Source organism: Pseudomonas rosaeacicularis, from assembly GCF_057128745.1.
The window spans coordinates 148494-202998 of record NZ_JBSKHT010000005.1 but is presented as its reverse complement, the minus strand read 5'-3'; the positions used below and the strand labels follow the sequence as shown (position 1 = coordinate 202998).

The window sequence follows — 54505 nt, the reverse complement described above, 5'->3', positions numbered from 1 at the left end:
GGTTTTAGGGCCGCTGCGCGCCCCATCGTTGGCAAGCCAGACTCCTACGCCCTCCGGGCAGAAGCATGAGCCGCGTTGATCATCGCCTTTTCCCGACAGCTCCGGTCCGCTTCTGCCGAAGGCGTAGGAGCGCAGCTTGCTCGCGATCTGCCGGGCACCGGCAGTGAAACCGGTGCACGCGGTTTGTCTGATGAACCGAGGTGTCTGGTTTTAGGGCCGCTGCGCGCCCCATCGTTGGCAAGCCGGGCTCCTACGCCTTCCGGGCAGAAGCATGAGCCGCGTTGATCATCGCCTTTTCACAACAGCTCAGGTCCGCTTCTGCCGAAGGCGTAGGAGCGCAGCTTGCTCGCGATCTGCCGGGCACCAGCAGTAAAACCTTTGCACGCGGTTTGTCTGATGAACCGAGGCGTCTGGTTTTAGGGCCGCTGCGCGCCCCATCGTTGGCAAGCCAGACTCCTATGCCCTCCGGGCAGAAGCATGAGCTGCGTTGATCATCGCCTTTTCACAACAGCTCTCATCCGCTTCTGCCGAAGGCGTAGGAGCGCAGCTTGCTTGCGATCTGCCGGGCACCGGCAGTGAAACCGGTGCATGCGGTTTGTCTGATAAACCGAGGTGTCTGGTTTTAGGGCCGCTGCGCGCCCCATCGTTGGCAAGCCAGACTCCTACGCCCTCCGGGCAGAAGCATGAGCCGCGTTGATCATCGCCTTTTCCCAACAGCTCCGATCCGCTTCTGCCGAAGGCGTAGGAGCGCAGCTTGCTCGCGATCTGCCGGGCACCGGCAGTAAAACCTGCGCACGCGGTTTGTCTGATGAACCGAGGTGTCTGGTTTTAGGGCCGCTGCGCAGCCCACCGCGCCCGTCGTGACCTCCGATTGTGCCTACGCGCTACGCGCAGAAGCGAGACGGGGCGCATACACGTGCTCCGCGCAAAAGCGGGCTTGCAGCGCGCAGAAGCGGAACCGCAGCACGCACACGCGTCCCGCGCAGAAGCAGCCGTCAGTTTGCTGGCTTTCTCGGCTTGATCCGCGCGGTCGGCTCGGCCACCAGGGGGTCATCGGGCCAGTAGTGCTTGGGATACCGCCCTTTCAAATCCTTCTTCACTTCGGCGTAGGTGCTGCGCCAGAAGTTGGCCAGATCCTGGGTTACCTGCACCGGGCGGCGCGCCGGGGACAACAGGTGGAGCTTGACGATCTGCCGGCCGTTGGCGATACGCGGTGTGTCAGCCAGGCCGAACAGTTCCTGCAAACGCACCGCCAGAATCGGTGGATGTTCACTGTAGTCCAGGCGGATCGACGAGCCGGACGGCACGCTCAAATGATGCGGCGCCAGCTCGTCCAGCCGTTGCGGCAGCGGCCATGGCAACAGGTTATGCAGAATCGACGACAGATCGAGATTGCCAAAATGGCTCAGCCGCGACACCTTGCCCAGGTACGACAACAGCCAATCTTCCAGACCACCCAGCAACGCCTCATTACTGACATCGGGCCATTCGCTGCTGTCTTGCTTCCCCAAATCCAGCTGCCGAAGCAATCCAACACGCGCCTGCCACTGACGCAATTCCGGCGTCCACGGCAACAGCTCCAGTCCCTTGCGCCGCACCAGCGCCAGCAACGCATGCCCGCGCGCCGAATCGTCCAGCCCGGTCAACGGCTCGCGGGTGATGATCAATTCCCCCGCCTTGCGCTGCCGTTCGGCGACGAACACGCCGTCGCGCTCGTTCCACTCCAGATGATCGACCTGCGTCACCTGCTCCCTTAGTACCGAATCAAACAAAGCTGGATCAAGCTCAGCCGCAAGATATATACGCTCCTCCCGCTGGCCCTGACGACTGCCAAGATCCGCCACCACCAGCCACGGCTGCTTCATCAATGCATCCGCCTCGGCGAACAACGCAGCCCGACCATTGGCCAGACGATATTCGGCGCCACCCGCGCGTCGTTGCAGGGCGACGCGATCCGGATAGGCGAGCGCCAACAACGCGCCCAGCCAACGAGGATGATCCGGATCAGCAACCGGCTCCGTCACTGCGCCACGCAAATACCCTCGGTATTGCCGCGCCAGTTGCTTGGCCCGCTGCACACCGCCTTGAGCGCCGCGGGCTGCACGTTCGGTCCCGGCCAGCAGGACCAAGCGGCTGTAAAGATCAGCACCGGCGCCGCGCAAAATATCGCGCTCGCCCAGTAACGCCGCGACATCGCACGCCAGCGTACCCAGACCCAGGGCATGCCCGCGCAGCAGCAAATGGGCGATACGCGGATGAGCGGGGACTTCGGCCATGGCCTGACCGTGAGGGGTGAGCTTCCAGTCTTCACCGGGCTTGCGCGCCAAGGCGCCGAGCCGTCCGAGCAAATCCTGCGCCTGGGCATACGCCGCAGCAGGCGGCACGTCGAGCCAAACAAGCTGCGACGGCTCAACGCCCCAGCGCGCCAACTGCAAACCCAGCCCGGCCAGATCTGCCTGCAAGACTTCCGCCGCACCGTACGCCGCCAACTGCTCGTGCTGACTTTCAGACCACAACCGATAACACACGCCCGGCTCCAGTCGCCCTGCCCGGCCAGCGCGCTGAGTGGCACTGGCGCGAGAGATGCGTTGAGTGTCGAGCCGCGTCATGCCGCTGCCGGGATCGAAACGCGGCACCCGCGCCAGCCCGGCATCGACCACCACGCGCACGCCGTCGATGGTGATGCTGGTTTCGGCGATGTTGGTCGCCATTACCACTTTGCGCGTGCCCTTGGGCGCAGGCTCGATGGCCGCGCGCTGGGCATTGAGGTCCAGCTCGCCATGCAACGGGCAGAGCAGAATGTCACTGCGCTCGCCCAATGCATCGGCCAGTTGCTGATTGACCCGACGGATCTCCGCCTGCCCCGGCAGAAACACCAATACGCTGCCGGTTTGACTGCCCAGCGCGTCGAGCACGGTCTGCACCACACGCGGCTCAATGAACTCGCCAGGCTGAAAAGGCCGCCCCCAATGCATCGTCACCGGGAACATGCGTCCATCGCTGCGAACCACTGGCGCATCGTCCAGCAGCGCCGAGAGCCGCTCGCCTTCCAGCGTCGCCGACATCAGCAATATCTTCAGCGGCTGCTCATCGCGAAACAGTGCGCGGCCGTTGAGGCTCAACGCCAGCGCCAAATCAGCGTCCAGACTGCGCTCGTGAAACTCGTCAAAAATCACCAGCCCCACGCCCTCCAGCGCCGGGTCGTCCTGCAAACGCCGGGTGAGAATGCCTTCAGTCACCACTTCGATGCGGGTGTTGGGCCCGACTTTGCTGTCCAGCCGAATGCGATAACCCACGGTTTCGCCGACCTTCTCCCCCAGCTCGGAGGCCAACCGTTCCGCCGCCGCACGCGCAGCCAGACGTCGCGGTTCGAGCATCAAAATCGTTTGCCCCGCCAGCCACGGCTCATCGAGCAGCGCCAGCGGCACTCGCGTGGTTTTACCTGCGCCGGGTGGCGCTTCTAGCACAGCTTCGTGGCGCTGCGCGAGGGCTTCGCGCAGTGCGGGCAGGACAGCATCGATCGGCAGAGAAATCATGGAGGCTCCAGAACAGGCCGCCGATTATACGGTGCCGGTCGCGGCTTTGTTGGTTGACGCTACGAACCGTCTTCGCGCTCGGATAGTCTTAGCGATTAGGCATTTGCCTTGTATAGTTGCGGCTTCCTCTGAGGAGACATTCATGCGCATTCCTTCCCGTTTGATCGGCGGCGTTCTCGTCGCCACCCTGCTCACTCAACTCACCGCCTGCGGCAGCATTTTCTACCCCGAACGTCGCGGGCAGATTCAAGGCAACGGCAAGATCGACCCACCGATTGCCCTGCTCGACGCCGTCGGGCTGCTGTTCTACATCATCCCCGGCGTGATCGCGTTTGCGGTCGACTTCGCCACAGGCGCGATTTACCTGCCCGACAGCAAGCACGCACAAATCGACCCTCAGAAACTACAGCCCGCCGTGCGCACCGATGGCAGCATCGACAACGCCAAACTTCAGGCCATCATTCAGACCGAGCTGGGCCGCAACCTGCCACTGGATGACCCGCGCCTGATCCAACACAAGGGCAGCGCCGAACAACTGGCGAGCATGGGCGTGATCCCGTCCGCCTGATGCCGATACTGACTTGCAACACGGTCCCGATTTGAAGGAAACGCCATGATCACCAGCACCGAACACGTCCGATTGTTGCGCTTGGCGACCCGGGCGTCGCTGGTCGTTGCCAGCACATTGATCGTCGCCAAAGCCATCGCCTGGTGGCTTAGCGGTTCGGTCAGTTTGCTGGCCGGGTTGACCGACTCGCTGCTGGACGGCGCGGCGTCTTTCCTCAATCTGCTGGCGGTGCATTACGCGCTGCGCCCCGCTGACGAGGACCACCGTTACGGCCACGGCAAAGCCGAAGCGCTGTCGGGTATAGCCCAGGCGCTGTTCATTGCGGTCAGTGCATTTTTGATTGGCTTTCAGGCCATCGAGCGCATTTTGCATCCAGAGCCAGTTGGCGCGCCGGGGCTGGGCATCGCGGTCATGGTCTTGTCGATTGCGCTCACTGTTGCGCTGTTGATGTTGCAACACAAGGTGGTGAAGGAAACCGGGTCTGCCGCTATTCGCGCCGACTCCCTGCATTACCGTTCCGACCTGCTGCTGAACGCCAGTATTTTGGTAGCTCTGGGATTGGCGTACTTCGGATATGCGCAACTGGACGCCTGGTTCGGGCTGGCGATTGCGGTTTACATATTGTGGAGCGCTGTCTCAATTGCACGGGAAACGGTCTCGGTTCTGATGGATGCCGAGCTGCCGCTGGATGTCAGCGCGCGCATGCTGGAATTGGCGCAAAACGTGCCCGGCGTACTGGGTGCTCATGATTTGCGCACTCGGATCTCCGGCAATCACTGGTTCGTGCAATTGCATCTGGAGCTGCCGGGGTCGTTGACGTTGACGGCGGCGCACACGCTGTGTGACGCCGTGGAGCATGCGATTAATGGCGAGTTCCCGAGGGCCGAAGTGCTGGTACACGCCGACCCTCAGGAAGTCGTCAATCAAGTCGCTGTCTGACCATCAGTTGACGGTGTATCCGCGACCGACCAGACAACCCGCCATCGCTTGCTGATACACGCCTAGTACCTCTGGCGCCGGCGCGTAGGTGGCGGTGGACGGATTGAAGTTGCTCTGCGACACCGCGTAGTTGTAGCAATCGTATCGGTCCTGCTGGACCTGCTCCGGACCTTGCCCGTTAGCCGGATAAGCCGCTATGTCGTACGGATCGCCCTGTTGCTGTTGCTGTTGCAACGGTGGCTGTTGCAGCGGTGGAGCCTGGGTTGGCGAATAGACGGGCTCGACATTCGCTGGCGGCTGGGCCACGACGTATTCCTGAGTGTTCTGTTCGTAGGTGTAGTAAGTGCCAGCGGCCAGGAAGAACAGCGCGCTGCCCAACCACACTTGCTGCGCGTAGTCCGGCAACTGTCGCACACGAACGCCGCGCGGTGGCTCGACCACAATGTAGCGCGGGCCTTGCGGGCGATACCAATAGCCGCCGGAATAGAAGTAATCCTGACCGCGATACGGCACTCGCGAATAGCCGCCGGGCACGTGATCTATCTGGTAACCGGGACGGTAACGCGGGCCTGAGCCCCAGCCATTGCCGTGACCATTGTCCGGACGACGATCATTGCCGCCGCGCCAGGATTGATTCTGGTTGCCACGGGGGATGTCTTCGTAAAAACCCTGGCGCGGCGGCTGAGTTTGCCGCGTTTCATTGGGCCGCGGCTGGATCGCCAGGTTGTTTTGACGCTCCTGCACCTGCCGGTTCTGCATCTGTCGCTCTTGGGATTGCTGCTGTTGTTGCTGTTGTTGCTCGCGGCGCTGCTGTTGCTGGCGGTCTTGCTGCTGCTCTTGTTGCTGGCGCTGCTGTTGCTGACGCTCTTGCTGATCGCGCTGCTGGTTGGATCGCTGCTGCATCTGATTCTGCTGCAGTTGTTCGCGCTGCTGCTGACGTTGCTGCTCTTGACCCTGTTGCTGCTGACGCTGCTGTTGTTGAATCTGCTGCTGCTGCTGGTGTTGCTGTTGATTCTGTTGTTGCTGCCCGCCGTTAGGGTTGCCACGGTTGGACTCACGCGGATTGTTATCGTCAGCCAGACCCTGCGCGCTGATGCTCAACGACAACAGGCTGACACCTGCCAAAAGCCAGATGCGCGTTTTCATGCTTTCCTCACTACGGCACGGATACTTATTGATAGGACTGCGTTCACGGTACGCCGTTCGCGGCACTCTACCAGTGAATCCGCCCGGATCGACTTCGCCAAGGTGCTTAAATCTTTCAGCTTTCGGTCGCCGGAGAATCTTGAGGAAGCCTGGTTCTGGCTGTTTTGACAGGCAGCATAAGCAGTCTGGAAAATCTGTAACGGCTGCACAGGTGATAGAGGGCCAACGAAATTAACGTTGGCAATATGAAAATAGCCAAACCCACAAGGAGATCTGAACGAGTAAATCTAGACAGCAATGGCCCCAACGTGAAAACCAGAGGGGAGTGGAAGATCAGGATGAACAGGCTGGCTTTACCGCAGTAACTAAACACCCTGCTCATGGCTGCCACCTTAGAAATATAGAGCGCTACATAGAGTAAGGCGACGATCCCGGCGATCGCTTTCAAAGGCCCTACGAAGACATACGGATATAGACGGATGTTCATATCCAGCTTGGGCGGATACACGATGCATAGGCCGACAAGCACCAGCACGGAAACGGCTGCGTACAAGTGATTCACCCTCATCGCCTTGATCTGCGCTGACAGAAAATAGCCCACTAAAAAGAACGAACTTGAAATGAACAGCAGGTCAGCGCTAAACGGCAGTCCGCAATCGAGAAGTCCGGAATTGAATAGCGTCTGCTTCATGCAGGCTGGGTTGGTCTTGAAGCTTGTAAAGGCATTGATCAGGTAGAAGCCCAACACACTAAAGACGATAAATAACACCAGCAGCGCCAGCCTGGACTGCAACAGCCCCCTGCTATTTTTTATAACGATTGCCGAGAAGACACACACCAGCCATAAATGCGGTATGAACCATAGAGGCGGCCAAGGAATGGTAAACCCGGCGAGATAGGTCATGCTCAACGCGAGCGTCTCAAGCGATGCCTTACCCACGGCTATCTTGGCGACACCGATCAACAGGATGACCACCAGACAGGGCTTCAGCAACGCATCGGCCTTTTCCCAGGCGATACGTCTCAGATTCCCGTCACCCAGTGAAAACGTTACCCCGGAAAGGAAAAAGAAGAAGGAGACCACAAAAGCAAACAGCCCATCGGAAACGGCGGGAAGAGCCTTGCTGAACGGCCCGTTGTGCATGAGCACTATCAGCAGGATACCCACTCCTTTTGCGCAATCGATCATCACATTTCTGGGTTTTGCAGCAGACGCTGAGAGTCCGGTGCTACCCGCCGCACGCTGAGGGATGGCAGTCATAATGGAGGTCACCCTTGGGAGGAGACCCGAAGGATAGCCCCCAACGCTGCAAACACCATCAGGCTAATCGCATTAACCGGGCAATCGCGCACAAAAAAAGAGGGCCGCTTGGCCCCCTTTTGGGAATGTCGTCCTGGCTCAACGCTTTTGACGTCGGCTCACCTCGCATCGTCTTCTGGACAGTGCGTAGCCCGGGGGCCTGCCCAACCCTGTTGGGTTGGCGGCCGCAGCTAACCTGATTCGGAGAGCCGCGCTGGACGCTATGTCCGGGCAGTGATTCTGTTAAAAAGAATAGGCTTCTGTGCAGGGCAGAGGATTGCGAAGATTGCTGACAAAAACGTCACTTGCGCAATTTTTTACTTCAGATTAATAATCCGACGCAATCCAACTCATAAAGGGACAATTCGTGAGCAAGCTTGATAGGTATGACCTGAGTATTTTGGCTGAGCTGCAACGCGATGCTCGTATCTCCAATCAGGAACTGGCAGAGCGCATCGGCCTGTCGCCTTCGCCTTGTTCACGACGGGTCAAACAGCTGGAAGATGACGGCTATATTGTCGGTCAGGTCGCGCTGCTAGACCGCAAGAAGCTCGGCCTAAGCCTGACGGCTTACGTATTGATCGGCATGGACCGACATACACCAGACCGCTTCGAGCATTTCGAACAGCAGATTCGCACGCTGCCGCAGGTGCTGGAGTGCAGTCTGGTGACTGGAGTGGATGCCGATTACCAACTCAAAGTAGTGGTACCGGACATGGACCACTATCAGAAATTCCTCCTCGGTCACCTGACGCGCATCGATGGCGTGACCAGCGTACGTTCAAGCTTTGTGCTCAATCAGGTGTTGGCCAGCACTGAATTGCCGCTGGTTCATCTGCGCGGCCAGGCGGCCAAGGTCGACTGACAACAACAGGAGCGATTTCGATGGATCCGGCCGTTTTCGAAGAATGGATGATGACGATTCTGGTGACCATTCTGGTCGGTTTCATGGCCTTTATCGTTTGGGACCTGGCTAAGAAGTCCAAAGCCGGACGCTTCGGCACGATCATATTGTTCAGCGTGCTGGGGCTGGGCGTGCTGGCGTTTGTGATCAAAGAAGTGGTGATTGCTTATCTAGAGCAAGGTCGCTGAATGAAGGCGTCTGTAGGAGCGATTTTATTCGCGAGGGCTTGGTTGCTGACAAAATTTTGAAGGCAGTAACGACGCTTCGCGAATAAATTCGCTCCTACAGAGTGTGGCGTTCGGTGCTAAAGCTTCGCTGGCACTTCCCGCCACTGCCCTTGATCCAGCCCTTCAATACTCCAGTCGCCAATCCGCACCCGCACCAGCCGCAATGTCGGCAAACCCACCGCCGCGGTCATCCGCCGCACCTGACGGTTTCGCCCTTCCTTGATCACCAGTTCCAGCCAGCCAGTGGGCACGCTCTTGCGAAAACGCACCGGCGGATCGCGCGGCCACAGGTCTGGCTCGTCCAGTTGCCGAGCCTGCGCGGGCAAGGTCGGGCCGTCATTTAGTTGGACGCCGTCGCGCAGCAATTGGAGCTGCTCAGCAGTAGGCTCGCCTTCGACCTGCACCCAATAGGTCTTCGCCAGTTTGTGCTTGGGGTCAGCGATCCGCGCCTGAAGCTGGCCGTCGTTGGTCAGCAGCAACAGGCCTTCGCTGTCGCGATCAAGCCGTCCTGCCGGATAGATGCCAGGGATTTCGATGAAGTCCTTGAGCGTCGGGCGGCCCTCTCCATCACTGAACTGCGTCAGCACATCGAACGGCTTGTTGAACAAAATCAACCTAGGCTCGGCGGGGGGTGCTTTGGCGACACGACGAGGACCACCCGAACTGTTGGGCGCGGGGCGACGAGAAACGGGGCGTTGGATGCGGGACATACGAACTCGAAACACGGAAACAGAAAGGGCCACTTTAGTGGCCCTTTGCGCAAATGCCTAACGAATCAACGGAACGGTGGTTCGTCAAAGCTGCGCAGTTTGCGCGAGTGCAGCGAGTTGAGCTGAGTGCGCAACAGGTCCAGCGCAGCGATACCGATCTTCAGGTGCTGAGTGACCGCACGCTCATAGAAGGCGTTGGCCGAACCCGGCAGCTTGATTTCACTGTGCAGCGGTTTGTCCGACACACAAAGCAGCGTCCCGTACGGCACGCGCAAACGATAACCCTGAGCGGCGATGGTGCCGCTTTCCATGTCCACCGCAACGGCGCGGGACAGGTTGATCAGCGGGCGTTCCTGAGCCCAGCGCAGTTCCCAGTTACGGTCGTCGTAGGTGAGGACGGTGCCGGTGCGCAGACGTTTTTTCAGGTCTTCGCCACGCTCGCCGGTGATCTGCGCCGCCGACTCCTGCAACGCTAACTGCACTTCTGCCAGCGCCGGGATCGGGATGTTGGGTGGCAGCACGCGGTCGAGAATGCCATCGCGGCGCATGTAGGCGTGGGCCAGCACGTAATCGCCGATGGTCTGCGACTGACGCAAGCCGCCGCAGTGGCCGATCATCAGCCAGCAATGCGGACGCAGCACGGCCAGGTGGTCGGTGATGTTTTTAGCGTTGGACGGGCCCACGCCGATGTTGACCAGCGTCACGCCATGACCGTCTTCGGCGATCAGGTGATAAGCCGGCATTTGGTAACGATGCCAGACCACCCCAGCGACGATAGCCTGCGCTTCACCGTGGTCCATGCTCTTGTCGACGACCACATTGCCCGGCAGCACCATGCGCACGAAACGCGGGTCGTCGCGCAGTTTTTCCAGACCATGAACGATGAACTGGTCGACGTAACGGTGGTAGTTGGTCAGCAGAATCCAGGGCTGAACGTGACGCCAGTCGCTGCCGGTGTAATGCACCAAGCGGCGCAGAGAGAAATCCACCCGTGCGGCGTCGAACAACGCCAGCGGCAACGGATCGGTGTTGGCCCAATCGTACAGGCCGTCGGCGATGCCGTCGGTGGCAGCAGACAAATCGGTGCTAGGGAACACGCGGGCCAGCGTTGCGGCCGTGACGCCAGTGCCGGCCAGCTCATCGCCCTGCTCGACTACATACGGGTAAGGGATGTTTTGCTCGCTGACGCCGACCTCAATGGTGACGGTGAAGTCATTCATCAGTGGAACGAGCTGTTCGAGCAGGTATTTACGGAATGCCGCCGGGTGGGTCACGGTGACGGTGTAAGTGCCTGGCAACTGGACCTTGGCGTAGGCCCGGGTGGTCAGCGGGACTTCGCCCTGTGTCTGATAGGTCAGGCGCAATTCCGGATAGCGGAACTGCAACCGCTCGGCGGCGGTGGGCTCGACGCGGTCCTTGAGATAACGCTTGAGTGCCTGGCTCAAGGCATTGGTCGCATTGGCATGCAACTCGGCAAGCCGATCCACAGCTTGCTCGGCAGTTTCTACGACAATAAAAGCTTCGGTCACGATGCATATCCTTCTGATCTTGCAGGCTTGTATCTTGCCTGCATCCCATTGCGAAGGCACTACAAGCTTGCGGATTGTCGCGGTCCGCGCCTTTGATTCTGGCCGCAGGCCGTAGGTATTTCATGCATGCCGTTAACGGCTGCTCGCTGATCTGCGCCTTTGATTCTGGCCGCAGGCCGTAGGAGTCCGGCTTGCCGACGATCTGCCGGGCACCGGCAGCAAATCCTGCGAACGCGGTGTGTTCAGCTCAAGTGGCGGGTCGGGCACAAAATTTTGTGGGAGCGGACCTGTCCGCGAAGGCGGCGTCGTGGACAACACATATCCATCAGCAGTACTGACCTCTTCGCGGACAGGTCCGCTCCCACGGGACGTCAATCGGCAGCAAGCCAGATCATCATCCGATCTGCGGCGAGGACCGAGCGACGAGCGCCTTAACATCCACCCCACGCGGCAGCGCGCCATATACCCGGCCATGCTGCTCCAGGCGCCCGGCGATAAATCCGTCACTCACTGCTGAATTGCCCGCTTCCAAAAGCAGTTTGGCCTGCAAGCCCACGGCGATGTCTTCGGTCAATTGCCGAGCGCGGTACTGGATGTCGCGGGTGTCTTTGAACGCGATTTTCAGCCCCTCGATATGCGCAGCCAGTCGCCTATCGCCATGACCATCGCCTAACTCCTGAAACAACGCATCCAGCACGCCGGGCTCTTTGGACAGCGCGCGCAACACGTCCAGACACTGCACGTTGCCCGAGCCTTCCCAGGTCGAGTTGACCGGCGCTTCGCGGTACAGACGCGGCAAGATGGTGTCCTCCACGTAACCGGCGCCGCCCATGCATTCGGCCGCCTCGTTGATCATGGCGGGCGCGCGTTTGCAGATCCAATACTTGCCCACCGCCGTGACCAGCCGGGCGAAGTGCGCTTCGTGGGGATCATCCAGACGTTCAAGCGCACGCCCCATGCGCAAGGTCAGCGCCAGCGCCGCTTCGCTTTCCAGTGCCAGATCGGCCAGCACGTTTTGCATCAGCGGCTGTTCGCTGAGGACCCGCCCACCCACGGTGCGATGCGCGCAATGGTGCGCGGCCTGAGTCAACGCCTGACGCATCAAGGCGCTGGAACCGGTCATGCAATCGAAGCGGGTCATCGCGACCATCTCGATGATCGTCGGCACACCGCGCCCTTCTTCACCAATCATCCAGGCCAGCGCGCCCCGGAACTCAACTTCACTGGACGCGTTGGACCAGTTGCCCAGTTTGTCCTTCAAGCGCTGTATGTAGAACTCGTTGCGGGTGTCGTCCGGGCGGTGGCGCGGCAACAGGAAACAGCTTAAGCCCTTGTCAGTCTGCGCCAAGGTCAGGAACGCATCGCACATCGGTGCCGAGCAAAACCATTTGTGGCCGACCAGCTCGTAGGCCTGCCCCGGCCCCGGCTGCCCGACCGGGTAAGCGCGGGTGGTGTTGGCGCGCACGTCGGTGCCGCCCTGTTTTTCAGTCATGGCCATGCCAATGGTCGCGCCGGCTTTGTGGGCGATGCCGACGTTGCGGGGGTCGTACTCGGTGGCGAGGATTTTCGGCAGCCAGATCTCGGCCAGGTCCGGCTGGATTTTGAGTGCGGGAACGCTGGCGAAGGTCATGGTCAACGGGCAGCCACTGCCCGCCTCGGCCTGAGTGTGCAGGTAACTCATGGCGGCGCGGGCGACGTGCGCGCCTTCACGGGGATCGGTCCAGGGCAGCGACGGGACGCCGTGTTCGACGGCCGTGCGCATTAACTGGTGATAGGCCGGATGAAATTCCACCAGGTCGATGCGTTGCCCATAGCGATCATGGCTGGCGAACACCGGCTTGTTTTTGTTGGCCAGAAAACCAGCTTCCATGAGCGGCCCGCCAGCCAGTGCGCCGTAGGCATCGATTCGCGATTGTGCCCAACCGGCGCCATAGCGCTGCGACCACTCTTGTAGCGGCAGGTCGATGCGAAAAAGGTTCGTGCCATCGAGCGGCGGCGGCTGGTTGGTGACCTCGTGCGTTTCGGCGAACTGATGCAGGTTCATGGCGTGCTGTCCGGTCAGCGCGCGGCAATCGCGCAGATGCGGATCAGTGAATCACGCACCTGCCCCGATAAAAAGCGCCATAGACGACGAATCGACGGCGTTTTTGCCGTAGCTTCCCGGTGTCAGCGAGAACTGATCGCAGCCTCGCGTTGCTCGGCAGCTCCTACAGAATGGCCGATGCCCTTGTAGGAGCTGCCGAGCAACGCGAGGCTGCGATGCGATGCATCTGACACAACGCCATCGCGGGCAACTGCGCCCCTGCAGAACTTGCGAGTTCGGAACTCACTTGGCCCGCAACACATCCAGACTCAAGCGAAACTGACTCCCCGCCCCAGGCTCGGATTGATGGCTCAAGCGACCGCCTTGCAGTTCGATCAATTGTCGACAAATCGCCAGGCCAATCCCCAGCCCGCCGTACTCTCGGGTCATCGAACCGTCGACCTGAAAGAAAGTTTGATACAGCGTCGCTTCATCGAGCCGAATGAAACCAATGCCGGTGTCGATCACATCGATCAGCAAACGCACATGCTGAGCGTACGCGTATTGGCCGGACACCCTGATTTTGACTGTCCCGGACGAGGTGAATTTAACGGCGTTGTCCAACAGGCACTCCATGCACTGTCGCAATTTGGCCGCGTCGCCCATCAAACTGTCGGGCATCGCTTCATCCACTTCAACGCTCATGGTCAGGCCCTTCTCCCGGGCCTGTGGCTCATGACTGCTGCGCACCTGAAATAACACATGGCGCAGGCTGAACATTTCATTGCTCGCCTTAATCCGTCCGGCTTGCAACTCCGTCAGGGTCAGAATGCCGTTGACGATGCCCATCATGTTTTGCGCCGAGTCGGAGGCTGTCTGGCGATACAGCTCGATGTCCTCTTGCGTCCCCTCCATCTGCATCAGTTCCAGCGAGCCGATCACCCCGTTCATGGGCGTGCGCAGTTCATGGGTCAGGGTGGCGAGGAATTCATCCTTCAAGCGGTTGCTGATCGCCAGTTGCTGGTTAAGCAAAGCCAGATCGCGACTGGCCTGAGCGGTAATCTTCTCTTGCTGATCGCGCATGCTGTTGATGCGGTCGGCCAAAGCCAGGGACAGCAAGGTGACTTCAATGACCGAGCCGATCTGGCTGGCATACATCGTCAGAAACGTATTCGGCAAAAAGCCCAACAACATGGTGGCGTTGATCGCCCCGCCCAGCAAAAAAGCTGACCAGGCGAGGATAAAATAACGCGCGACCCGCTGCCCCTTGAGCCCGGCAACGATGCCGATAAAGAACACCACCAGCGTAAACACCAGAACCAGCCCGGTCACCATCCGCAATGCCAAGCCGTAGTCGGTGACCAGCGACAGCGCCATGATTGCGCCCGCGCAGATCATCATCAGCACCAGCGGCACATCCAGCCAGCGCCCAAGTCTGGGCGTCTGCAACAGCGTTCGGGAGAACTGACTGGCAAACAAAATCGCCGCCGCGATCAGGAAGGTGGTCGATACGTTGGCCCACCACGGGTTGTCTGGCCACAAGAACTCGATACCTGCGCCATTGACAGACAGCTGATAGAGGCCAAAGCAGGTGATGTAGAGGATGTAATAGAGGTAGCTGGGATCGCGGATGCTGAGAAAGATGAACAGGTTGTACGCCAGCATGCCCGCGAGCACGCCGTAGATGATCCCGAGAATATACAAACGCCCCGGCTGATCCTCGATGTAGGCGTGGCTGGACCACAGAATCAGCGGTGCCTGAATAGAACCGTGGCTGGCGACGCGCAGGTATACCGTCTGTGGCTGATTGGGCTTCATGCTCAGATCGAACAGGTAGTTGTTCTGTTTAATCTGACGACTGGAAAACGGCAGCATGTCGCCTGTTTGCCACGCCAGACTCAGTCGTCCGGACTCATCGGGCAGGTAAAGATCGACGTGGTCCATCGGTGGATAAGCCAGCTCAAGCAGCCAGTCAGGTACAGCGTCAGGATCAACCGGGCGATAGTTCAAAACCACCTTGAGCCAGAATGCCGATCTGGAATAACCGGCATTAAGGGACGCGGTTTCCAAATGACGGAAATTGTCGGCCAGCGCACCGCCCGTGACATCGTCAATGGTCGCTTCGCCGGTTGAGTCTTCAAGTACCTGCACGGCGCGCCCGAGGGGCAGGCTGCGAGTGTTTTCATCAAAATCCACAGCCCAGGCCACCACCGGCAGCCAGGCCAACAACATAATCAGAAAAAAACGCGGAGTGTTTAGCGGGCAACGCACTTGCAGTCACTCTTTCAGACGGATTAAACCGAACAGGATATCGACTGATAGCCAGACGACACCATCATTAATGATCGCATCGCCAGCTTTCTGTCGCCTTTCGGTGCAATGCAAAACCTGAACCGTCTTACGTGATCGTTTTCCAAATCCGATTGCACAGCGAGAAAAATCCCACGCGGACCAGCGGCCCGGCAAAAGCTTTAGTGGTAAGCTCGCGCACCATGAATATCTATAGCTCCCGCCCTGTTGTCCTCTGTCTATCCGGTCACGACCCCAGTGGTGGCGCCGGCTTGCAGGCAGATATCGAAGCCCTGCTCGCCCAGGGTTGTCACGCCGCCCCGGCCATCACCGCCCTGACTGTCCAGGACACCGTGAACGTCACCGACTTCCGTGTGCTGGACCGTGAGTGGGTGCTGGCCCAGGCCAATGCCGTACTCAACGACTCCACCGTCGCGGCGGTAAAGCTGGGCATGCTCGGCTCGCTGGAGATGGTCGATGCCGTCGTCGAACTGCTTGAGGCCCATCCGCATTTGCCACTGGTGTGCGACCCGGTGTTACGGGCCGGCGGCGGCGGAAGGCTGGGCAAGGATGAAGTGGGTTACGCCATGCGCGAACGCCTGCTGCCCTTGGCCACCATCGCTACGCCCAACTTGCCCGAAGCGCGAATTCTCGCTGAACTGCCCGAAGGCACAGCCGATGAATGTGCCGCGAAACTGCTGCCATTCTGTGAGCACTTGCTGATTACCGGCGGCCACGGCGATGAGCAGGAAGTCCATAACCGCCTCTACCTGCGCAACGGCCAGACCCACACCTTCACTTGCCAACGCCTGCCGGGCAGTTATCACGGTTCCGGCTGCACACTGGCCAGCGCATTGGCCGGACGGCTAGCCCTGGGCCAGGAGTTGGTCAGCGCTGTGCAATTTGCGCTCGACTACACTTGGCGCACGCTGCGCGACGCAGAACAACTGGGCAAAGGTCAGTTCGTGCCGCGCCGTTTGCCGCTGGATTTTTGTTCGTAACGCCCCGCAAAGAGGTTCCATCGATGAAACTACGTGGCCTTTATGCCGTTACCGACAGCCAGCTGCTGGCTGGTAAATTTCTGCCTTACGTCAAAGCGGCCCTTGATGGCGGTGTGACGCTGCTGCAATACCGCGACAAATCTGGCGACGAAAACCGCCGCCTGCGCGAAGCCTCAGAGCTGCTCAAATTGTGCGAGCAATACAAGACCCGTTTGATCATCAACGACGATGCCGAAGTGGCGGCCCGCCTGGGTGTTGGCGTGCATTTGGGGCAAACCGATGGCTCGTTGCCGGATGCCCGTGCGCTGCTCGGACACAAAGCCATTGTCGGCGCGACCTGCCATGCGCAGCCGGAACTGGCGGAAAAGGCCAAAGCTGACGGCGCGACGTATGTGGCGTTTGGGCGTTTCTTCAATTCCAACACCAAACCCGGCGCACCGACGTGCAGCCTTGAAATGCTGGCCGAAGCCCGCAAGCGGATTCATCTGCCGATTGCCGTCATTGGTGGCATCACCCTGGAAAACGCAGGCCCGCTGGTTGCCCACGGCGCTGATTTGCTGGCGGTAGTGCATGGCTTGTTCGGCGCCGACAGCACCCAAGAAGTCACGCGCCGCGCCCGCGCCTTCAACGATTTGTTCAAATCAGCCTGACTCACCTCAGGCTGATCACGCACACCTTTTTTTCGATTCAAACAGAGACCGATCATGTCCCGTTCTGAAATGCTGTTCGCCAACGCCCAGAAACACATCCCAGGCGGCGTCAATTCGCCCGTTCGTGCTTTCAAGAGCGTCGGCGGCACGCCGCTGTTTTTCAAGCACGCGGCCGGCGCTTACGTCACCGATGAAGACGACAAGCGTTATGTCGATTACGTAGGCTCCTGGGGCCCGATGATCCTGGGTCACAGCCACCCTGACGTGCTGGACGCGGTGCGCAAGCAGCTTGAACACGGTTTGTCTTATGGCGCACCGACCGCCATGGAAACCGAGATGGCTGATCTGGTCTGCTCCATCGTGCCATCGATGGAAATGGTGCGCATGGTCAGCTCCGGCACCGAAGCGACCATGAGCGCGATTCGCCTTGCCCGAGGTTTCACTGGCCGCGACAGCATCATCAAATTCGAAGGCTGCTACCACGGCCACTCCGACAGCCTGCTGGTCAAGGCCGGCTCCGGCGCGCTGACCCTGGGCGTGCCGAGTTCGCCAGGCGTGCCGGCTGACTTCGCCAAACACACGCTGACACTGCCGTTCAACGACCTTGAAGCGGTGAAAGTGATGCTGTCTGAGGTCGGGCAGGAAGTGGCGTGCATCATCGTCGAACCCGTTGCCGGCAACATGAACTGCGTGCCACCGGCGCCGGGCTTTCTTCAGGGCCTGCGCGAGGAATGCGACAAGCATGGCGTAGTGCTGATTTTCGATGAAGTGATGACAGGTTTCCGCGTAGCACTGGGCGGCGCGCAGGCGTACTACAACGTCAAACCTGATCTGAGCACCTTCGGCAAGATCATCGGCGGTGGTATGCCGGTGGGTTGTTTCGGCGGCAAGCGCGAGATCATGTCGCACATCGCACCGCTGGGCCCGGTGTATCAGGCCGGTACGCTGTCGGGTAACCCGCTGGCCATGGCGGCTGGCCTGACTACGCTTCGCTTGATCAGCCGTCCGGGCTTCCATGATGAACTGACCGATTACACCGCGCGCCTGCTCAAGGGCTTGCAGGCACTGGCCGATGCCGCTGGTATCGCCTTTGTGACTACCCAGGCGGGCGGCATGTTTGGTCTGTATTTTAGCGACGCCAAAGAGATCGTGACGTTTCAGGACGTAATGACCAGCGACGCCGATCGCTTCAAGCGCTTCTTCCACTTGATGCTCGAAGGCGGCGTGTACCTTGCGCCGAGCGCGTTTGAAGCAGGCTTCACATCGATCGCCCATGGCGACGCTGAGTTGCAGCTGACGCTGGATGCGGCCGAGAAGGCGTTTGCGCAACTCAAATAGCTCAGCCGCTGCATGACCTGTAGGAGCTGCCGAAGGCTGCGATGCGTTTCTCATGACACACCGCAATCGCAGCCTTCGGCAGCGCCTACAGGTCGGGGCGTCTATCGAGCAAATTTGTCAGGCGGACACTGAATATCTTTCAATCACGCAAATATCTTGCTGAAATTTAAATCGGCCCCACGACTTGACCCCCTGAATACAGGTGATTCAAGCCCGCGCAGCAGAAAGTCAGTAAAGACTTTGTAAGGTTGGCACTGGTTATTTCATAATGCGCAGCCAGCACGTTTCGCTGGACGGGCATGCCCGCACCTTTTTCAGAGGTAAGTCGACTTCCATGAACCGCACCGGCCGCACCCTTGCATTGGGCTGCCTGTTGCTCCTTCATCCCCTGCTGGCGAATGCAGGTGGCAACTCGTTGTTGATCCCAGCGGTGGGTCGTTGCACCCTCAATACCCAGCCAGACAACCTGCCAGCCGCGTTGTTGGCTTGTCAGCAGGCGGCGCAAGGCGGGGATGCACAGGCGCAATACGAGTTGGGCGAGTTCTATTACGACGGCAAAAACGCGCCCCGGGACTTGACCCAGGCCCTTAATTACTTCGAACAGGCATCGCTGCAAGGGCATGCCCAGGCGCAGTATCAACTCGGATTAATGTTCTTCCGCGGCGAAGGCGTACAAGCCAACAACATTCAGGCTTATATCGTCTTGAAGATGGCGGCGGTCAACGGGTCCGAAGACGCATTGGATCAGGCTGACGAAGTGTCCGCGCAGATGAAGAAGGAAGACCTCGAAGTGGCGACTCAGGTATTGGGTCAGATCTTCCGCAAATACTTGCTGGAGTTGCAAACGGCTGAAGGTCGCACGCCATTTGCGCCCTTCCCTGACACCACCGTCAAACCCTGATCGGGCTTACTTGTCCGGCATCGGCATAGGAAACGGCATGACGTTCCCGGTGTGCCGCGCTTCGCTGATCTTGGCGGTGCCCATGCGTTCGACTTCATCGATACGCACGATCGAATGCATCGGCACGAAGCTGCGCACGACACCATCGAATTGAGCCTTGAGTTTTTCTTCGCTCGGATCGACCACCACGGTGGTGCGCTCGCCAAAGACGAATTCCTCTACTTCCAGAAAACCCCACAGATCACTCTGATAGATCTGCTTGGCGTACATTTCGAACACCTGTCCCTGGTTGAGAAAAATCACCTTGTAAATTGGAGCTTCGCGTTTGGTCATAACAGGCAGGTAATGATCGGCGGTTTGAAAAGGGCGCGAACTATAGCACGCCGCTCGTTAGACGACGCTAGGAACCCTGAGCCCTCATCCCTATAATGCGCGGTTCTTTGAATCACCTGATGAACACGCATGGCCAAGAAGCTTTACATCGAAACCCACGGTTGCCAGATGAACGAGTACGACAGCTCGCGCATGGTCGATCTGCTGGGCGAACATCAAGCCCTGGAAGTCACCGCTCGCGCGGAAGATGCCGATGTCATCCTGCTTAACACTTGCTCGATCCGAGAGCGAGCCCAAGATCGCGTCTACTCCCAGCTTGGCCGCTGGCGTGAACTCAAACTCGCCAACCCGGAGATGGTGATCGCCGTCGGCGGTTGCGTCGCCAGCCAGGAAGGCGCGGCCATTCGTGACCGCGCACCCTACGTCGATGTGGTTTTCGGCCCGCAAACCCTGCACCGCTTGCCGGAAATGATCGACGCCGCGCGCTTGACCAAGCTGCCGCAGGTTGACGTGTCGTTCCCTGAAATCGAAAAATTCGATCACCTGCCCGAGCCTCGTGTCGACGGCCCGAGCGCGTATGTATCGGTGATGGAAGGCTGCAGCAAGTACTGCACGTTCTGCGTGGTGCCTTACACCCGCGGCGAAGAAGTCAGCCGGCCATTCGATGACGTGATCACCGAGGTCTTCCATCTGGCGGAAAACGGCGTGCGTGAAGTGACGTTGCTCGGCCAGAACGTCAATGGCTATCGCGGCGCGACCCATGACGGGCGTGTGGCGGACCTGGCGGAACTGATTCGGGTCGTCGCTGCCATCGACGGCATCGAGCGCATTCGCTACACCACCTCGCACCCGCTGGAGTTTTCCGACAGCCTCATTCAGGCGCACGCCGATGTGCCGGAGCTGGTCAAACACCTGCATCTACCGGTGCAATCTGGCTCAGACCGGATTCTCTCGGCCATGAAGCGCAATCACACTGCGCTCGAATACAAGTCCAAGCTGCGCAAACTGCGCGCAGCTGTGCCAGGCATCAGCATCAGTTCGGACTTTATCGTCGGCTTTCCGGGTGAAACCGAGAAGGACTTCGACCAGACCATGAAGCTGATCGAGGACGTCGGGTTCGACTTTTCCTTCTCGTTCGTCTACAGCCCTCGTCCTGGCACCCCCGCCGCAGACCTTAACGACGAAACACCGGAAGCCTTGAAAAAAGAGCGTCTGGCGGCCTTGCAACATCGCTTGAATCAACAGGGCTACGAGATCAGCCGACAAATGGTGGGGAGCACCCAGCGAATTCTGGTGACTGATTACTCGAAGAAGGACCCTGGCGAGTTGCAGGGCCGGACCGAGAACAACCGCATCGTCAATTTCCGCTGCGCCGACGCGAAGCTGATCGGCCAGTTCGCCGACGTTCACATCGACGACGCCCAGCCGCACTCGCTGCGCGGTTCGTTGTTGCAATAAAGTGCACGCCCCCTCTCTGTAGGAGCCAACTTGTTGGCGAGCCCGACTTTTCGCGTTGCCAGGACGGCCGCTTCGCGAATGAATTCGCTCCTACAGAGTGCGTGCGCCAGAACTCACAACACCATTAGTAAGTGAGCCCTTTCGAAGGAACTCCACAGGGGTTATCCTTCGGTTCACCTTAATTGCCGTCGGGCGGCCTAAAACGACCTTGAACGCACCCATAGAACCACATCGTTTCACCCTCGAATCCTTTGAGGCACGCCGCTTCGCAAATCTGTGCGGGCAATTCGACGAGCACTTGCGCCTGATCGAACAACGCCTGGACATCGAAATCCGCAACCGCGGAAACCAGTTCGAAATGATTGGCGAGCGCACCAAAACCACTTCAGCGGAAAACCTTCTGCGCCGGCTGTATCGGGAAACCAAAAGTACCGAACTGTCGCCGGACATGGTTCATCTGTTCCTGCAGGAATCCGGCGTAGAAGAGCTAGATAACCACCCTGCGGCTGAAGTCGGCGTTGCCCTGCGTACTAAAAAAGGCATGATTCGCCCTCGCGGCTTGAATCAGCAAAAGTACGTGAAGGAAATCCTCAGCAACGACATCAACTTCGGCATCGGCCCAGCGGGCACAGGCAAGACTTACCTGGCCGTCGCTGCAGCCGTTGATGCACTGGAGCGCGAGCAGATCCGGCGCATCCTGCTGGTACGTCCGGCGGTTGAAGCAGGTGAAAAACTCGGCTTCCTGCCCGGCGACCTCGCGCAAAAGATCGACCCGTACCTGCGCCCGCTCTATGACGCGCTGTACGAGATGCTCGGCTTTGAATACGTTGCCAAACTGCTCGAAAAGCAAGTCATCGAAGTGGCGCCGCTCGCTTACATGCGTGGTCGCACGCTCAATAACAGCTTCATCATCCTCGACGAGAGCCAGAACACCACCGTTGAGCAGATGAAGATGTTCCTGACCCGTATCGGCTTTGGCTCCACTGCCGTGATCACCGGTGACATCACCCAGATCGACCTGCCCAAAGGCACGAAATCCGGACTGATTCATGTCATTGACGTGCTCAAGGACGTGCCAGGCATCAGCTTTACCCACTTCAAGCCCAAAGACGTCGTGCGCCATCCGTTGGTGCAGCGCATCGTCGAGGCCTATGAGCGCTACGAGGATCGCTTCAACGACCAGTCCAACGGACGAATCGACTCGCCACGGGAAACCCGCCGCGATGCTTGAGCTGGACCTGCAAGTCGCCAGTGAGGCGAATGCGCCAAGCGAAGCCCAGTTCCGCCTTTGGTGTGAACTGGGTCTGCGCCAGCGCACAGCCGATTCGGAGTTGACCATTCGCCTGGTTGATGAGGCCGAAGGCCGCGAGCTGAACAGCACGTGGCGGCACAAAGATTACGCAACCAACGTTCTGTCGTTCCCGGCTGATGTCCCAGACGAGATGCTGGATATCCCGCTGCTGGGCGATCTGGTCATTTGCGTTCCAGTGGTGGTTCGCGAGGCGGCCGAACAGGGCAAAACGCTGGACGCGCACTGGGCGCACCTGGTGATTCATGGCTGTCTGCATTTGTTGGGCTACGATCACATCGACGATGACGAAGCCGAAGAAATGGAAGCGCTGGAACAAACGTTGCTTGCAGAGCTGGGCTACCCCGATCCATACGCCGACGATGAAAGCGTCGACTCCCCCCATTCAGAAACACCCGCAAAGGAACACGAGTAAGGGCTATGAGCGAAGACCGATCGAGCAACGGGCAAAAGTCATGGTTGGGTAAACTGACCCAGGCATTTGCCCATGAGCCGAAAAACCGCCAGGAGCTGCTTGAGCTGCTGCGCGAAGCCCATCAAAACAAGCTGCTGGACAGTGAAGCGCTGGCCATCGTCGAAGGCGCGATTCAGGTCGCTGACCTACAGGTTCGCGACATCATGGTGCCGCGTTCGCAGATGATCAGTATCCGGGCCAGCCAAAGCCCTCGTGAATTCTTGCCAGCGGTGATCGATTCCGCTCACTCACGCTATCCAGTGATCGGCGAAAGCCATGACGACGTGCTCGGGGTATTGCTCGCCAAAGACCTGTTGCCGCTCATCCTCAAGGAAAACGGCGAGAACAGCGACGTCAAGAACCTGCTACGCCCGGCCACGTTCGTGCCTGAATCCAAGCGCTTGAACGTGCTGTTGCGTGAGTTCCGCGCCAATCACAACCACATGGCCATCGTCATTGACGAGTACGGCGGCGTGGCCGGTCTGGTGACCATCGAAGACGTGCTTGAGCAGATCGTCGGCGACATCGAAGACGAACACGACGTCGAGGAAGACAGCTACATCAAGCCGTTGCCCAGTGGCGACTTTCTGGTCAAGGCGCTGACGCCGATCGAGAGCTTCAACGAGTTCTTCGACAGCGAGTTCTCCGATGACGAGTTCGATACCGTCGGCGGCCTGGTGATGAACGCGTTTGGGCATCTGCCAAAGCGTAATGAGATCACCGAAATCGGCGCATATCGTTTCCGCATTCTGAATGCCGACAGCCGTCGAATTCATTTGCTGCGACTGAGCCCTTTGTCCCGCTCGTAACCTGCTTGCGTACTGTCGTTTCCGGGCGCCCTATCCCGGACTAAGGAATGTAAATGCGCTGGATCACCCGCCCCGGCTGGCCCGGTAACTTGCTGGCCATGGTGGCCGGCGCGCTTATCACTCTGGCCCTGGCGCCGTTCGATATCTGGCCACTGGCGATTGTCGCGCTGGTGGTTTTCTATCTCGGGCTGCGTGATCTGACCCCGCGTCAGACGCTGTGGCGCGGCTGGTCCTACGGATTTGGCCTGTTTGGCGGCGGCACCAGCTGGATCTACGTCAGTATTCACACGTATGGCGAAGCACCAGTCTGGCTGGCAGCCTTCCTCATGGTGCTGTTCTGCGCCTCGGTGGCTTTTTTCTTCGCCCTGCCCGCCTGGTTGTGGGCTCGCTGGATTCGGCGCAACGAAGCACCGTTGGCCGACGCCCTGGCCTTTGCTGCGCTGTGGTTTGGCCAGGAGATGTTTCGCGGCTGGTTCCTGACAGGCTTCCCTTGGCTCTACTCGGGCTACAGCCAACTTGATGGTCCGCTGCAAGGGCTCGCCCCAGTCGGCGGCATGTGGCTGATTTCTTTCTCGCTGGCGCTGACGGCTGCACTGCTGTGCAACCTTCATCGACTGCGCGCGCGCAAATCGTTTTTGGCTGCCGGGGTGGTTCTGCTGTTGGCGCCTTGGGTGATTGGTCTGTCTCTCAAGCAGCACGCGTGGACGGCACCTTCTGGCGCGCCCCTCAGCGTTGCGGCCTTTCAGGGCAACGTCGAGCAGAGCATGAAGTGGGACCCGGCTGCACTCAATGCGCAGCTGGCCCTGTACCGCGACATGACCTTCACCTCCAAACGCACCGATCTGATCATCTGGCCGGAAACTGCGATACCGGTGCTCAAAGAATCGGTAGAAGGTTACTTGTCGGTGATGGGCAAGTTCGCCGCCGACCGCAATTCAGCCTTCATCACGGGTATTCCCTTGCGTGAGTTAAGCGGCCGTGGCGAATATCGCTACTACAACGCGATTACTGTCGCAGGCCAGGGCGACGGCACTTACATGAAACAGAAGCTGGTGCCGTTTGGCGAGTACGTGCCGCTGCAGGAGGTGCTGCGCGGGTTGATCAGCTTCTTCAATCTGCCGATGTCAGACTTCGCCCGCGGCCCGGCGGATCAGTCGCTGCTGCAAGCGAAGGGCTACCAGATCGCCCCGTTTATCTGTTACGAAGTGGTGTACCCGGAGTTCGCGGCGGGCTTGTCCGCGCAGAGCGATCTGTTGCTAACGGTGAGCAACGACACCTGGTTCGGCACCTCGATTGGCCCGTTGCAGCATTTGCAGATGGCGCAGATGCGTGCGCTTGAAGCCGGTCGCTGGATGATCCGCGCGACCAACAACGGCGTTTCTGCATTGATCGATCCATTCGGCAAAATCACCACCACCATCCCCCAGTTCCAGCGCGGGGTGATGTATGGCGAGGTGACGCCGATGCAGAACCTGACGCCGTACCTGCACTGGCGCTCATGGCCTTTGATCATTCTGTCGTTAGTGCTGGTGGGTTGGGCGTTGATCGCCAGCCGGATTGCTAAGACCGTTTGACATGACTGTAGGAGCCAACTTGTTGGCGAAGCGATTCTCTGAGTGCCAGATAATCCGTCTCGCGAACAAGTTCGCTCCTACAGGTTCTGCAGCGACTTTAATCAGTAAAACAGCGGATACATCAGCAGTCCCGCCGCCTCATTAAGCAACTGCCCGCTCTGGGTTATTGCCTGGCCTTCAGGTAACCAGCCACCAAACGGCCGGGCATTGTCCACGCCCAGGAAACCCACCGGCGCGGCAATGACGGTGAAACCTGCCTTTTCGAAGCTCCAGACTGAGCGCGGCATATGCCAGGCTTGCGTAACCACCACCACACGTTTGATCCCCTGAGGCAGCAACATCGCCGCTGTCATCGTGGCGTTTTCCCAAGTTGTGCGGCTCAGGCCTTCTTGCCAACGCGCGGTCACGCCGAAATCGTTCTGCAGGGATTCAGCCATGATCGCCGCCTCGCTCGGCGGTTCGCCGTAGTGCAGCCCACCCGTCACCAGAATCGGCAAGCCCGAAGCTTTGGACATGCGCGCCGCGTAACGCATCCGCTCAAGTGCCACCCCGGTTGGAATGTCGCCACCCCAACTCGGATCGTTGTGTTCGCGCCCGGAGCCTAGAACCACAATCGCGTCCGCGCGCTGAGCCAACGTCGCCCACTCGCTTTGATGCATAGGTGCATTTGGCTCGATACCCCGCGCCATCCACTCAACCACCACTGGCATGCTGATCGCCCAGAGTCCGCCAAGGCCGAACACAAAACACACAGCCGACACACGTGGACGTGACCGACGCAGCACGCACGCCAGAACAATCAGCAGCAAGAAAAGACCAGGGGGCAGCAGAAGGGTTTTGAAGAAATAGCGAAAAGGCATCGAGCATCTCCAGAAGATGCTCGAAGCCTAGAAGGATTGACGCTAAGCAACAATGCTTAAAAAGGCGGGCCTGATGCCCACTGGGCTAACGCTTGAAATGTTTACTGGAACTGTAGCGACTCAACTTCGACGATACGCTGGCGCGCTTTTGATCCTTGAGCCAGATAACCTTGGCCAATGGACGCGACGCCGATACCGACTCGGCAAGCTCCCGAGAAGTATTCGAATTGCCCTTGCGTGCATGTGTTGCCAGTTCAACCGCGACTTCGTTTCTATCCAGGTACGCCTCGATAAATTGAACCTCGGCGTAGCTCAGCCCACGCAACTCCAGTTCCGCGGGGTGCTCGTTACGAAGCCGAACTGCTGTTTTCGCCATCTCGAGAGCTAACCCAAGACGATCGATCAAACGCTCGTACAAATCAGGTTGTGTTGCCGTGTGCTGCAGCTCTGTCATCCGTTCACCTCACTGAAGATAAACCCTAACCCTCGTCATTGAGCTTAGCGGGGCTGAACGAACCGGCGCGGTGTAGCGACAAACGGCGGCAGAGCGCGGTTGCGGGCACAAAGAGGGTTTCCCTCGGTATGGAGCCCTCATGTATGCTACGGCGCTTCCTGTCATTCCACTTCCGCTCACCTGAGCACGAACGCATCGCGCGGCCCCGCCAACAAGCCCGGCAAGCGACGCCATTGTGACCGGGCAATGCAGCGAAGGGATCAAGGGTCACCAATCTCAGTTAAAAGTAGCCATGCACGAACTCTATCAGCCCCGCGAAATCGAAGCCGCCGCCCAGACCTTCTGGGACGAGCAAAAGTCTTTTGAAGTCAGTGAACAGCCAGGCAAGGACACTTATTACTGCCTGTCGATGTTCCCTTACCCCAGCGGCAAGCTACACATGGGTCACGTGCGCAACTACACCATCGGTGACGTGATCGCCCGCTATCAACGCATGCAAGGCAAGAACGTCCTGCAGCCAATGGGCTGGGACGCGTTCGGCATGCCAGCCGAAAACGCGGCGATGAAAAACAACGTCGCGCCGGCAAAGTGGACTTACGAAAACATCGCCTACATGAAGAACCAGCTCAAGAGCCTGGGTCTGGCGATCGACTGGTCGCGCGAAATCACCACCTGCAAACCTGATTACTACCGCTGGGAACAATGGCTGTTCACGCGCCTGTTCCAGAAAGGTGTGATCTACCGCAAGAACGGCACCGTGAACTGGGACCCGGTCGACCAGACCGTCCTGGCCAACGAGCAAGTGATCGACGGCCGAGGCTGGCGTTCGGGCGCGCTGATCGAAAAACGCGAAATCCCGATGTACTACTTCAAGATCACCGCCTACGCGGATGAACTGCTGGAGAGCCTCGACGAACTGCCGGGCTGGCCTGAGCAGGTCAAGACCATGCAGCGCAACTGGATCGGCAAGTCGCGCGGGATGGAAGTGCAGTTCCCGTACGATCAGGCGTCCATCGGCGAAGCCGGCGCACTGAAAGTCTTCACCACGCGCCCCGACACCCTGATGGGCGCTACCTACGTGGCCGTCGCCGCCGAGCACCCGCTCGCGGCCCTCGCCCTTGAGCACATGGCCGCTGACGAGGCTGCCGAGCTGCAAGCATTCATTCACGAATGCAAAAGCGGCAGCGTCGCTGAAGCTGACGTCGCCACTCAAGAGAAGAAAGGCCTGCCGACGCCTCTGTTCGTCGAGCACCCGCTGACCGGCGAGAAGCTGCCGGTGTGGGTCGCCAACTACGTGCTGATGCATTACGGCGACGGCGCGGTCATGGCAGTGCCTGCTCACGATGAGCGTGATTTCGAGTTCGCGACCAAATACAGCCTGCCGATCAAACCGGTAGTGCGTACCAGCGCTGGCGATGAAACGCACGCGCCTTGGCAGGACGCTTATGGCGAACACGGCCAGTTGATCAATTCCGGCGAATTCGACGGTCTGGACTTTGCGGGCGCGTTCGACGCCATTGAAGCGGCACTGATCAAAAAAGAGCTGGGCAAGTCCCGCACGCAATTTCGTCTGCGCGACTGGGGCATCAGCCGTCAGCGCTACTGGGGCTGCCCGATCCCGATCGTGCACTGCGACGTATGCGGCGACGTGCCGGTTCCGGAAGACCAATTGCCAGTAAAGCTGCCTGAAGACGTCGTACCTGACGGCGCCGGTTCACCACTGGCGCGCATGCCTGAATTCTACGAATGCAGCTGCCCGACCTGCGGCGCACCGGCCAAGCGCGAAACCGACACGATGGATACCTTCGTTGAGTCCTCGTGGTACTTCGCCCGCTACGCCTCGCCCAATTACGAAGGCGGTATGGTCGATCCGAAAGCGGCGAACCACTGGTTGCCGGTCGATCAATACATCGGCGGTATCGAACACGCGATTCTTCACCTGCTTTACGCGCGCTTCTTCCACAAGCTGATGCGCGACGAAGGCCTGGTCACTTCGAACGAGCCGTTCAAGAACCTGCTGACCCAAGGCATGGTGGTCGCCGAGACGTTCTATCGTCTGGAAGCCAACGGCAGCAAGACATGGTTCAACCCGGCCGATGTCGAGTTCGAACGCGATGCCAAGGCCAAGATCATCGGCGCCAAGCTGATCGCCGACGGCTTGCCTGTCGAGATCGGCGGCATCGAGAAGATGGCTAAGTCCAAGAACAACGGCGTTGACCCGCAGTCGATGATCGACCAGTACGGTGCTGACACCTGCCGTCTGTTCATGATGTTCGCGTCCCCGCCCGACATGAGCCTGGAATGGTCCGACTCAGGCGTCGAAGGCTCGCACCGTTTCCTCAAGCGCGTCTGGCGCCTGTCGCAAGCCCACGTCACCGCAGGCCTGCCGGGTGCGCTGGACAAGTCCTCTCTCAACGATGACCAGAAAGCCGTACGCCGGTCGATTCACCTGGCGATCAAGCAAGCCGGTCAGGACGTCGGGCAGCACCACAAATTCAACACCGCGATCGCTCAGGTCATGACGCTGATGAACGTGCTGGAGAAAGCGTCTCAAGCAACGCCACAGGATCGCGCGCTGTTGCAGGAAGGTCTGGAAACGGTCGCCCTGCTGCTGGCTCCGATCACACCGCACATCAGCCATGAGCTGTGGAGCTCGCTGGGCCACAAAGACCCGGTGATTAACGCCAGCTGGCCGGTTGTCGATGACTCGGCACTGGTTCAGGACACGCTACAACTGGTGATTCAGGTTAACGGCAAGCTGCGCGGTCATCTCGACATGCCAGCCAGCGCCAGCCGCGAAGACATTGAGGCCGCTGCACGGATCAACGAAAACGTCCTGCGTTTCGTCGATGGCCTGACGATCCGCAAAGTGATCGTCGTGCCCGGCAAACTGGTGAACATTGTCGCCAGCTGACTGGATCAGGCGTCCGGCGATTCCGGGCGCTGAAAATACTTCCAGGGTCGGCAGCGTCGACCCAAACGGTTTCAAGGGGAGCAACAAGATGATCAAACGCAATCTGCTGGTTATGGGCCTCGCCGTGCTACTGAGCGCCTGCGGTTTCCAGCTGCGTGGTACCGGCACCACGGCGCTGCAAATCAAGGAACTGGACGTCAGCGCACGTAATCTCTACGGCGAAGTCGTGACCCAGTTGACCCAAGTCCTCAAAAGCAGCGGCGTGAAAGTCTACACAGGCGCACCGTACAAGCTGATCCTGGTCCGCGAAGACGAGACTCAACGCACCGCTAGCTATGCAGGTTCCGGACGTTCGGCCGAGTATGAGCTGACCAACGTCGTGAAATACGAAATCCATGGCGTGAAGGATGTGCTGCTGTTGGACGACAGCGTCCAGTCGCAGAAAACCTTCGTGCATGACGGCAACAACCTGATCGGTTCAGACCAGGAAGCCGATCAGATCCGCAAGGAAATGCGCACCGATATCGTTCAGAAGCTGATGGCTCGCCTGCAACAACTGACGCCTGAGCACCTGGACGAACTGCAAGCCAAAGCCGAAGCAGCTGCCAAGGCTCAGGCCGACGCAGAAGCCGCCGCACAGCGCATTCGCGACGAGACGCCTCAGCAATCGCCTATTCAGATCCCTACCAAGTAAAGGCGCCGGGGCTGGTCCGCCAGCCCCGTCCTTCTTCGACTGATGAAACTCGCCCCCGCCCAACTCAGCAAACACCTTAACGGCACACTGGCGCCCATCTACATCGTCAGCGGTGATGATCCGCTGCAATGTCAGGAAGCGTGTGATGCGATACGTGCCGCTGCCCGCCAGCAAGGCTTCGATGAGCGGCAAGTGTTCAGCGCTGATTCCTCCTTCGACTGGGGCACGCTGTTGCAAGCGGGCGCCAGCATGTCGCTGTTCGCCGAGCGTCGTCTGCTGGAGCTGCGTCTGCCCTCGGGCAAGCCAGGCGATAAAGGCGCTGCCGCCATTCTGGAATACTGCGGTCGGCCCGCTGAAGACACGTTGCTGCTGATCAGCCTGCCCAAGCTCGATGGCAGCGCGCAGAAGACCAAATGGGGCAAGGCACTGGTAGAAGGTGCGCAGACCCAGTTCGTGCAGATCTGGCCGGTGGATGCCGCTCAGTTGCCACAATGGATTCGACAGCGCTTGTCACAGGCCGGGTTGTCGGCGACTCAGGACGCGGTGGAACTGATCGCTGCCCGCGTCGAAGGCAATTTGCTGGCGGCCGCGCAGGAAATCGAAAAGCTCAAGCTGATGGCCGAAGAAGGTCAGATCACGGTCGAGACGGTGCAAGCGGCGGTTGCCGATAGTGCCCGGTTTGATGTGTTCGGCCTTACCGACGCGATACTCAACGGCGAGGCCGCCCATGCCTTGCGCATGCTCGAAGGCTTGCGCGGTGAAGGGGTCGAGCCGCCGGTCATCCTCTGGGCTTTATCGCGTGAGCTGCGCGTGCTGGCTAATCTGGCGCTGCAGTTCAGCCAGGGAATACCGTTGGACAAAGCGTTCAGCCAGGCCCGCCCGCCAATCTGGGACAAGCGCAAGCCGCTGATGAGCAAGGCGCTGCAACGGCATTCGGCTAGTCGTTGGGGACAACTGCTGATGGACGCGCAACACATCGATGCGCAGATCAAAGGCCAGGCGGCAGGTTCGGTCTGGAGCAGCTTGAGTCGATTGTCGTTGCTGATGGCCGGACAGCGATTGGCGTTGCCGTCTGAATAGACTGAACCCGTGGGAGCGGACCCGTCCGCGAATAGGCCAGTACGGCCGATGAACCTCTGTCGGTAGATACGCAGCCTTCGCGGACAGGTCCGCTCCCACAGGGTTGATGTCAGACTCCAGATTCATCAACGCCCGAATCATCGCCGATGCATTCGCAATGAATCCGCGATAGCGCACATCAATTAGACACCCCCACCAATCTGCCCGATCATCTCCCCCGCTGCACCCACCCCACAGAGAGCACTCGCCATGAGCAAGCCGAAAAAACGGCCGAACAAAGCCAAATCCATCATCGCCCAACCACTGTTCCGCAGCCGTCAGGAACAACCGGTCAAGGGCAAAGGCAGCTACCGCCGCGAAGCCTTCCAGTCTAATAGCTGGGAGGCTTCTTCCGTTATGGCGGCTTGAATGACCGCTAACACCTGCGAAGCCCCGTCCAGCGGGCAGGCATGTTAAGGTCTGCACCTAACGGTTATCGCTCTGGACCCAAGAATGCCCTTTAGTTTTCCCCGTCGTTGGCATGTGCGCCAACTGATCACTGTTTCCAGCCTCCTCATCCTGGTCGCCTGCGCCGAACAACCCACCGCTGCGATTGCCACACCCCTTCAAGTCGCCAACACGGCGCCAAGTATTCCCAGCGCAGTCGCGCAACCTGATGACACCAATTTCGAAATGCAGCCGCCCATGACGTTTGCCGAATGGCAGTCGACATTCCGTGCCCAGGCGCTGGGTGCTGGCATCCGCCCGGACGTTTTCGACACGGCTTTCGCGGGCGTGACACCAGACATGAGCGTGGTCAAAGCCGACCGCAGCCAGCCTGAATTCAGTCGGCCGGTGTGGGAATACCTGGACGGCGCGATGTCGGCAGTGCGCGTGCGCAAAGGCCAGGCGCTGCTGACGCAATACGCTGAAGTGCTTCAACAGATTGAGCAGCGCTACGGGGTTGATCGTCAGGCACTGGTCGCGGTGTGGGGCATGGAAAGCAGCTTCGGGCAGTTCCAGGGCACGCAATCAGTGATTCGCTCGCTGGCGACCCTGGCCTACGAAGGCCGGCGTCCGCAGTTCGCTCAGGATCAACTGATCGCGGCCCTGCAAATTCTGCAGCACGGTGACATCGATGCCCCGAGCATGCTCGGTTCATGGGCGGGCGCCATGGGGCAGACGCAGTTCATTCCTACGACCTACAACACCCACGCCGTGGATTTTGATGGCGACGGTCGCCGGGACATCTGGAACAACCCGGGCGACGCGCTGGCCTCGACCGCGCACTACTTGCAGAGCTCAGGCTGGCAGAAAGGTCAGCCTTGGGGTTTCGAGGTGCAACTGGCGCAGGGCTTTGATTACGCGCTCGCCGATGCGTCAACCCGCAAAAGCATTGCCGACTGGCAGCAATTGGGCTTGAAGTTGCCGAATGGCTCCGCGTTGCCAGCCAATCTCCTGCAACAGCAAGCCGCTTTGCTGCTGCCTGCCGGCTACAAAGGCCCGGCTTTCTTGGTGATGGATAACTTCAGGGCCATTCTCAAGTACAACAACTCTTCTTCGTACGCACTGGGCATCGGGCTGCTGTCCGAGCGTTTTAACGGCGGCGGCTACGTGCTGGGTGACTGGCCGCGCAGTGACCGCCCTCTGAGTCGATCTGAGCGTATCGAACTGCAAACCCTGCTCTCGGCCAGACAGTACGACGCTGGCGCGCCAGACGGCATCATCGGCGCCAATACGCGCAAGGCGATCCGCAGCGCGCAGCAGTCATTTGGCTGGCCGGCAGATGGTTATCCGACCCATGAGTTGCTGGATAACCTGCGCAAGCCGTAGGGGACGCGCGCCCCCTGTAGGAGCGAATTTATTCGCGAATCGATGGTGCGCACGATGAGGATTGATCAGACATACCCACGTCTCGCGAATAAATTTGCTCCTACAGGGTAAGTATTTAATTCACAGCAACGAAAACGGGCCGGATATCACTATCCGGCCCGTTTTTTTGCGCTGAAAGAGCGGTGGTTTATCAGCCCGCTGTCAGCATCGACTTAACCAGGTTCGCCTGTTCGTCAGCGTGGTACGAAGAACGTACCAGAGGCCCGGACGCGACGTTCTTGAAGCCCATCTTGTAGCCTTCCTCGGCAAACCAGGCGAAGACGTCCGGGTGCACGAAGCGCTCGACCGGCAGGTGGCTGCGCGACGGCTGCAGATACTGGCCAAGAGTAAGCATGTCGATATCGTGCTCGCGCATCCGCTTCATCACTTCGATGACTTCTTCGTCTGTCTCGCCCAGGCCCAGCATCAAGCCGGATTTGGTCGGAACGTGAGGCATCATCTCTTTGAAACGCTTCAACAGCGTCAACGACCACTGGTAATCCGAACCCGGGCGCGCGGCCTTGTACAAACGAGGCACGGTTTCCAGGTTGTGGTTGAACACATCCGGTGGCGTTGCGGCGGTGATTTGCAGCGCAATGTCCATGCGGCCCCGATAGTCCGGCACCAGCGTTTCCAGTTGCACATTGGGCGACAGGGCACGAATTTCTCGGATGCAGTCAGCGAAATGCTGAGCACCGCCATCACGCAGGTCATCGCGGTCGACCGAGGTGATCACCACATACTTCAGTCGCATGTCGGCGATAGCGATGGCGAGGTTTTTCGGCTCGTCGGCATCCAGGGCCTTTGGACGACCATGACCCACGTCGCAGAACGGGCAGCGACGGGTGCAAATGTCGCCCATGATCATGAAGGTCGCGGTGCCGCCGGAGAAGCACTCGCCCAGGTTCGGGCATGACGCTTCTTCGCATACGCTGTGCAGCTTGTGTTTGCGCAGGAGTTGTTTGACACGGTCGACTTCTGGCGAGACCGGGATACGGACGCGAATCCAGTCCGGCTTTTTCGGCAGGTCTACCGTCGGGATGATTTTTACCGGGATACGCGCGACTTTTTCCGCGCCGCGCAGCTTGACGCCGGCTTCCACTTTCGGACGTCCCGCATTGAGCGTGACGGTCGGGATCAGGGTTTGGACGGCGTTTTCAGTTTGAACGGCCTCAGCCGTGTCATGCGCAGTAGTCATATCAATCGATTCCGCCCGTGAGGGTCGTCTGCTCAGCGTAGTCGAGGTGTCTGACGAGCTGCGCACGCAGCCGGGCACTAACCTCGGCAAATTCAATCGGCCCTGCATGATCACGCAGCTGGGTCATTGCCAGCCCCGCATAACCGCAGGGATTGATCCGTTTAAACGGCTCAAGATCCATGTCGACGTTCAGCGCCAATCCATGAAACGAACAGCCATTGCGGATACGAAGGCCTAATGAGGCAATCTTTGCCCCATCGACATAAACCCCCGGTGCGTCCGCTTTTGCCGCTGCTGCCACGCCGTAACTGGCGAGCAGCGCGATCAGGGTGTGTTCGATGCGGGTGACCAGATCACGCACACCAAAGCCCAGGCGACGCACATCCAGTAACAGATAGGCCACCAACTGGCCCGGGCCATGATATGTCACTTGGCCGCCGCGATCGACCTGTACCACCGGAATGTTTCCCGGCAGCAGCAAATGTTCGGGCTTGCCGGCTTGTCCTTGAGTGAAGACTGGCGGGTGCTGCACCAGCCACACTTCATCGCCAACCTCGCGATCGCGGTCATCGGTGAAGCGTTTCATGGCTTGCCAGGTGGGCTCGTAGTCGACCAATCCGAGGTCGCGAAAGCCCAGGCTGTCAGTCATCAGAGCACCATGTGCACAAAACCTGTGGCACGCAGTTCACTGTTGATGTCGTAGAGCTGGTCTTGACCGGTCGCGATGATGTGCAGCTGGACGGTGGTGTATTTACCGTTGCTGCTTTGGCGCTCGGCCAGAGTGTTGTGATCCACGGTTGCGTGTTTCTCAAGGATCTCGATGATCTTGTCCTTGAAGCCCACACCCGTATCGCCGATGACCTTGATGGGATAGTCCGCACAAGGGAATTCGATTTTTGGTGCTTTAACGTCGGTATCTGTCATGGCAGTAACGGCCTCGTAAGCCGAGAAAACGGACAGCTCCCCGCCGCGCAGGGCGGCAGGGGCACAAGGAGCGATGAATCAGTTGAACAAGCCGTAGAAGAACAGGCGGATGCTATCCCACAGGCGGCGGAAGATACCACCTTCATCGACGGCGTCCAGCGCGATCAGATTAGCAGTGTGCACAACCTTGTCGTCCAGTTTTACTTCGATTTTACCGATGACATCGCCTTTGGCGATCGGCGCAACCAGTTGTGGGTTCATGGTCATGCTGGCGGCGAGCTTTTTCATTTCGCCTTTAGGCATGGTCATGGTCAGGTCTTCAGCCAGACCGGCTTTGACTTGACGCTCGGTGCCCTTCCAGACCGGCGCTTGAGCCAGTTCAGTGCCCTTCTGATAGAAGCTCTGGGTTTCGAAGAAACGGAAACCGTAGGTCAGCAGCTTCTGGGTCTCGGCAGCACGCGCTTGCTCGCTGTTAGTGCCGAAGACGACTGCGATCAGGCGCATGCCGTCACGTACAGCCGAAGACACCATGCAGTAGCCAGCTTCTTCGGTGTGGCCGGTTTTCAGACCGTCAACGGTCTTGTCGCGCCACAGCAGCAGGTTACGGTTAGGTTGCTTGATGCCGTTCCAGAAGAACTCTTTCTGCGAGTAGATCGCATAGTGAGCCGGGTCTTCATGGATGATCGCGCGTGCCAGGATCGCCATGTCATGAGCGGTTGCGTAGTGCTCAGGGTTTGGCAGGCCGGTCGGGTTCATGAAGTGGCTGTTAACCATCCCAAGATCGCCCGCAGTTTTGTTCATCATGTCGGCGAACGCGTCTTCGCTGCCGGCGATGTGCTCCGAAAGTGCCACGCTGGCGTCGTTGCCGGACTGAATAATGATGCCGTGCAGCAGATCGCTGACCGTCACCTGGCTGCCGACCTTGATGAACATCCGCGAACCGCCTGTACGCCAGGCGTTCTCGCTGATGGTCACAGGATCGTTCTCGCCGATCTGGCCGCGACGGATTTCCAGGGTCGCGATGTAAGCCGTCATCAGCTTGGTCAGACTGGCTGGCGGAAGACGTTGGTCGCCGTTGTTTTCAACCAGGACATTCCCGCTGTTGGCGTCCATCAGCACGTAAGCCTTGGCAGCCAATTGCGGTGGAGATGGCGTCATCTGTTCAGCCGCGAATACAGCAGGCGCGGTGAATAGCGGAATAAGCAGGCAAAGGCGTTTTGCAAAGGTGGTGATGTTCATCCGTCTCTCGAAAATGCTAATGGGCAAACATGCCCTCGCGGGCAAAGCTATGGCGCCAGGCGACCCTGGCAAACGCGCCCTGCCCGAAGGCCGAACGCGTGAACAGTTGCTGGTTACGCTTGCTCTGTGGCAAGTCGCCGTCGGCAGCAACTTCGATCCGACCTCGTCACCGAGGTTCGAATCACTGATCCGACGTGACAACGCTCGGTGAGCCAAGATTGGCCGACCTTACGCTGTTTTGCAGTTGTTGGGCTTCACCCGGCGTGTCGACCGGTCCCATCCGCACGCGATAAAGCGTCTGTTGATTGCGCGCTATCGAGCTCACGAAAACCGGTGCCCGCACCATCCCGCTCAGTTTGGACCTCAGCAGCTCCGCAGCGTCCGGGTTGGCGAAGGCTCCCACCTGGAGAAATAGCCCAGACGCTTGTCCTGAAGCGTTTTTTTTTGCGTCAATCTGCACCGGCACAGGCGCGACGGGCGCGGCGTGTTGCTGCGGTGGCGGCGTCCATTGTTCGATGGTGCCGGCAGAGGCGGTAATCACTGGCGCCGCTTGCGCACGCACGGGCGCAGCACTGGCGACCTGCGGCTGATCAAGCATTAACGGCGCGGGCTTACCGCGCTGCGCCCAGTATTGAGCCGGATCGATGCCTTCAACCTTGACGCGAGCGGTGCCGATTTCGGCATAGCCCAGCTTTTTCGCAGCGGCATAGGACAAATCGATGATTCGGTCCGAATAAAACGGCCCACGGTCGTTGACGCGCAGGATCACCGTGCGGTTGTTGTCGAGGTTGGTCACGCGTACATAGCTGGGCAGCGGCAGCGTCTTGTGCGCCGCGCTCATGCCGTACAGGTCATAGACCTCGCCGTTGGCGGTGTTCTGGCCATGAAATTTGGTGCCGTACCACGAGGCGGTACCGGTCGCAGCGTAAGTCGCGGAATCGTTGAGCGGAAAGTAAGTCTTGCCCAGCACGGTGTACGGGTTGGCCTTGTAGGGCCCGGTGTGCAGAGTCGGCACTGCGTCAGGAATACGCGAAACGTCAACGTCCCACCAAGGCGCGCCGTCTTTGTGAGCCCGGTTGATGTCCAGCCCTGGCTGAGCGCGGACTATGCCACCCTGCGGCTTGGAACGTGTGGGGGTGTTTGATGAGCAGCTGACGATTAACAATGTCAGCGCCGCGAAGGCCATCAGCTTCAATGGTTTTTGAATCGGCAAAGACCGCATTACTTGACGCCCCGAGCTTGAACCAGTCGTTCAGACAGCTGATGCACGGCCATGGCGTACATCACGCTGCGGTTGTAACGCGTGATTGCATAAAAATTCTTTAATCCCATCCAGTACTCCGGGCCGTTGTCGCCTTCGAGGCGAAACGCCGTGACCGGCATGTCATCGCGCAGCGCATCATGACTTGCCCAACCCAAGGCTCGCAACTCCCCGACAGTCTTTACCGGCTCAATTCCCGGACTCAAACCCTGGTCGACGCGCTCACCACTGACACTGGCGGGGCTGACAACGCCCTCACCTGCGACCCAACCATGGCGTTTGAAATAGCTGGCCACGCTGCCGATAGCATCGTCCGGATCGTTCCAGATATTGATATGGCCATCACCGTCGAAGTCCACCGCATAAGCTCGAAAACTGCTCGGCATGAACTGCGGCAAACCCATTGCACCAGCATACGAACCCTTGAGCGTCAGGGGGTCTACTTGCTGCTCGCGGGCCAGCAACAGGAACTCGCGAAGCTCCTTACGGAAGAAGTCAGCACGTGGCGGGTAGTCGAAACCCAGCGTCGACAATGCATCGATCACCCGGTAATTACCGGTATTACGCCCAAAAAAGGTCTCAACGCCGATAATTGCGACAATGACCTGAGCCGGGACACCGTACTCTTTCTCAGCGCGGGCCAAGGTCAATTCATGCTGCCGCCAGAAATCTACACCGCGCGCGATGCGTGCATCGGTGAGGAACATTGGCCGGTAATCTTTCCACGGCTTCACGCGTTCAGCAGGACGGGAAATTGCGTCAAGAATCGACTGCTTACGTTCGACATCTCGAAAGACATCGATCAGCTGCTCGCCAGCAAAACCATATTCGCGGGTCATTTCACCGACGAATTCAGCCACCTGTGGCGAACCCTCATAACTGCCGGCGAGCGACTCTTGCATCGTGCCGAGCATGCCCACCAGTCCGACCAGCGGTGCATATCGAGCTGCCCAGCCACTAACGACTTGCATTGAGTTGTTCACCTTAATCAAACCTGAGCGATCCACTTGCGATGGGTATGGATCGACATCAAAACACCAAACGCTGACAGCAGCGTCACAAGCGAAGTTCCGCCGTAGCTAATGAAGGGCAAAGGTACCCCCACCACCGGCAACAAACCGCTGACCATACCGATGTTCACGAAGACATATACGAAAAATGTCATGGTCAGACTGCCTGCCAGCAGTTTGCCGTACAGCGTCTGTGCCTGAGCGGTGATCACCAGCCCCCGGCCAATCAGCAGCAGATAGATCAGCAACAGCGCGCAGATACCGACCAGACCGAACTCTTCACCCAGCACCGCGATGATGAAGTCGGTGTGGCTTTCCGGCAGAAAATCCAGGTGCGACTGCGTACCCAGCAGCCAGCCTTTACCGAACACGCCGCCCGAACCAATGGCCGCTTTGGACTGAATGATGTTCCAGCCGGTACCGAGCGGATCGCTTTCAGGGTCCAGGAACGTCAGGATTCGCTGCTTTTGGTAGTCATGCATGAAGAAAAACCACATCGCCACTGCAACCGGCACCGCCGCAGCGATCACGCTGATGATCCAGCGCCAGCGCAGCCCGGCCATGAACAGCACAAAGGTCCCGGACGCCAGGATCAACAGCGAAGTGCCCAAATCCGGCTGACGCACGATCAGTACGAAGGGAATGCCAATCAGCGCCAGACTGAGCGCCACATGCTTGAGGTGCGGCGGTAGCGTGCGCTTGGACAGATACCAGGCGATGGTCGCCGGCATGATGATTTTCATGAATTCGGAGGGCTGAAAGCGAATGACGCCCGGAATGTTAATCCAGCGCGTAGCGCCCATGGCGTTGTGGCCCATAACATCGACCACCACCAGCAGCATCACTCCAAGCACATAGGCTACCGGGACCCATCGCGCCATGAAGCGCGGTTCCAGCTGCGCGATGACGAACATCGACACCAGGCCGATCCCGAACGAAGTAGCTTGTTTGATCAGCAGGTCCCAGCTCTTGCCGCTGGCCGAATACAGCACGAACAAACTGCCGGCGGCGAGCGTCAGCAACAGGATCAGCAGCGGGCCGTCGACGTGGATCTTTTGCAGAAAAGTGGCGCGGCGGCGCATCACGTCTTCGCTGGACAGGATGCGGTCGAAATTACTCTTCACGGGCCGCGGTCTCCGGAGGCTGCGTAGTACTGACGTATTCGGGTTTCAAGCGTCCTTGTGAGTCGAGGAGCCAGGCATCCATCACCTGACGGACAACCGGCGCCGCAACGCCAGAACCGGACTCACCGTTCTCGACCATTACCGCCACCACAATTTTCGGGTTGTCAGCCGGGGCGAAACCCACGAACAAAGCGTGGTCGCGGTGGCGTTCCTGAATCTTGGTGCGATCATATTTTTCGCCCTGGCGAATGGCGACGACCTGAGCCGTACCACTCTTGCCAGCAATTCTGTACTGCGAACCGATCGCCGCTTTTCGGGCTGTGCCGCGCGCGCCGTGCATCACCTGCTGCATGCCGTGATTGACCTTGTTCCAGTCGGACGGATCGCGCAGCACGATATCAGGCATCGGGTTGTCATCGACCGGTTTTTGTCCCTCAATGGTCTTCGCCAGGTGCGGCCTGTTCCATTTGCCCTTGTTCGCGACCAGAGCAGTGGCCTGCGCCAACTGCAGCGGCGTGGCCTGCATATAGCCTTGGCCGATCCCCAGAATGAGGGTCTCTCCGGGGAACCAGGCCTGACGCCGGGTGATGCGTTTCCAGTCCCGGGACGGCATCAGGCCGGGGGATTCTTCGAACATATCCAGTGACACTTTCTGGCCGATACCGAACTTGTTCAGGTACGTCGAGAGACGGTCGATACCGACCTTGTGTGCCAGATCGTAAAAGTAGGTGTCGTTGGAGCGCATGATCGCGGTGTCGAGGTCAACCCAGCCGTCACCCGTGCGGTTCCAGTTCCGGTATTTGTGGTCGTAATTGGGCAGCTGGTAAAACCCCGGGTCGAACACCCGAGTACTGGCGGTTACGACGCCGGTGTCCAGCCCCGCGATGGCAACCGCAGGTTTGATGGTCGAACCCGGCGGATAGAGACCCCGCAGAATGCGGTTGAACAGCGGCCGGTCCACCGAATCGCGCAGCTCGGCGTAGGCCTTGAAGCTGATGCCGGTGACAAACAGATTGGGGTCGAAACTTGGCTGACTGACCATTGCCAGCACTTCACCGGTGTTTGGGTCAAGGGCCACGACGGCGCCACGACGCCCGCCCAATGCAGCTTCGGCAGCTTCCTGCAGCTGGATGTCCAGACTCAGGACAATATCCTTTCCGGGAACCGGATCGGTGCGTTTGAGCACGCGCAACACACGGCCACGGGCGTTGGTTTCGACTTCTTCGTAACCCACTTGGCCGTGCAGCTCGGGCTCGTAGAAGCGCTCGATGCCGGTCTTGCCTATGTGGTGGGTGCCGCTGTAATTCACCGGATCAAGCGTCTTGAGCTCTTTCTCGTTGATGCGTCCCATGTACCCGACAGAATGCGCAAAATGCGCGCCCTGCGGGTAGTGACGGACCAACTGCGCGACCACCTCGACGCCCGGCAGACGGAATTGGTTGACCGCCACCAGCGCGATTTGCTCTTCGGTCAGCTCAAACAGGATCGGCACCGGCTCAAACGGACGACGGCCCTGCTTCATGCGTTTTTCGAAGATGATCCGGTCATCCGGCGTGAGCTGCAGCACCTCGACGATGGTGTCGAGAATCTGCGCCCAATCCCCCGATCGCTCACGGGTCATGCTCAGGCTGAAGCTGGGCCGGTTGTCGGCGACGACCAGGCCATTGCGGTCATAAATCAGGCCACGACTCGGCGGGATCGGCTGGACGTGAACGCGGTTGTTCTCCGAAAGCGTCGAGTGGTAGTCGTACTGAATGACCTGGAGAAAGTACAGCCGGGCCACCAAGACGCAGATCAACACGATCACCGCCACTGCACCGACCACGACTCGGCTGCGCACTAAACGTGCGTCCTTCTCGTGATCTTTCAGGCGAATCGGCTGAGACATTTAGGGCGTGTTCACAATGAAGGGCGGCAACGCTACTTGTGGTAAGGGTGCCCGGACAGCACGGTCCAGGCGCGATAGATCTGCTCACCGATGAGGATGCGCACCAACGGATGCGGCAACGTCAGCGGCGACAACGACCAGCGTTGCTCGGCACGCGCGCAGACCTCCGGCGCCAGCCCTTCCGGACCACCGACCATCAGGTTTACGGTGCGCGAATCGAGGCGCCAGCGGTCGAGCTCGACGGCCAATTGCTCGGTGCTCCAAGGTTTGCCGTGTACTTCGAGCGTTACAATCCGCTCGCCCGGCTGCACTTTCGCCAGCATGGCCTCGCCTTCCTGACGAATCAGGCGCGCCACGTCGGCGTTCTTGCCTCGGGTATTGAGCGGAATTTCCACCAGTTCGAGCGCCAGTTCGGATGGCAGACGCTTGGCATACTCATGCCAACCTTCTTCCACCCATTTAGGCATGCGCGAACCGACGGCGATCAAGCGCAGACGCACAACGAACCCTTAGTTCTGGTCTTTGTTGAGCTTGTCGAAGTGCTCATGCGGGGTTTCCGGGCTGTGGTGTGCAGCGCTGGCGGCGCGGCTTTGCTCGGCGCCCTGCCACAAACGCTCCAGGTCGTAGAACTGGCGGGCTGCGGCGGTCATCATGTGCACGATCACGTCGCCCAGATCGAGCAGTACCCAATCGCTTTCGCCCTTGCCTTCTTCGCCCAGAGGTTGCGCGCCCTTGGCTTTGACGTTCTCGCGAACCTTGTCGAGCATCGCGTTGATCTGGCGGTTCGACGTACCGGTGGCGATCACCATGTAGTCGGTCAGGCTGTGCTTGTCCTTGACGTCGATGACCAGAATGTCCTGGGCTTTGATGTCTTCCAGGGCGGCCTTGGTCAGTTCAACCAGCTCTTCGCCGGACAGGGTGTTTTTTTGCTTGGTCATATAAAACTCATTCAGTTCAATTGGGGGCACGGTACAGTCCGTGCGCCTCGATGTAGGCCAGTACGGCGTCTGGCACCAGAAAACGTACCGACTTCCCGCTGGCCAGCAGTTGACGGATCTGGGTGGCAGACACCGAAAGCGGCGTCTGCCAGACGAATGTAATGTTTCCGCCCGGCCCCTTGAGGGCCTTCGGATCGCTTACCGCGCGTCCCGCCAGCAGATTTCGCATGGCGTCCGGTGACTCGCTGTCAGCGTCCGGGCGTTGCAGCACCACGATATGGCAGTGCTCCAGCAACTCTTCCCACCGATGCCAGGAGGGTAGCCCGCAAAAAGCGTCCCAGCCCAGCAACAGGAATAACTGGTCGTCGGCGGCCAGTTCTGCGCGCATCGACTCCAGCGTGTCTATCGTGTACGACGGCTTGTCCCGCTTCAGTTCGCGGTCGTCTACCGTCAGTGGCGATACGCCTGCCACTGCACTCTGGACCATCGCCAGACGGTCCTCGGCAGAAACATGCGGCGTATCGCGATGAGGCGGTCTGGCGCTGGGCGTCAGACGCAACTCATCAAGGTCCAGCAGTGCGGCCACTTCCAGCGCGCCCCGCAGATGCCCGATGTGCACCGGGTCGAACGTACCCCCGAGCATGCCGATACGCTTGGGCTTTTTGACCACAGCAGTCGCACCGTCGGTAGCGTGCTGTCGGTGTTGGGCCAAGTCAGGCAGGCTCCTGGCCGCGCAACTGATGACCGTCGCCGATCACGATGTACTTTTCGCAGGTCAAGCCTTCGAGGCCCACCGGACCGCGGGCGTGGATCTTATCAGTAGAAATCCCGATCTCCGCACCCAATCCGTATTCAAAGCCATCGGCGAAGCTGGTCGGGGCGTTGACCATCACCGAACTTGAGTCGACTTCCGCCATGAAGCGGCGAGTCTGACCCTGGTGATCGGAGACGATGGCGTCGCTGTGATGCGAGCCGTAATGGTTAATGTGTTCGATGGCCTGATCCAGACTGTCGACGATACGAATCGACAGGATCGGTGCCAGATACTCGGTGTGCCAGTCTTCTTCGGTAGCCGGATTGACCTCGATGACGTCGCGGGTGCGGTCGCAACCGCGCAACTCAACGCCCTTTTCGCGCAACTGCGCCGCCATTGGCGGCAGGAAAGCGGCGGCGACGGCCTGGTCCACCAGCAGGGTTTCCATGGCACCACAGATACCGTAGCGATAGGTCTTGGCGTTGAAGCAGATGCGCTGGGCAGCAGCCAGATCAGCGTAGGCGCTGACGTAGACGTGGCAGATGCCGTCCAGGTGTTTGATGACCGGCACTTTGGCGTCGCGGCTGACGCGCTCGATCAAACCCTTGCCGCCACGGGGAACGATGACGTCCACGTACTCCGGCATGGTGATCAAAGCGCCGACAGCGGCACGGTCGGTGGTTTCGACCACTTGCACCACGGCAGCCGGCAAACCGGCTTCAGCCAGGCCGCGCTGGATGCAGGCAGCGATGGCGCGGTTGGAATTGATCGCTTCGGAGCCGCCACGCAGGATGGTGGCGTTGCCGGACTTGAGGCACAGGCTGGCAGCGTCGATGGTCACGTTCGGACGGGATTCATAGATGATGCCCACAACGCCCAATGGCACGCGCATTTTGCCGACCTGAATGCCGGACGGCTGGAAGTTCATGTCACGGAGGGTGCCGATGGGGTCCGGCAGAGTCGTCACCTGACGCAACCCGACGATCATTTTGTCGATCCGTGCGGGGGTCAGGGCGAGACGTTCGAGCATTGCCGGCTCAAGACCGTTGGCACGACCAGCGGCCAAGTCCAGTTCGTTGGCGGCGGTTAATTCTTCACGGGCAGCGTCAAGTGCTGCGGCGGTGGCCTGCAGGGCGCGGTTTTTCTGCGCAGTGCTGGCACAGCCGATCACGCGGGAAGCCTCGCGAGCGGCGCGACCCAGGCGGGTCATGTAGTCAAGAACGGACTCAGTCATGGTCTCAGAGGTCTTGGCAGATAGGAAAGCGGCGGATTATAGCTGTCGGGCGTCCCCAGCGACAGCGGTCACAGGCGGATGGTCGATATAAGCTGTAAACGCTGGGTGAAACCCCACATGGATGCACTGATCTCTGTAGGAGCCAACTTGTTGGCGAGGATTGACACGGTGTGTCAGGTTAACAGCCTCGCGAACAAGTTCGCTCCTACAGAAGGGCGTTGGCTGTTCAGCTGCAATTAAGACTGATGTTGCTATCATCGTGCTTCCACCCCACGGCCAGCCTGCCCTTCATGCTCGACGAACTGCCCACCGCCCTCCCCGACAGTTTCTTCCACCGCGACGCTCAGACGCTTGCCCGTGACTTGCTGGGCAAGGTCATCCGGCACAAGGTTGGTGAGATGTGGTTGTCAGCGCGGATCATCGAAACCGAAGCCTATTACTTCGAAGAAAAAGGCAGCCACGCCTCGCTGGGCTATACAGAAAAGCGTAAGGCTTTATTTCTGGATGGCGGGCACATTTATATGTATTACGCCCGTGGCGGTGACTCTTTGAACTTCAGCGCCGGAGGGCCGGGCAATGCCGTGCTGATCAAATCGGCGTATCCATGGGTCGATGCCCTCTCCAACGAAAACAGCCTGGCGCAGATGCTGGTCAACAACCCCAAACCCGACGGCTCGATCCGCACGCCAGAGCGGTTGTGTGCCGGTCAGACCTTGCTGTGCAAAGCGCTTGGGTTGAAGGTCCCGATGTGGGACGCCAAACGTTTCAACCAGGAGCTTTTGTTCGTCGAAGACGTCGGACAAACCCCGCCCCGTATCATCCAAACCACACGACTAGGCATCCCCTCAGGGCGCGATGAGCACCTGATGTACCGCTTCGTTGACGCTGCCTACGCGCGCTTTTGCACACGGAACCCCCTCAGACGCGGACAGGTCGAAGGTCGCGATTACCATTTCATCGAGCAAGGACACTGACCCATGGGCTCATGGCTCGACAGCATCACCACTTGGCTGACCGCCAACCCCTCATGGCTCAGTGTGGCGATTTTTCTGGTGGCGTTCATCGAGTGCCTGGCCATTGCCGGCATCATCGTCCCCGGCACGGTGGCACTGTTTGCGATAGCTGCGTTGGCGGGCAGCGGCATCCTGCCGTTGGGCGAAGCATTGTTGTTGGGGTTTCTCGGCGGACTGCTCGGCGATGCTGTTTCGTACTTTCTGGGCAGACGTTTCCATCAGAATATCCGGCGCCTGCCCTTCCTGCGCAATCACCCGGAATGGATCGGCACCGCCGAAACCTATTTTCAGCGCTACGGCATTGCCAGTTTGCTGGTAGGACGTTTCATCGGCCCGCTACGGCCAATGCTGCCAATGGTTGCAGGCATGTTCGACATGCCTGTGGTGCGTTTCGCTGGCGTCAGCGTGATTGCAGCGGCGGGCTGGTCGATCGCCTACATTCTGCCGGGCTGGGCGGCAGGCGCGGCCATGCGCTTGCCACTGCCCGAAGGCTTCTGGCCTGAGGCAGCGGTGGTCGGCGCGGGGCTGGCGCTGCTTTTGGGCGTCGCCATTCAAAGCAGCGTTCGGGGCAAGCAGTACGCTACCAAGCTGATTGCGCTGACCTGCTTCATCTTGCTCGCTGCGATCTTTGTGGGCTGGCCGTATCTGGCGCATCTGGATCAAGGCGTGATGGCGCTGGTGCAGGAGCATCGCAACGACCTCGCGCAGAACTTCGTGATCCTGGTTACCGGGCTGGGAGATTTCAGGACGCAGTTCTACGCGGCCTCGCTGCTGTTGATCGTGCTTTTGGTCACGCGTCATTGGCGCCACGCGATTTTCGTCGTGGGGACCACGCTTGGTGCGGCAGTCGTCAATCAAAGCATGAAGTTCACCTTCGCCCGCGCCCGCCCCGAAGTTTTGCTCGAGCCGCTCACGACTTTCAGCATGCCCAGTGGACACGCGTCGGCATCCTTCGCGTTTTTCATGGCGATGGCAGTGTTGGCGGGGCGGGGGCAACCGGTGCGGCTGCGCTTAACGTGGCTGCTGTTAGGTGGGATTCCGGCGGCAATGATTGCGATGTCGCGGGTGTATCTGGGCGTGCATTGGCCCACTGACGTGCTGGCCGGGATGCTGTTGGCGTTCTTCGCCTGCGCGACAAGCCTTGCGTTCGTGCAGAACAAAACGCCTATGCCGGCGCTGCCGATCAAAGTCTGGTGGTTGTTGTTACCGCTATTGGTCGCGCTGTTTGGCGCACTGGCGCTGCATACTTTCGCGCCGGGCGTGATTCGGTATCAGTATTGATGGTGCGTCTGTAGGAGCCAACTTGTTGGCGAGATTGACGCGGAGTATCAGGTCAAAAGCCTCGCGAACAAGTTCGCTCCTACGGATAAAGCGTCGCAAGACGCGCTAAACCTGCATATCTCCCTGCATTTCATCCAGCAGTTGCTGGATCGCATCAAGCCGCTCTTCAGCGTCGTCGATTTCGAGCAGTTCGATTTTGTCTTCTTCAGTGAACGGCAACAGATACGCCAATTGATTGGCCAGTGACTGCTGTCCGCTCGCCGTCAGCCCCATGTTCAAGGCAGCGACCATCGGGTGCTCAGCCAGCGCAGCAAGCAGTGCGACCAGATCGTCGTCTTCTTCCTGAAGCGGGTTATCGGCCGGTTCCTCGAGCCACTGCACCTGCGCGACGAGCAATTGGTCTTTCTGCGTCTCGGTGTCGATGACCCGAAAGCGGCGACCGCCCATGACACGAATCCCTAGCAGGCCGTTGTCCTGCTGCTGGAAATCGGTCACCAGCGCCTCGCAACCGATCAGCGAAAAGCTGTCAGGCACTTCACCGACTTCACTGCCTTCGGTGATGCACACCACGCCAAAGCCCTGGCCCTGCTTCATGCAGCGCCCGATCATGTCCAGGTAACGGGCCTCGAGTATCTGCAGATCAAGCACACATCCCGGAAACAGCACAGCGTTCAGCGCAAACAGCGGCAGCGACATAGACACCTTCCTCAAGCAACCAAAGACACCGCCAGCGGCAGAAACAATGCCGTGGCGATCCCCATCAGACTCATTGCCAACGCCGCAAAGGCGCCGCATTCCTCACCTTCCTGCAACGCGGCCGAGGTGCCTACCGCGTGCGCCGTCAGGCCCAACGCCATACCGCGCGCCGCCGGGCTCTCCACACCGGCGAGGCTCAACAGGCCGGGGCCGAAAATACCCCCAATCACCCCGGTAATCAAAACGAAAACCGCAGCCAACGCTGCAACGCCGCCAATCTGCTCAGCGACCAGCATGGCGATCGGCGAAGTCACCGACTTCGGTGCCATGGTCATCAGAATCATGTGATTGGCGCCGAATGCCCAGCCCAGCGCAACGCAAAGTCCGGTCGCCAGAACCCCGCCAATCACCAGCGTAGTCAACACCGGCCAAAACAACTGCCGGATTCGTCGCAGGTTCAGATAAAGCGGCACCGCCAGCGCCACGGTAGCGGGGCCGAGCAAGATGCTGAGGATCTCCGTGCTTTTGCGGTACTCCATGTAGTCCAGCCCGCAGAACACCAGCACACAAATGACCACCAGCATCGACACCAATACCGGCTGCAGAAACACCCAGCGGGTTTTTTCGTATCCGGCCAGCACCACTTGATAAGCGCCCAGCGTGATCGCGATGCCGAACAATGGATGATGAATGACCGACAGCCACGCGCCTTGCCAATCCGGACTCATGACGGCTCCCGACGACGACGCGTCTGGCGATCGATGAGTTTCTGCATCAGCCAACCGGCGAAGGTCAGGGATATCAGTACCGAAAGGACCAGTGAGCCGACAATCGCCCAGAAATCATCGGCGATCTGATTGGCGTAGACCATGACGCCTACCGCGGGCGGGACCAATAACAGCGGCAAGTAGCGCAGCAGACTGCTGGCGGCAAGGCTCAGGGGTTCGCTGACTTCGCCACGGGTCATGAGGTAAATGAGTAACAGCACCAGGCCGATGATCGGGCCCGGCAGAATGGACAAGATTAGGTGATTGAGCGCAGTTCCCACCAATTGGAACAGCACCAGCCAGGTCAGGCCTCTGAGCAACATAAAAAACTCCAGCTAATGCGCGACGCAATTATACGCACGCCCTTCCGGTGGCTATGTAGGGATATTCGCCAGCGTGTCGATTCTTGACCAACGCGGGATGCCGTGCTGATCTTCAGCCTCACGCCATCTCGTTTCCTGTTGGAGCGAACTTGTTCGCGAGGCGGCTCGCCTGGCACACCGCGTTGCCCGTCTCGCCAACAAGTTGTCTCCTACAGAAATCCGGCGTCAATGGCTAAGCAATAAAGAAGCCTATAGCCGTAGATTCATCGAAAAACAAAAACTGCATGACGTCACTGATCACCAAGGAGAGTAACGATGCCGTATGTACCTGTTGCAGCACTCAAGAGTTATGAAGGCAAGGAACTGGGATGTTCCGAATGGCTGACCATTGATCAAGCGCGCATCAATCTGTTCGCCGAAGCCACTGGCGACTTTCAATTCATCCACGTTGATCCGGTCAAGGCTGCACAAACGCCGTTTGGCTCGACCATCGCCCACGGCTTTCTGTCGTTGTCGCTGATCCCCAAGCTGATGGAGTCTCTGCTGGTGCTGCCTGAGGGGCTGAAGATGGTAGTCAATTACGGCCTGGACAGCGTGCGTTTCATTCAGCCGGTCAAGGTGGACTCGCGCGTTCGTCTAAAAGTCTCACTGACCGAAGTCACCGAGAAGAAACCCGGTCAATGGCTGCTCAAAGCCACGGCCACACTGGAAATAGAAGGTCAGGAAAAGCCTGCGTTTATCGCCGAACCTCTGTCGCTCTGCTTCGTGTAACGCTCCTGAATCACGAAACAGTCGTAACAGACTGTTTCGTGAGACTTCCCCGCTGCGGCATACTCGCTGCGGCCGTGGGACCTCGACTCTGCTCAAGTGCGCCCTGACACGCCGAAACATCCAATTTTCGGGATTTACCATGCGCGCGCTTGCTCCACTCGCCCTGATTTTATTGCTGACTGCCTGCGGTGAAGGTGAATCCCTGTCGCCTCCAGACGCTCGCCTGCCTGACGGCGGTCGTTATCGCGGCAATGTGGTGAACGGCTTGCTGCAAGGTCCGGGGCGGATCGATTATCCCAACGGCAGTTGGTACGCCGGCGAGTTCAAGGACGGTCGATGGAGCGGCCAGGGCGAATGGCATGCCAGTAACGGCGACGTTTATAAAGGCAGCTTTCAAAACGGGCTGTTTGATGGTCAAGGCACGCTGACCACTGCAGAGGGCGGAAGCTACGTCGGCGGCTACAAACTGGGGCGGCGCGACGGTGAAGGCACGCTCAAAGAGCGCGGCATGACCTATCGCGGCTCGTTCAAGGCCGATCAGTACGACGGACTTGGTCGCCTGGAGCTGAGCGATGGCAGCGAATATCAGGGACAGTTCGCTAAAGGCAAACCCAATGGCGAAGGCCAGCGCAGTGACGCCAGCGGCAACCAGTTCGGCGGCAAATTCGTCAACGGCCAGCTCGAAGGCAACGGCAACTTCACCAGCGCCGACGGCGATCAGTACGTCGGTGGCTTCCGCGACAATCAATTGAACGGTCGCGGCCGTTATGAAAACAGCGATGGCGACGTGTGGGTCGGTCAGTTCAAAGACGGCGCGTTCACCGGCAAAGGCGAATTGATCGGCTCCGATGGCAGCCACTATCAAGGCCAGTTCCGCAATTGGCGCTACTCCGGCGAAGGCCGACTGACCATGGTCGATGGCAGCATATTTGTCGGCCATTTCGCCAACGACAACTACGAAGGCCAAGGCGTTTTGATCTCAGCCGATGGCAGCGTGCAAAGCGGCAGTTGGGCCAACGGCCAGCGCGTGCGTGACGCCAAGGGCAAATTGTTGCCCGACCCACTGGAAACGGGTTTGCTCGCCCAAGGACCTCTGCTGGAAAAAGCCCTCGCAGCGGTGCCGGCCTCCACGCCAGCGACCGAGCTGTACAGCCTGGTGGTGGGCGGCGACGGCAAGCAGAGCGTGTTCATGCGCGAAGCCGATTATGTCGGCAATTTGCTCGGCACCCGCTTCGGTGCGTTTGGGCAGATCAGCCTGGTTAACCATCGCGACCACATGGGCGACCGCCCGCTGGCGACCCGTGAAACCATCAGCCGTGCGATTGCCACGCTCGCCCAACGCAGCGGACCGGAAGATCTGATCTTCATTTACCTGACCAGCCACGGCACTCAGGATCACGAACTGGTGCTGGATCAGCCGCGTCTGGAATTGTCTGACCTGCCCGCCGACGAGCTGGCTGCAGCGCTGTTGCCGTTGAAGAATCGCGACAAAGTGGTGGTGATTTCAGCGTGTTACTCCGGTGGATTCATCCCGGCAATCAAGGACGAAAAAACCATGGTCATCACGGCCTCCCGCGAAGACCGGGTGTCGTTCGGTTGTTCCGAGGAAGCGGACTTTACCTATTTTGGCGAGGCACTATTCGGTAAGGCCTTAGTCGAAACCGATGACTTGCAGCAGGCCTTCAATGAGGCGCGCCAGTGGGTTGCCCAGCGTGAAATCGCCGAGAACTTCGAAGCCTCCGAGCCACAGATGTGGGCGCCCAAAGGCGTTGTCTCGCACTGGATGCAGTTTCGTAAAAGCCAGGCCGAGCGTGCGCTCAACACAGTTTCAGCGCGCAAGGAAGTGAAAGCTGCCAGCACGCATTAATGGCTCACAAAACCGGCAGACGCATTGCGCAGATTGCCGGGTAACTCATATTTCATGGTGGCGTCCGCGAGCAGTGTGACCCGATCGCCTAAGCTGTGACGTATCAAGGGAGAATGACCATGTACTTGACGCCGCAACACATACTGCTCGCCGGAGCCACGGGACTGACGGGCGAGCACTTGCTTGATCGCTTGCTCAACGAACCCACTGTCAGCCGTGTGCTGGCTCCAAGTCGTCGGCCGCTTGCCGACCACCCTCATCTGGAAAATCCTGTTGGCGAGTTCAATTCTCTGCTGCCTGCACTTGGCGGCCAGGTAGATATCGCCTACTGCTGCCTCGGCACGACGATCAAGCAGGCTGGCTCACAGGAGGCTTTCACCGCCGTCGACAAAGACATGGTGGTGGCTTTCGGGGCTCGCGCTCGTGCGTTGGGTGCTCGTCATCTGCTGGTGATCAGCGCCGTCAATGCAGACCCTGAATCGAGCATCTTTTACAGCCGAGTCAAAGGAGAAATGGAAGAGGCGTTAAAGGCGCAGAACTGGCCACAATTGACTATCGCCCGGCCGTCATTGCTGATTGGCGAGCGTCAGGATCAGCGTCTGGTCGAGCAGTTGGCCGCGCCGCTGTCCAAATTGATCCCCGGCAAATACGGCGGCATCGAAGCCTTGGCACTGGCCCGCGCACTGTGGCGGCTGGCGTTGGAAGAGCAGGATGGGGTGCGGGTGGTGGAGTCTGATGAACTACGCAGATTAGGCAAGTGAGGATGTAACGGACCTGACGCGCACTTTCCAACGGCGCAAACCAATGTGGGAGCGGACCTGTCCGCGAATGCGTCAGTACAGCCGAAAGACCTCTATCGGATGTGCCGATCTCTTCGCGGACAGGTCCGCTCCCACATTGAATTTTGAATCCCGCTACAACCCACCCGTGGCCTGAAACCCCACGCCCAGCGCGGTTAGCAACGATAACGGCAGCAGCAGCGTATCGAGCAATGCGCTCCCCGGCAGATCCAGGCTCGGATATTTCGGAGCTTCGGTGCCGAAACGGTCCTTGGCGCAGCAACCGCCCTCCATCGCGTACAGATCCAGACGCGTGCCGGCGTAAACCACCGGCGCGCCCGGTTGGTTGGCGTCCAGCGTGCTGACCGTCGCGCAGCCGCTGGTCAGCACCAGACCAAGCGTGATGAAGATCAGTCGCTTACTCATCCGCGCCAAAGTGATGCTCCCCCCAACGTGGCAGCATGTCCTGGGGAATGTTCAGCAGGTTCAGAATCCGCGCCACCACGAAATCGATCAGATCATCGATGGTCTGCGGCTGGTTATAGAACCCCGGTGACGCTGGCAAAATCACTGCCCCCAGGTTGGACAGCTTGAGCATGTTCTCAAGATGAATACTGGAAAATGGCGCCTCCCTGGGCACCAGAATCAACTGACGGCGCTCCTTGAGCGTGACGTCTGCCGCGCGCTCGATCAGGTTGTTGCAGGCGCCGGATGCAATCGCCGACAACGTGCCGGTCGAACACGGCACCACCACCATCGCACTCGGCGCCCCGGAACCCGACGCCACCGGAGACATCCAGTCTTCCTTGCCATACACGCGAATCTGGCCGGCTTCGGCACCGGTGTATTCGGTCAGGAACGCCTGCATCATCTGCGGCTTGGGTGGCAGCGAAACGTCTGTTTCAGTGGCCAGCACCAACTGCGCGGCCTTGGAAATCAGGAAGTGCACTTCGCGGTCTTCGCGCACCAGGCAATCGAGTAAGCGCAGCCCATATTGCGCGCCTGATGCGCCGGTCATTGCCAGCGTGATGCGTTCCGGGCCGCTCATGTCAGCGCCTCGGCCAGCTTGCCGTGCAGACCGCCGAAGCCGCCGTTGCTCATGATCACCACGTGGGTGCCGGGCTTCGCCAGACCTTTCACGTGTTCAATGATGGCGTCCAGCGAATCGCAAACCACCGACGGCACCGAACACAGTGCAGCAGTGGCGGCCAGATTCCAGCCCAGATTCGCGGGCGCATACCAGATCACCTGATCGGCCTGGGTCACGCTTTCAGGAAGCCCGTCGCGATGGGCGCCGAGCTTCATTGAATTGGAGCGCGGTTCGATGATAGCGATGATCGGTGAGTCCCCGACCTTCTTGCGCAGGCCGTCGAGCGTTGTGGCGATGGCGGTCGGATGGTGGGCGAAGTCGTCGTAAATGGTGACGCCGCGTACGTCGGCGACTTTCTCCATGCGCCGCTTCACGCTTTTGAAAGCGCTCAAGGCTTCGACGCCCTGCTTGGGCACAACGCCGACGTGCCGCGCGGCAGCCAGTGTCGCGAGGGCATTGGCGACGTTGTGCTGGCCGGTCATGTCCCAGTCAACAGTGCCTTGCGTTACGCCGTCGAAGATCACTTCGAATTTCGAGCCGTCTTCGCTGAGCAACTTCGCCTGCCACTGACCGTCTTGGCCGGTGGTTTGCACCGGCGTCCAGCAGCCCATTTCAATCACCCGTTGCAGCGCAGGCTCTGTGGTTGGGTGAATCACCAGGCCTTCGCTCGGAATGGTGCGCACCAAATGGTGGAACTGACGCTCGATGGCGGGCAGGTCCGGGAAGATATCAGCGTGATCGAACTCAAGATTGTTGAGGATCGCCGTGCGCGGGCGGTAGTGAACGAACTTGGAGCGCTTGTCGAAGAAGGCGCTGTCGTATTCATCGGCCTCGACCACGAAGAACGGCGTATCGCCCAGACGTGCAGAAACCGCGAAGTTCTGCGGCACACCGCCGATCAAAAAGCCCGGCGCCATGCCCGCGTGCTCCAGGACCCAGGCGAGCATGCTGCTGGTGGTGGTTTTGCCGTGGGTGCCGGCAACGGCCAAGACCCAACGGCCTTGCAGCACGTGGTCTGCAAGCCATTGAGGGCCGGAGACGTAAGGCAGGCCTTTGTTGAGCACGTATTCAACGGCAGGGTTGCCACGGGACAAAGCGTTGCCGATGACTACGACATCTGGCGCCGGATCGAGCTGCGCTGGGTCGTAACCCTGGGTCAGCTCGATGCCTTGAGCCTGCAGCTGCGTGCTCATCGGCGGATAGACGTTGGCGTCGGAGCCCGTGACTTTGTGGCCCAATTCTTTGGCGAGCACCGCCAACGAGCCCATGAACGTGCCGCAAATACCGAGAATATGAATGTGCATGACCGACCTCTTAAAACATGGGCGCAGGTTAGCGTAGAGGCGGTGAATGCGCACGGGGCAATTGCTTGTCGCTTTTGATTCTGGCCGCAGGCCGTAGGAGTCCGGCTTGCCGACGATCTGCCGGGCATCGGCAGCAAAACGATGAATGCGGTGTGTCAGCGAAACCGGATTAGCCGCATTCAGGGCTGCTTCG

At 59.5% G+C, this 54505-nt stretch carries 51 protein-coding genes and 1 pseudogene; 24 read left to right on the top strand and 28 right to left on the bottom strand.

Annotation, left to right across the window (positions count from 1 at the left end; genetic code table 11):
• Positions 1-995: 995 nt before the first annotated feature.
• Complete coding sequence (hrpB, locus tag ACWKWM_RS08935) at positions 996-3536, bottom strand: ATP-dependent helicase HrpB (protein ID WP_483845784.1); 2541 nt, start codon at positions 3534-3536, stop codon at positions 996-998.
• A gap of 142 nt (positions 3537-3678) precedes the next feature.
• Here hrpB and ACWKWM_RS08930 point away from each other — a divergent pair, with 142 nt between their 5' ends.
• Both ACWKWM_RS08930 and ACWKWM_RS08925 read left to right on the top strand, forming a co-directional pair.
• On the top strand, positions 3679-4104 hold the full coding sequence (locus tag ACWKWM_RS08930) for a polyribonucleotide nucleotidyltransferase (RefSeq protein WP_483845783.1): 426 nt from the start codon (positions 3679-3681) through the stop codon (positions 4102-4104).
• A 45-nt stretch (positions 4105-4149) separates the two neighbouring features.
• Positions 4150-5043, top strand: coding sequence for a cation diffusion facilitator family transporter (locus tag ACWKWM_RS08925; RefSeq protein ID WP_483845782.1), 894 nt, complete (start codon positions 4150-4152; stop codon positions 5041-5043).
• A gap of 3 nt (positions 5044-5046) precedes the next feature.
• Here the strand turns inward: ACWKWM_RS08925 and ACWKWM_RS08920 are convergent, their stop codons facing one another.
• Positions 5047-5802: a DUF6515 family protein gene (locus tag ACWKWM_RS08920; RefSeq protein ID WP_483845781.1), complete on the bottom strand. Its 756-nt coding sequence runs from the start codon at positions 5800-5802 to the stop codon at positions 5047-5049.
• Here ACWKWM_RS08920 and ACWKWM_RS08915 point away from each other — a divergent pair.
• Positions 5731-6231: pseudogene (locus ACWKWM_RS08915) on the top strand (hypothetical protein); the annotation flags it as partial. The gene ACWKWM_RS08920 and the pseudogene ACWKWM_RS08915 overlap by 72 nt on opposite strands.
• 73 nt (positions 6232-6304) lie before the next feature.
• Here ACWKWM_RS08915 and ACWKWM_RS08910 read toward each other — a convergent pair.
• Positions 6305-7450, bottom strand: a complete 1146-nt coding sequence (locus tag ACWKWM_RS08910; protein WP_483845780.1) for an acyltransferase family protein — start codon at positions 7448-7450, stop codon at positions 6305-6307.
• Positions 7451-7856: 406 nt separating this feature from the next.
• Here ACWKWM_RS08910 and ACWKWM_RS08905 point away from each other — a divergent pair, with 406 nt between their 5' ends.
• Together ACWKWM_RS08905 and ACWKWM_RS08900 are read left to right on the top strand one after the other, a co-directional pair.
• Positions 7857-8354, top strand: coding sequence for an Lrp/AsnC family transcriptional regulator (locus ACWKWM_RS08905; RefSeq protein WP_483836355.1), 498 nt, complete (start codon positions 7857-7859; stop codon positions 8352-8354).
• 20 nt (positions 8355-8374) lie between these two features.
• Entirely contained in the window at positions 8375-8581 is a 207-nt protein-coding gene (locus ACWKWM_RS08900) for a DUF2788 domain-containing protein (RefSeq protein WP_483845779.1), read from the top strand.
• A gap of 116 nt (positions 8582-8697) precedes the next feature.
• On the opposite strand, the gene ACWKWM_RS08895 is transcribed toward ACWKWM_RS08900, so the two are convergent.
• The 4 genes from ACWKWM_RS08895 to ACWKWM_RS08880 form a co-directional block, all read right to left on the bottom strand.
• A complete protein-coding gene (locus ACWKWM_RS08895; protein WP_483845778.1) occupies positions 8698-9330 on the bottom strand; it encodes a pseudouridine synthase in 633 nt (210 codons plus the stop codon).
• Positions 9331-9395: 65 nt separating this feature from the next.
• Positions 9396-10859: an AMP nucleosidase gene (gene amn, locus ACWKWM_RS08890; RefSeq protein WP_483845777.1), complete on the bottom strand. Its 1464-nt coding sequence runs from the start codon at positions 10857-10859 to the stop codon at positions 9396-9398.
• Positions 10860-11253: 394 nt separating this feature from the next.
• On the bottom strand, positions 11254-12903 hold the full coding sequence (locus ACWKWM_RS08885) for an acyl-CoA dehydrogenase family protein (protein ID WP_483845776.1): 1650 nt from the start codon (positions 12901-12903) through the stop codon (positions 11254-11256).
• A gap of 282 nt (positions 12904-13185) precedes the next feature.
• Positions 13186-15114, bottom strand: a complete 1929-nt coding sequence (locus ACWKWM_RS08880) for a sensor histidine kinase (RefSeq protein ID WP_483845836.1) — start codon at positions 15112-15114, stop codon at positions 13186-13188.
• A gap of 260 nt (positions 15115-15374) precedes the next feature.
• On the opposite strand from ACWKWM_RS08880, the gene ACWKWM_RS08875 reads away from it, so the two are divergent.
• From ACWKWM_RS08875 to ACWKWM_RS08860, 4 genes are all read left to right on the top strand, one after another.
• The gene (locus ACWKWM_RS08875) at positions 15375-16172 is read left to right on the top strand and encodes a hydroxymethylpyrimidine/phosphomethylpyrimidine kinase (protein WP_483845775.1); all 798 of its coding nucleotides are present in this window, start codon (positions 15375-15377) and stop codon (positions 16170-16172) included.
• A 23-nt stretch (positions 16173-16195) separates the two neighbouring features.
• Positions 16196-16822: a thiamine phosphate synthase gene (gene thiE / locus ACWKWM_RS08870; RefSeq protein WP_483845774.1), complete on the top strand. Its 627-nt coding sequence runs from the start codon at positions 16196-16198 to the stop codon at positions 16820-16822.
• A 54-nt stretch (positions 16823-16876) separates the two neighbouring features.
• Entirely contained in the window at positions 16877-18160 is a 1284-nt protein-coding gene (gene hemL, locus ACWKWM_RS08865) for a glutamate-1-semialdehyde 2,1-aminomutase (RefSeq protein ID WP_483845773.1), read from the top strand.
• Positions 18161-18494: 334 nt separating this feature from the next.
• The gene (locus ACWKWM_RS08860; protein ID WP_483836413.1) at positions 18495-19061 is read left to right on the top strand and encodes a tetratricopeptide repeat protein; all 567 of its coding nucleotides are present in this window, start codon (positions 18495-18497) and stop codon (positions 19059-19061) included.
• A gap of 6 nt (positions 19062-19067) precedes the next feature.
• On the opposite strand, the gene ACWKWM_RS08855 is transcribed toward ACWKWM_RS08860, so the two are convergent.
• Positions 19068-19394: a DUF1820 family protein gene (locus tag ACWKWM_RS08855; RefSeq protein ID WP_037018011.1), complete on the bottom strand. Its 327-nt coding sequence runs from the start codon at positions 19392-19394 to the stop codon at positions 19068-19070.
• Positions 19395-19523: 129 nt separating this feature from the next.
• Between ACWKWM_RS08855 and miaB the strand changes: the two genes are divergently transcribed.
• From miaB to lnt, 5 genes are all read left to right on the top strand, one after another.
• Positions 19524-20852 carry a tRNA (N6-isopentenyl adenosine(37)-C2)-methylthiotransferase MiaB gene (miaB, locus tag ACWKWM_RS08850; RefSeq protein ID WP_483845772.1) on the top strand — a complete coding sequence of 443 codons (1329 nt, stop codon included), beginning with the start codon at positions 19524-19526 and terminating at the stop codon, positions 20850-20852.
• A 208-nt stretch (positions 20853-21060) separates the two neighbouring features.
• Complete coding sequence (locus tag ACWKWM_RS08845) at positions 21061-22083, top strand: PhoH family protein (RefSeq protein WP_483845771.1); 1023 nt, start codon at positions 21061-21063, stop codon at positions 22081-22083.
• Positions 22076-22576 (top strand): rRNA maturation RNase YbeY, encoded by a 501-nt coding sequence (gene ybeY / locus ACWKWM_RS08840; protein WP_483845770.1) that lies wholly within the window; start codon positions 22076-22078, stop codon positions 22574-22576. The genes ACWKWM_RS08845 and ybeY overlap by 8 nt, the downstream gene beginning before the upstream one ends.
• Positions 22577-22581: 5 nt before the next feature.
• Positions 22582-23424 (top strand): HlyC/CorC family transporter, encoded by an 843-nt coding sequence (locus ACWKWM_RS08835; RefSeq protein ID WP_483845769.1) that lies wholly within the window; start codon positions 22582-22584, stop codon positions 23422-23424.
• 53 nt (positions 23425-23477) lie between these two features.
• On the top strand, positions 23478-24998 hold the full coding sequence (gene lnt, locus ACWKWM_RS08830) for an apolipoprotein N-acyltransferase (RefSeq protein ID WP_483845768.1): 1521 nt from the start codon (positions 23478-23480) through the stop codon (positions 24996-24998).
• 101 nt (positions 24999-25099) lie between these two features.
• On the opposite strand, the gene ACWKWM_RS08825 is transcribed toward lnt, so the two are convergent.
• Entirely contained in the window at positions 25100-25858 is a 759-nt protein-coding gene (locus tag ACWKWM_RS08825) for a YdcF family protein (RefSeq protein WP_483845767.1), read from the bottom strand.
• Between the two features lie 85 nt (positions 25859-25943).
• Positions 25944-26312, bottom strand: a complete 369-nt coding sequence (locus tag ACWKWM_RS08820; protein WP_483845766.1) for a hypothetical protein — start codon at positions 26310-26312, stop codon at positions 25944-25946.
• Positions 26313-26604: 292 nt separating this feature from the next.
• On the opposite strand from ACWKWM_RS08820, the gene leuS reads away from it, so the two are divergent.
• The 5 genes from leuS (at position 26605) to ACWKWM_RS08795 (ending at position 32812) form a co-directional block, all read left to right on the top strand.
• The gene (gene leuS, locus ACWKWM_RS08815; RefSeq protein ID WP_483845765.1) at positions 26605-29226 is read left to right on the top strand and encodes a leucine--tRNA ligase; all 2622 of its coding nucleotides are present in this window, start codon (positions 26605-26607) and stop codon (positions 29224-29226) included.
• Positions 29227-29314: 88 nt separating this feature from the next.
• Entirely contained in the window at positions 29315-29920 is a 606-nt protein-coding gene (locus ACWKWM_RS08810; protein ID WP_483845764.1) for an LPS-assembly lipoprotein LptE, read from the top strand.
• Positions 29921-29962: 42 nt separating this feature from the next.
• On the top strand, positions 29963-31000 hold the full coding sequence (gene holA, locus ACWKWM_RS08805) for a DNA polymerase III subunit delta (protein ID WP_483845763.1): 1038 nt from the start codon (positions 29963-29965) through the stop codon (positions 30998-31000).
• Positions 31001-31249: 249 nt separating this feature from the next.
• Complete coding sequence (gene arfA / locus ACWKWM_RS08800) at positions 31250-31408, top strand: alternative ribosome rescue factor ArfA (RefSeq protein ID WP_268799436.1); 159 nt, start codon at positions 31250-31252, stop codon at positions 31406-31408.
• Between the two features lie 84 nt (positions 31409-31492).
• Positions 31493-32812, top strand: coding sequence for a lytic murein transglycosylase (locus ACWKWM_RS08795; RefSeq protein ID WP_483845762.1), 1320 nt, complete (start codon positions 31493-31495; stop codon positions 32810-32812).
• Positions 32813-33002: 190 nt separating this feature from the next.
• On the opposite strand, the gene lipA is transcribed toward ACWKWM_RS08795, so the two are convergent.
• From lipA to ACWKWM_RS08735, 12 genes are all read right to left on the bottom strand, one after another.
• Entirely contained in the window at positions 33003-34049 is a 1047-nt protein-coding gene (gene lipA / locus ACWKWM_RS08790; RefSeq protein ID WP_483845761.1) for a lipoyl synthase, read from the bottom strand.
• A gap of 1 nt (position 34050) precedes the next feature.
• Positions 34051-34698, bottom strand: coding sequence for a lipoyl(octanoyl) transferase LipB (gene lipB, locus ACWKWM_RS08785; protein ID WP_483845760.1), 648 nt, complete (start codon positions 34696-34698; stop codon positions 34051-34053).
• The gene (locus ACWKWM_RS08780) at positions 34698-34973 is read right to left on the bottom strand and encodes a DUF493 domain-containing protein (protein ID WP_268799432.1); all 276 of its coding nucleotides are present in this window, start codon (positions 34971-34973) and stop codon (positions 34698-34700) included. The genes lipB and ACWKWM_RS08780 overlap by 1 nt, the downstream gene beginning before the upstream one ends.
• A 78-nt stretch (positions 34974-35051) precedes the next feature.
• Positions 35052-36212 carry a D-alanyl-D-alanine carboxypeptidase family protein gene (locus ACWKWM_RS08775; protein WP_483836333.1) on the bottom strand — a complete coding sequence of 387 codons (1161 nt, stop codon included), beginning with the start codon at positions 36210-36212 and terminating at the stop codon, positions 35052-35054.
• Positions 36213-36393: 181 nt separating this feature from the next.
• Positions 36394-37434, bottom strand: a complete 1041-nt coding sequence (locus ACWKWM_RS08770) for a septal ring lytic transglycosylase RlpA family protein (RefSeq protein ID WP_483845759.1) — start codon at positions 37432-37434, stop codon at positions 36394-36396.
• Positions 37434-38444: a lytic murein transglycosylase B gene (mltB, locus tag ACWKWM_RS08765; protein ID WP_483845758.1), complete on the bottom strand. Its 1011-nt coding sequence runs from the start codon at positions 38442-38444 to the stop codon at positions 37434-37436. The genes ACWKWM_RS08770 and mltB overlap by 1 nt, the downstream gene beginning before the upstream one ends.
• A 17-nt stretch (positions 38445-38461) precedes the next feature.
• Positions 38462-39565 (bottom strand): rod shape-determining protein RodA, encoded by a 1104-nt coding sequence (rodA, locus tag ACWKWM_RS08760; RefSeq protein ID WP_483845835.1) that lies wholly within the window; start codon positions 39563-39565, stop codon positions 38462-38464.
• A 31-nt stretch (positions 39566-39596) separates the two neighbouring features.
• Positions 39597-41495, bottom strand: a complete 1899-nt coding sequence (gene mrdA, locus ACWKWM_RS08755) for a penicillin-binding protein 2 (protein WP_483845757.1) — start codon at positions 41493-41495, stop codon at positions 39597-39599.
• A 32-nt stretch (positions 41496-41527) separates the two neighbouring features.
• Positions 41528-41995 carry a 23S rRNA (pseudouridine(1915)-N(3))-methyltransferase RlmH gene (rlmH, locus tag ACWKWM_RS08750; RefSeq protein WP_400597531.1) on the bottom strand — a complete coding sequence of 156 codons (468 nt, stop codon included), beginning with the start codon at positions 41993-41995 and terminating at the stop codon, positions 41528-41530.
• Between the two features lie 9 nt (positions 41996-42004).
• Positions 42005-42433 (bottom strand): ribosome silencing factor, encoded by a 429-nt coding sequence (gene rsfS, locus ACWKWM_RS08745; RefSeq protein WP_483836328.1) that lies wholly within the window; start codon positions 42431-42433, stop codon positions 42005-42007.
• 16 nt (positions 42434-42449) lie between these two features.
• Entirely contained in the window at positions 42450-43103 is a 654-nt protein-coding gene (gene nadD, locus ACWKWM_RS08740; protein WP_483845834.1) for a nicotinate-nucleotide adenylyltransferase, read from the bottom strand.
• Between the two features lie 43 nt (positions 43104-43146).
• Positions 43147-44421 carry a glutamate-5-semialdehyde dehydrogenase gene (locus ACWKWM_RS08735; protein WP_483845756.1) on the bottom strand — a complete coding sequence of 425 codons (1275 nt, stop codon included), beginning with the start codon at positions 44419-44421 and terminating at the stop codon, positions 43147-43149.
• A gap of 302 nt (positions 44422-44723) precedes the next feature.
• On the opposite strand from ACWKWM_RS08735, the gene ACWKWM_RS08730 reads away from it, so the two are divergent.
• Positions 44724-45395, top strand: a complete 672-nt coding sequence (locus tag ACWKWM_RS08730) for a DNA-3-methyladenine glycosylase (RefSeq protein ID WP_483845833.1) — start codon at positions 44724-44726, stop codon at positions 45393-45395.
• 3 nt (positions 45396-45398) lie between these two features.
• Positions 45399-46715 carry a bifunctional DedA family/phosphatase PAP2 family protein gene (locus ACWKWM_RS08725; protein WP_483845755.1) on the top strand — a complete coding sequence of 439 codons (1317 nt, stop codon included), beginning with the start codon at positions 45399-45401 and terminating at the stop codon, positions 46713-46715.
• Positions 46716-46820: 105 nt separating this feature from the next.
• Here the strand turns inward: ACWKWM_RS08725 and ACWKWM_RS08720 are convergent, their stop codons facing one another.
• The 3 genes from ACWKWM_RS08720 to ACWKWM_RS08710 are packed head-to-tail and all read right to left on the bottom strand — an operon-like array spanning position 46821 to position 48501.
• Positions 46821-47411, bottom strand: coding sequence for an LON peptidase substrate-binding domain-containing protein (locus ACWKWM_RS08720; RefSeq protein ID WP_483845754.1), 591 nt, complete (start codon positions 47409-47411; stop codon positions 46821-46823).
• Between the two features lie 11 nt (positions 47412-47422).
• The gene (locus ACWKWM_RS08715; protein WP_483845753.1) at positions 47423-48139 is read right to left on the bottom strand and encodes an LrgB family protein; all 717 of its coding nucleotides are present in this window, start codon (positions 48137-48139) and stop codon (positions 47423-47425) included.
• A complete protein-coding gene (locus tag ACWKWM_RS08710; RefSeq protein ID WP_483845752.1) occupies positions 48136-48501 on the bottom strand; it encodes a CidA/LrgA family protein in 366 nt (121 codons plus the stop codon). Before ACWKWM_RS08710 ends, ACWKWM_RS08715 begins: the two co-directional genes overlap by 4 nt.
• 315 nt (positions 48502-48816) lie before the next feature.
• On the opposite strand from ACWKWM_RS08710, the gene ACWKWM_RS08705 reads away from it, so the two are divergent.
• From ACWKWM_RS08705 to ACWKWM_RS08695, 3 genes are all read left to right on the top strand, one after another.
• Positions 48817-49272: a MaoC family dehydratase gene (locus tag ACWKWM_RS08705; protein ID WP_483845751.1), complete on the top strand. Its 456-nt coding sequence runs from the start codon at positions 48817-48819 to the stop codon at positions 49270-49272.
• A gap of 139 nt (positions 49273-49411) precedes the next feature.
• Positions 49412-51139: a C13 family peptidase gene (locus ACWKWM_RS08700; RefSeq protein ID WP_483845750.1), complete on the top strand. Its 1728-nt coding sequence runs from the start codon at positions 49412-49414 to the stop codon at positions 51137-51139.
• Positions 51140-51258: 119 nt separating this feature from the next.
• On the top strand, positions 51259-51900 hold the full coding sequence (locus tag ACWKWM_RS08695; protein WP_483836320.1) for an NAD(P)H-binding protein: 642 nt from the start codon (positions 51259-51261) through the stop codon (positions 51898-51900).
• Positions 51901-52053: 153 nt separating this feature from the next.
• Here ACWKWM_RS08695 and ACWKWM_RS08690 read toward each other — a convergent pair whose 3' ends face one another.
• Genes ACWKWM_RS08690 through mpl form a run of 3 tightly spaced genes read right to left on the bottom strand, consistent with a single transcriptional unit; the run spans position 52054 to position 54312 of the window.
• Positions 52054-52344 carry a YceK/YidQ family lipoprotein gene (locus ACWKWM_RS08690; RefSeq protein ID WP_483845749.1) on the bottom strand — a complete coding sequence of 97 codons (291 nt, stop codon included), beginning with the start codon at positions 52342-52344 and terminating at the stop codon, positions 52054-52056.
• Positions 52337-52966: a flavin prenyltransferase UbiX gene (ubiX, locus tag ACWKWM_RS08685; protein ID WP_483845748.1), complete on the bottom strand. Its 630-nt coding sequence runs from the start codon at positions 52964-52966 to the stop codon at positions 52337-52339. The genes ACWKWM_RS08690 and ubiX overlap by 8 nt, the downstream gene beginning before the upstream one ends.
• A complete protein-coding gene (gene mpl / locus ACWKWM_RS08680; protein ID WP_483845832.1) occupies positions 52963-54312 on the bottom strand; it encodes a UDP-N-acetylmuramate:L-alanyl-gamma-D-glutamyl-meso-diaminopimelate ligase in 1350 nt (449 codons plus the stop codon). The genes ubiX and mpl overlap by 4 nt, the downstream gene beginning before the upstream one ends.
• Positions 54313-54505: the final 193 nt, after the last annotated feature.

Excerpts from the sequence above, each read along its gene's own strand:
- hrpB (WP_483845784.1), bottom strand. The coding sequence starts at position 3,536 with ATGATTTCTCTGCCGATCGATGCTGTCCTGCCCGCACTGCGCGAAGCC.
- ACWKWM_RS08930 (WP_483845783.1), top strand. The coding sequence starts at position 3,679 with ATGCGCATTCCTTCCCGTTTGATCGGCGGCGTTCTCGTCGCCACCCTG.
- ACWKWM_RS08925 (WP_483845782.1), top strand. The coding sequence starts at position 4,150 with ATGATCACCAGCACCGAACACGTCCGATTGTTGCGCTTGGCGACCCGG.
- ACWKWM_RS08920 (WP_483845781.1), bottom strand. The coding sequence starts at position 5,802 with ATGCAGAACCGGCAGGTGCAGGAGCGTCAAAACAACCTGGCGATCCAG.
- ACWKWM_RS08910 (WP_483845780.1), bottom strand. The coding sequence starts at position 7,450 with ATGACTGCCATCCCTCAGCGTGCGGCGGGTAGCACCGGACTCTCAGCG.
- ACWKWM_RS08900 (WP_483845779.1), top strand. The coding sequence starts at position 8,375 with ATGGATCCGGCCGTTTTCGAAGAATGGATGATGACGATTCTGGTGACC.
- ACWKWM_RS08895 (WP_483845778.1), bottom strand. The coding sequence starts at position 9,330 with ATGTCCCGCATCCAACGCCCCGTTTCTCGTCGCCCCGCGCCCAACAGT.
- ACWKWM_RS08885 (WP_483845776.1), bottom strand. The coding sequence starts at position 12,903 with ATGAACCTGCATCAGTTCGCCGAAACGCACGAGGTCACCAACCAGCCG.
- ACWKWM_RS08880 (WP_483845836.1), bottom strand. The coding sequence starts at position 15,114 with ATGTTGTTGGCCTGGCTGCCGGTGGTGGCCTGGGCTGTGGATTTTGAT.
- ACWKWM_RS08875 (WP_483845775.1), top strand. The coding sequence starts at position 15,375 with ATGAATATCTATAGCTCCCGCCCTGTTGTCCTCTGTCTATCCGGTCAC.
- thiE (WP_483845774.1), top strand. The coding sequence starts at position 16,196 with ATGAAACTACGTGGCCTTTATGCCGTTACCGACAGCCAGCTGCTGGCT.
- hemL (WP_483845773.1), top strand. The coding sequence starts at position 16,877 with ATGTCCCGTTCTGAAATGCTGTTCGCCAACGCCCAGAAACACATCCCA.
- ACWKWM_RS08860 (WP_483836413.1), top strand. The coding sequence starts at position 18,495 with ATGAACCGCACCGGCCGCACCCTTGCATTGGGCTGCCTGTTGCTCCTT.
- ACWKWM_RS08855 (WP_037018011.1), bottom strand. The coding sequence starts at position 19,394 with ATGACCAAACGCGAAGCTCCAATTTACAAGGTGATTTTTCTCAACCAG.
- miaB (WP_483845772.1), top strand. The coding sequence starts at position 19,524 with ATGGCCAAGAAGCTTTACATCGAAACCCACGGTTGCCAGATGAACGAG.
- ybeY (WP_483845770.1), top strand. The coding sequence starts at position 22,076 with ATGCTTGAGCTGGACCTGCAAGTCGCCAGTGAGGCGAATGCGCCAAGC.
- ACWKWM_RS08835 (WP_483845769.1), top strand. The coding sequence starts at position 22,582 with ATGAGCGAAGACCGATCGAGCAACGGGCAAAAGTCATGGTTGGGTAAA.
- lnt (WP_483845768.1), top strand. The coding sequence starts at position 23,478 with ATGCGCTGGATCACCCGCCCCGGCTGGCCCGGTAACTTGCTGGCCATG.
- ACWKWM_RS08825 (WP_483845767.1), bottom strand. The coding sequence starts at position 25,858 with ATGCCTTTTCGCTATTTCTTCAAAACCCTTCTGCTGCCCCCTGGTCTT.
- ACWKWM_RS08820 (WP_483845766.1), bottom strand. The coding sequence starts at position 26,312 with ATGACAGAGCTGCAGCACACGGCAACACAACCTGATTTGTACGAGCGT.
- leuS (WP_483845765.1), top strand. The coding sequence starts at position 26,605 with ATGCACGAACTCTATCAGCCCCGCGAAATCGAAGCCGCCGCCCAGACC.
- ACWKWM_RS08810 (WP_483845764.1), top strand. The coding sequence starts at position 29,315 with ATGATCAAACGCAATCTGCTGGTTATGGGCCTCGCCGTGCTACTGAGC.
- holA (WP_483845763.1), top strand. The coding sequence starts at position 29,963 with ATGAAACTCGCCCCCGCCCAACTCAGCAAACACCTTAACGGCACACTG.
- arfA (WP_268799436.1), top strand. The coding sequence starts at position 31,250 with ATGAGCAAGCCGAAAAAACGGCCGAACAAAGCCAAATCCATCATCGCC.
- ACWKWM_RS08795 (WP_483845762.1), top strand. The coding sequence starts at position 31,493 with ATGCCCTTTAGTTTTCCCCGTCGTTGGCATGTGCGCCAACTGATCACT.
- lipA (WP_483845761.1), bottom strand. The coding sequence starts at position 34,049 with ATGACTACTGCGCATGACACGGCTGAGGCCGTTCAAACTGAAAACGCC.
- lipB (WP_483845760.1), bottom strand. The coding sequence starts at position 34,698 with ATGACTGACAGCCTGGGCTTTCGCGACCTCGGATTGGTCGACTACGAG.
- ACWKWM_RS08780 (WP_268799432.1), bottom strand. The coding sequence starts at position 34,973 with ATGACAGATACCGACGTTAAAGCACCAAAAATCGAATTCCCTTGTGCG.
- ACWKWM_RS08775 (WP_483836333.1), bottom strand. The coding sequence starts at position 36,212 with ATGAACATCACCACCTTTGCAAAACGCCTTTGCCTGCTTATTCCGCTA.
- ACWKWM_RS08770 (WP_483845759.1), bottom strand. The coding sequence starts at position 37,434 with ATGCGGTCTTTGCCGATTCAAAAACCATTGAAGCTGATGGCCTTCGCG.
- mltB (WP_483845758.1), bottom strand. The coding sequence starts at position 38,444 with ATGCAAGTCGTTAGTGGCTGGGCAGCTCGATATGCACCGCTGGTCGGA.
- rodA (WP_483845835.1), bottom strand. The coding sequence starts at position 39,565 with ATGCGCCGCCGCGCCACTTTTCTGCAAAAGATCCACGTCGACGGCCCG.
- mrdA (WP_483845757.1), bottom strand. The coding sequence starts at position 41,495 with ATGTCTCAGCCGATTCGCCTGAAAGATCACGAGAAGGACGCACGTTTA.
- rsfS (WP_483836328.1), bottom strand. The coding sequence starts at position 42,433 with ATGACCAAGCAAAAAAACACCCTGTCCGGCGAAGAGCTGGTTGAACTG.
- ACWKWM_RS08735 (WP_483845756.1), bottom strand. The coding sequence starts at position 44,421 with ATGACTGAGTCCGTTCTTGACTACATGACCCGCCTGGGTCGCGCCGCT.
- ACWKWM_RS08725 (WP_483845755.1), top strand. The coding sequence starts at position 45,399 with ATGGGCTCATGGCTCGACAGCATCACCACTTGGCTGACCGCCAACCCC.
- ACWKWM_RS08720 (WP_483845754.1), bottom strand. The coding sequence starts at position 47,411 with ATGTCGCTGCCGCTGTTTGCGCTGAACGCTGTGCTGTTTCCGGGATGT.
- ACWKWM_RS08715 (WP_483845753.1), bottom strand. The coding sequence starts at position 48,139 with ATGAGTCCGGATTGGCAAGGCGCGTGGCTGTCGGTCATTCATCATCCA.
- ACWKWM_RS08710 (WP_483845752.1), bottom strand. The coding sequence starts at position 48,501 with ATGTTGCTCAGAGGCCTGACCTGGCTGGTGCTGTTCCAATTGGTGGGA.
- ACWKWM_RS08705 (WP_483845751.1), top strand. The coding sequence starts at position 48,817 with ATGCCGTATGTACCTGTTGCAGCACTCAAGAGTTATGAAGGCAAGGAA.
- ACWKWM_RS08700 (WP_483845750.1), top strand. The coding sequence starts at position 49,412 with ATGCGCGCGCTTGCTCCACTCGCCCTGATTTTATTGCTGACTGCCTGC.
- ACWKWM_RS08695 (WP_483836320.1), top strand. The coding sequence starts at position 51,259 with ATGTACTTGACGCCGCAACACATACTGCTCGCCGGAGCCACGGGACTG.
- ACWKWM_RS08690 (WP_483845749.1), bottom strand. The coding sequence starts at position 52,344 with ATGAGTAAGCGACTGATCTTCATCACGCTTGGTCTGGTGCTGACCAGC.
- ubiX (WP_483845748.1), bottom strand. The coding sequence starts at position 52,966 with ATGAGCGGCCCGGAACGCATCACGCTGGCAATGACCGGCGCATCAGGC.
- mpl (WP_483845832.1), bottom strand. The coding sequence starts at position 54,312 with ATGCACATTCATATTCTCGGTATTTGCGGCACGTTCATGGGCTCGTTG.